This is a genomic window from Pseudomonas sp. S2_F07, from assembly GCF_054668325.1.
On the sequence record NZ_CP162758.1, the window covers coordinates 2,920,001 to 2,977,193 of the forward strand.

51 protein-coding genes, 4 tRNA genes and 3 pseudogenes (2 of these 58 cut by a window edge) are annotated in these 57,193 nt (G+C 59.7%); 32 read left to right on the forward strand and 26 right to left on the reverse strand.

From position 1 onward, the window contains the following. The 9 genes and pseudogenes from msrQ to mrcB all read right to left on the reverse strand — a co-directional run. Positions 1–342 carry the 5' portion of a protein-methionine-sulfoxide reductase heme-binding subunit MsrQ gene (msrQ, locus tag AB4O40_RS13090; protein WP_056728604.1) on the reverse strand. Its footprint begins 279 nt before the window's first position, so the window shows 342 of its 621 coding nt (coding positions 1–342); its start codon is at positions 340–342; its stop codon lies off the left edge, out of view. Next, positions 342–1,355, reverse strand: a complete 1,014-nt coding sequence (gene msrP, locus AB4O40_RS13095; RefSeq protein WP_056728607.1) for a protein-methionine-sulfoxide reductase catalytic subunit MsrP — start codon at positions 1,353–1,355, stop codon at positions 342–344. The genes msrQ and msrP overlap by 1 nt, the downstream gene beginning before the upstream one ends. A gap of 63 nt (positions 1,356–1,418) precedes the next feature. Further along, positions 1,419–2,276 (reverse strand): CDP-diacylglycerol--serine O-phosphatidyltransferase, encoded by an 858-nt coding sequence (gene pssA / locus AB4O40_RS13100; protein WP_056728609.1) that lies wholly within the window; start codon positions 2,274–2,276, stop codon positions 1,419–1,421. 144 nt (positions 2,277–2,420) lie between these two features. After that, a complete protein-coding gene (gene ilvC / locus AB4O40_RS13105; protein ID WP_003228216.1) occupies positions 2,421–3,437 on the reverse strand; it encodes a ketol-acid reductoisomerase in 1,017 nt (338 codons plus the stop codon). Positions 3,438–3,482: 45 nt separating this feature from the next. After that, complete coding sequence (ilvN, locus tag AB4O40_RS13110) at positions 3,483–3,974, reverse strand: acetolactate synthase small subunit (RefSeq protein WP_003176102.1); 492 nt, start codon at positions 3,972–3,974, stop codon at positions 3,483–3,485. Positions 3,975–3,976: 2 nt separating this feature from the next. Further along, a pseudogene (locus AB4O40_RS13115) lies at positions 3,977–5,702 on the reverse strand (acetolactate synthase 3 large subunit). Between the two features lie 483 nt (positions 5,703–6,185). Beyond that, positions 6,186–6,521: a YqcC family protein gene (locus tag AB4O40_RS13120; protein WP_056728612.1), complete on the reverse strand. Its 336-nt coding sequence runs from the start codon at positions 6,519–6,521 to the stop codon at positions 6,186–6,188. Then, positions 6,521–7,258: a hypothetical protein gene (locus AB4O40_RS13125; RefSeq protein WP_056728613.1), complete on the reverse strand. Its 738-nt coding sequence runs from the start codon at positions 7,256–7,258 to the stop codon at positions 6,521–6,523. The genes AB4O40_RS13120 and AB4O40_RS13125 overlap by 1 nt, the downstream gene beginning before the upstream one ends. Before the next feature lie 16 nt (positions 7,259–7,274). Next, positions 7,275–9,593, reverse strand: a complete 2,319-nt coding sequence (gene mrcB, locus AB4O40_RS13130; protein ID WP_056728615.1) for a penicillin-binding protein 1B — start codon at positions 9,591–9,593, stop codon at positions 7,275–7,277. Between the two features lie 116 nt (positions 9,594–9,709). On the opposite strand from mrcB, the gene AB4O40_RS13135 reads away from it, so the two are divergent. The 4 genes from AB4O40_RS13135 to AB4O40_RS13150 all read left to right on the forward strand — a co-directional run bounded on the left by AB4O40_RS13135 (position 9,710) and on the right by AB4O40_RS13150 (position 12,908). After that, positions 9,710–11,266, forward strand: coding sequence for a bifunctional aminoglycoside phosphotransferase/ATP-binding protein (locus tag AB4O40_RS13135; RefSeq protein ID WP_414918743.1), 1,557 nt, complete (start codon positions 9,710–9,712; stop codon positions 11,264–11,266). A 91-nt stretch (positions 11,267–11,357) separates the two neighbouring features. Next, complete coding sequence (locus AB4O40_RS13140; RefSeq protein ID WP_056728618.1) at positions 11,358–11,702, forward strand: pentapeptide repeat-containing protein; 345 nt, start codon at positions 11,358–11,360, stop codon at positions 11,700–11,702. 245 nt (positions 11,703–11,947) lie between these two features. Then, positions 11,948–12,220: a TfoX/Sxy family protein gene (locus tag AB4O40_RS13145; RefSeq protein WP_008053897.1), complete on the forward strand. Its 273-nt coding sequence runs from the start codon at positions 11,948–11,950 to the stop codon at positions 12,218–12,220. 370 nt (positions 12,221–12,590) lie between these two features. Next, a complete protein-coding gene (locus AB4O40_RS13150) occupies positions 12,591–12,908 on the forward strand; it encodes a Rieske (2Fe-2S) protein (RefSeq protein WP_056728620.1) in 318 nt (105 codons plus the stop codon). Here AB4O40_RS13150 and sfsA read toward each other — a convergent pair. Together sfsA and AB4O40_RS13160 are read right to left on the reverse strand one after the other, a co-directional pair. Then, positions 12,898–13,617: a DNA/RNA nuclease SfsA gene (sfsA, locus tag AB4O40_RS13155; RefSeq protein ID WP_056728622.1), complete on the reverse strand. Its 720-nt coding sequence runs from the start codon at positions 13,615–13,617 to the stop codon at positions 12,898–12,900. The genes AB4O40_RS13150 and sfsA overlap by 11 nt on opposite strands. Beyond that, positions 13,617–14,789, reverse strand: a complete 1,173-nt coding sequence (locus tag AB4O40_RS13160; protein ID WP_056728623.1) for a pyridoxal phosphate-dependent aminotransferase — start codon at positions 14,787–14,789, stop codon at positions 13,617–13,619. Before AB4O40_RS13160 ends, sfsA begins: the two co-directional genes overlap by 1 nt. A gap of 334 nt (positions 14,790–15,123) precedes the next feature. Here AB4O40_RS13160 and dksA point away from each other — a divergent pair, with 334 nt between their 5' ends. From dksA to AB4O40_RS13235, 15 genes are all read left to right on the forward strand, one after another. Next, the gene (gene dksA, locus AB4O40_RS13165; RefSeq protein WP_008053890.1) at positions 15,124–15,564 is read left to right on the forward strand and encodes an RNA polymerase-binding protein DksA; all 441 of its coding nucleotides are present in this window, start codon (positions 15,124–15,126) and stop codon (positions 15,562–15,564) included. A 121-nt stretch (positions 15,565–15,685) separates the two neighbouring features. Continuing rightward, a complete protein-coding gene (gene gluQRS / locus AB4O40_RS13170) occupies positions 15,686–16,579 on the forward strand; it encodes a tRNA glutamyl-Q(34) synthetase GluQRS (protein WP_223541980.1) in 894 nt (297 codons plus the stop codon). Between the two features lie 77 nt (positions 16,580–16,656). After that, the gene (locus AB4O40_RS13175) at positions 16,657–16,833 is read left to right on the forward strand and encodes a hypothetical protein (RefSeq protein ID WP_003176118.1); all 177 of its coding nucleotides are present in this window, start codon (positions 16,657–16,659) and stop codon (positions 16,831–16,833) included. Further along, positions 16,817–19,771, forward strand: a complete 2,955-nt coding sequence (locus tag AB4O40_RS13180) for a sensor histidine kinase (RefSeq protein WP_223541981.1) — start codon at positions 16,817–16,819, stop codon at positions 19,769–19,771. The genes AB4O40_RS13175 and AB4O40_RS13180 overlap by 17 nt, the downstream gene beginning before the upstream one ends. A 22-nt stretch (positions 19,772–19,793) precedes the next feature. Continuing rightward, a complete protein-coding gene (locus AB4O40_RS13185; RefSeq protein ID WP_056728629.1) occupies positions 19,794–21,233 on the forward strand; it encodes a sigma-54-dependent transcriptional regulator in 1,440 nt (479 codons plus the stop codon). 735 nt (positions 21,234–21,968) lie between these two features. Then, on the forward strand, positions 21,969–23,369 hold the full coding sequence (locus tag AB4O40_RS13190) for a polynucleotide adenylyltransferase PcnB (protein ID WP_056728631.1): 1,401 nt from the start codon (positions 21,969–21,971) through the stop codon (positions 23,367–23,369). Positions 23,370–23,372: 3 nt separating this feature from the next. After that, entirely contained in the window at positions 23,373–23,858 is a 486-nt protein-coding gene (folK, locus tag AB4O40_RS13195) for a 2-amino-4-hydroxy-6-hydroxymethyldihydropteridine diphosphokinase (protein ID WP_056728633.1), read from the forward strand. Between the two features lie 276 nt (positions 23,859–24,134). Then, positions 24,135–24,935, forward strand: coding sequence for a 3-methyl-2-oxobutanoate hydroxymethyltransferase (panB, locus tag AB4O40_RS13200; RefSeq protein ID WP_056728635.1), 801 nt, complete (start codon positions 24,135–24,137; stop codon positions 24,933–24,935). Further along, complete coding sequence (gene panC / locus AB4O40_RS13205) at positions 24,932–25,792, forward strand: pantoate--beta-alanine ligase (RefSeq protein WP_056728637.1); 861 nt, start codon at positions 24,932–24,934, stop codon at positions 25,790–25,792. Before panB ends, panC begins: the two co-directional genes overlap by 4 nt. A 194-nt stretch (positions 25,793–25,986) precedes the next feature. Next, positions 25,987–26,367, forward strand: a complete 381-nt coding sequence (gene panD, locus AB4O40_RS13210; RefSeq protein WP_003228271.1) for an aspartate 1-decarboxylase — start codon at positions 25,987–25,989, stop codon at positions 26,365–26,367. Positions 26,368–26,591: 224 nt separating this feature from the next. Then, positions 26,592–28,256 carry a glucose-6-phosphate isomerase gene (gene pgi / locus AB4O40_RS13215; protein WP_056728640.1) on the forward strand — a complete coding sequence of 555 codons (1,665 nt, stop codon included), beginning with the start codon at positions 26,592–26,594 and terminating at the stop codon, positions 28,254–28,256. 237 nt (positions 28,257–28,493) lie between these two features. Then, the gene (gene acs, locus AB4O40_RS13220; protein ID WP_056728642.1) at positions 28,494–30,431 is read left to right on the forward strand and encodes an acetate--CoA ligase; all 1,938 of its coding nucleotides are present in this window, start codon (positions 28,494–28,496) and stop codon (positions 30,429–30,431) included. A 51-nt stretch (positions 30,432–30,482) separates the two neighbouring features. Further along, the gene (locus AB4O40_RS13225) at positions 30,483–31,352 is read left to right on the forward strand and encodes an oxygenase MpaB family protein (RefSeq protein ID WP_223541983.1); all 870 of its coding nucleotides are present in this window, start codon (positions 30,483–30,485) and stop codon (positions 31,350–31,352) included. Between the two features lie 93 nt (positions 31,353–31,445). After that, positions 31,446–32,462 (forward strand): class I SAM-dependent rRNA methyltransferase, encoded by a 1,017-nt coding sequence (locus AB4O40_RS13230; RefSeq protein WP_460054220.1) that lies wholly within the window; start codon positions 31,446–31,448, stop codon positions 32,460–32,462. 60 nt (positions 32,463–32,522) lie between these two features. Beyond that, entirely contained in the window at positions 32,523–35,513 is a 2,991-nt protein-coding gene (locus tag AB4O40_RS13235) for a DUF748 domain-containing protein (protein ID WP_056728647.1), read from the forward strand. A gap of 271 nt (positions 35,514–35,784) precedes the next feature. On the opposite strand, the gene AB4O40_RS13240 is transcribed toward AB4O40_RS13235, so the two are convergent. Together AB4O40_RS13240 and AB4O40_RS13245 are read right to left on the reverse strand one after the other, a co-directional pair. Further along, a complete protein-coding gene (locus AB4O40_RS13240; protein ID WP_056728649.1) occupies positions 35,785–36,141 on the reverse strand; it encodes a BON domain-containing protein in 357 nt (118 codons plus the stop codon). A gap of 300 nt (positions 36,142–36,441) precedes the next feature. Next, a complete protein-coding gene (locus AB4O40_RS13245) occupies positions 36,442–36,864 on the reverse strand; it encodes a pilin (protein WP_056728651.1) in 423 nt (140 codons plus the stop codon). Between the two features lie 226 nt (positions 36,865–37,090). Here AB4O40_RS13245 and AB4O40_RS13250 point away from each other — a divergent pair, with 226 nt between their 5' ends. From AB4O40_RS13250 to yacG, 4 genes are read left to right on the forward strand one after another with little or no spacing between them, the layout of a single operon-like run. After that, entirely contained in the window at positions 37,091–38,308 is a 1,218-nt protein-coding gene (locus AB4O40_RS13250) for a type II secretion system F family protein (protein ID WP_056728653.1), read from the forward strand. 1 nt (position 38,309) lies between these two features. Beyond that, positions 38,310–39,182, forward strand: coding sequence for a prepilin peptidase (locus AB4O40_RS13255; protein WP_414918737.1), 873 nt, complete (start codon positions 38,310–38,312; stop codon positions 39,180–39,182). After that, the gene (gene coaE, locus AB4O40_RS13260) at positions 39,179–39,802 is read left to right on the forward strand and encodes a dephospho-CoA kinase (protein ID WP_046041800.1); all 624 of its coding nucleotides are present in this window, start codon (positions 39,179–39,181) and stop codon (positions 39,800–39,802) included. Before AB4O40_RS13255 ends, coaE begins: the two co-directional genes overlap by 4 nt. Further along, positions 39,799–39,999: a DNA gyrase inhibitor YacG gene (gene yacG / locus AB4O40_RS13265; protein ID WP_007970539.1), complete on the forward strand. Its 201-nt coding sequence runs from the start codon at positions 39,799–39,801 to the stop codon at positions 39,997–39,999. Before coaE ends, yacG begins: the two co-directional genes overlap by 4 nt. A 35-nt stretch (positions 40,000–40,034) precedes the next feature. Here yacG and AB4O40_RS13270 read toward each other — a convergent pair whose 3' ends face one another. Further along, positions 40,035–40,724, reverse strand: coding sequence for an energy-coupling factor ABC transporter permease (locus tag AB4O40_RS13270; protein ID WP_056728657.1), 690 nt, complete (start codon positions 40,722–40,724; stop codon positions 40,035–40,037). A 71-nt stretch (positions 40,725–40,795) separates the two neighbouring features. Further along, positions 40,796–40,918: pseudogene (locus AB4O40_RS13275) on the reverse strand (LysR family transcriptional regulator); the annotation flags it as partial. A gap of 110 nt (positions 40,919–41,028) precedes the next feature. On the opposite strand from AB4O40_RS13275, the gene AB4O40_RS13280 reads away from it, so the two are divergent. Further along, positions 41,029–41,271 (forward strand): DUF2790 domain-containing protein, encoded by a 243-nt coding sequence (locus AB4O40_RS13280; protein ID WP_056728659.1) that lies wholly within the window; start codon positions 41,029–41,031, stop codon positions 41,269–41,271. A gap of 9 nt (positions 41,272–41,280) precedes the next feature. On the opposite strand, the gene AB4O40_RS13285 is transcribed toward AB4O40_RS13280, so the two are convergent. Genes AB4O40_RS13285 through AB4O40_RS13295 form a run of 3 tightly spaced genes read right to left on the reverse strand, consistent with a single transcriptional unit; the run spans position 41,281 to position 45,133 of the window. Beyond that, entirely contained in the window at positions 41,281–42,549 is a 1,269-nt protein-coding gene (locus tag AB4O40_RS13285; protein WP_223541985.1) for an OprD family porin, read from the reverse strand. A gap of 16 nt (positions 42,550–42,565) precedes the next feature. Beyond that, positions 42,566–43,786: a benzoate/H(+) symporter BenE family transporter gene (locus AB4O40_RS13290; protein ID WP_223541986.1), complete on the reverse strand. Its 1,221-nt coding sequence runs from the start codon at positions 43,784–43,786 to the stop codon at positions 42,566–42,568. A 3-nt stretch (positions 43,787–43,789) separates the two neighbouring features. After that, positions 43,790–45,133 carry an aromatic acid/H+ symport family MFS transporter gene (locus tag AB4O40_RS13295; RefSeq protein WP_056728666.1) on the reverse strand — a complete coding sequence of 448 codons (1,344 nt, stop codon included), beginning with the start codon at positions 45,131–45,133 and terminating at the stop codon, positions 43,790–43,792. Positions 45,134–45,352: 219 nt separating this feature from the next. On the opposite strand from AB4O40_RS13295, the gene AB4O40_RS13300 reads away from it, so the two are divergent. Genes AB4O40_RS13300 through AB4O40_RS13315 form a run of 4 tightly spaced genes read left to right on the forward strand, consistent with a single transcriptional unit; the run spans position 45,353 to position 48,089 of the window. Then, entirely contained in the window at positions 45,353–45,979 is a 627-nt protein-coding gene (locus AB4O40_RS13300; protein WP_007970534.1) for a DUF1780 domain-containing protein, read from the forward strand. Then, positions 45,976–46,503 (forward strand): MOSC domain-containing protein, encoded by a 528-nt coding sequence (locus AB4O40_RS13305; RefSeq protein WP_056728668.1) that lies wholly within the window; start codon positions 45,976–45,978, stop codon positions 46,501–46,503. The genes AB4O40_RS13300 and AB4O40_RS13305 overlap by 4 nt, the downstream gene beginning before the upstream one ends. A gap of 53 nt (positions 46,504–46,556) precedes the next feature. Next, positions 46,557–46,730 (forward strand): DUF3094 domain-containing protein, encoded by a 174-nt coding sequence (locus tag AB4O40_RS13310; RefSeq protein ID WP_007970531.1) that lies wholly within the window; start codon positions 46,557–46,559, stop codon positions 46,728–46,730. 60 nt (positions 46,731–46,790) lie between these two features. Next, a complete protein-coding gene (locus AB4O40_RS13315; RefSeq protein WP_056728670.1) occupies positions 46,791–48,089 on the forward strand; it encodes an NAD(P)/FAD-dependent oxidoreductase in 1,299 nt (432 codons plus the stop codon). A 115-nt stretch (positions 48,090–48,204) separates the two neighbouring features. Here the strand turns inward: AB4O40_RS13315 and AB4O40_RS13320 are convergent. From AB4O40_RS13320 to rluD, 7 genes are all read right to left on the reverse strand, one after another. After that, positions 48,205–48,281, reverse strand: a tRNA-Pro gene (locus AB4O40_RS13320). 94 nt (positions 48,282–48,375) lie between these two features. Continuing rightward, positions 48,376–48,451: transfer RNA gene (locus tag AB4O40_RS13325), tRNA-Lys, on the reverse strand. A 5-nt stretch (positions 48,452–48,456) separates the two neighbouring features. Continuing rightward, positions 48,457–48,533, reverse strand: a tRNA-Pro gene (locus tag AB4O40_RS13330). A gap of 9 nt (positions 48,534–48,542) precedes the next feature. Beyond that, positions 48,543–48,618, reverse strand: a tRNA-Asn gene (locus tag AB4O40_RS13335). A gap of 301 nt (positions 48,619–48,919) precedes the next feature. Further along, positions 48,920–51,484 (reverse strand): ATP-dependent chaperone ClpB, encoded by a 2,565-nt coding sequence (gene clpB, locus AB4O40_RS13340; protein ID WP_223541988.1) that lies wholly within the window; start codon positions 51,482–51,484, stop codon positions 48,920–48,922. Positions 51,485–51,614: 130 nt separating this feature from the next. Then, positions 51,615–52,340: a peptidoglycan editing factor PgeF gene (gene pgeF / locus AB4O40_RS13345; protein WP_056728673.1), complete on the reverse strand. Its 726-nt coding sequence runs from the start codon at positions 52,338–52,340 to the stop codon at positions 51,615–51,617. Continuing rightward, on the reverse strand, positions 52,337–53,299 hold the full coding sequence (gene rluD, locus AB4O40_RS13350; protein ID WP_008052092.1) for a 23S rRNA pseudouridine(1911/1915/1917) synthase RluD: 963 nt from the start codon (positions 53,297–53,299) through the stop codon (positions 52,337–52,339). Before rluD ends, pgeF begins: the two co-directional genes overlap by 4 nt. Positions 53,300–53,450: 151 nt before the next feature. Here rluD and AB4O40_RS13355 point away from each other — a divergent pair, with 151 nt between their 5' ends. The 4 genes and pseudogenes from AB4O40_RS13355 to AB4O40_RS13370 all read left to right on the forward strand — a co-directional run bounded on the left by AB4O40_RS13355 (position 53,451) and on the right by AB4O40_RS13370 (position 56,515). Continuing rightward, positions 53,451–54,473 carry an outer membrane protein assembly factor BamD gene (locus AB4O40_RS13355; protein WP_056728675.1) on the forward strand — a complete coding sequence of 341 codons (1,023 nt, stop codon included), beginning with the start codon at positions 53,451–53,453 and terminating at the stop codon, positions 54,471–54,473. 125 nt (positions 54,474–54,598) lie between these two features. Beyond that, positions 54,599–54,832, forward strand: coding sequence for a PP0621 family protein (locus AB4O40_RS13360; RefSeq protein WP_056728677.1), 234 nt, complete (start codon positions 54,599–54,601; stop codon positions 54,830–54,832). Positions 54,833–54,878: 46 nt separating this feature from the next. Next, positions 54,879–55,181 (forward strand): annotated as a pseudogene (locus tag AB4O40_RS13365) (hypothetical protein); the annotation flags it as partial. Then, positions 55,178–56,515, forward strand: a complete 1,338-nt coding sequence (locus tag AB4O40_RS13370) for a sigma-54-dependent transcriptional regulator (protein WP_056728679.1) — start codon at positions 55,178–55,180, stop codon at positions 56,513–56,515. The pseudogene AB4O40_RS13365 and the gene AB4O40_RS13370, both read left to right, overlap by 4 nt. Before the next feature lie 81 nt (positions 56,516–56,596). Here the strand turns inward: AB4O40_RS13370 and thiO are convergent, their stop codons facing one another. Then, on the reverse strand, positions 56,597–57,193 hold the 3' portion of the coding sequence (gene thiO / locus AB4O40_RS13375; protein ID WP_056728681.1) for a glycine oxidase ThiO. 504 nt of this gene lie beyond the right edge of the window; the window shows 597 of its 1,101 coding nt (coding positions 505–1,101); its start codon lies off the right edge, out of view; it ends in the stop codon at positions 56,597–56,599.

Sequence of the window (57,193 nt, forward strand, 5' to 3'; positions counted from 1 at the left end):
TACAATAATGTAAGGCCGCTTGCGCAACTCGACACCCAGCTGCGACCAATCAAACCCAAGTATGAATGCGCAATAACTACTGAGGTGGAGCAGCACATAGGCAAAGCACCACAATCCCAACTGTCGCCGCACGACATTCCACCCTGCCCAACCCGTGAGTTTCTGCAAAGGCGTCAAACTCAAGATGACGAGCAGCAGAACAAGCGCCCCCAAACCCAGCCGGTCGACCAGCACCTTGCCCGGATCCGGCCCGAGAACATCCTCCAGGGCCTGGTACAACCACAGCAGCGGCCACACCAGCACCACGACAAAGACACCGACACGCCAAAACGGATAGCGCATCAGTAGTTCTTCCTCAGGTCGAGCCCCGTATATAGAGAGGCGACTTCCTCTGAATAGCCGTTGAACAATTGCGTGTCGCGCACATTGGGCTTGAACAAGCCACTAGGCAGGCGGCGCTCACGGGCCTGAGTCCAGCGAGGATGATCAACGGTGGGATTCACGTTCGCATAAAAGCCATATTCATCCGCCGCAATGCTCTGCCAGGTGGTTTTCGGCTGCTCGCCGACCAGACTGATGCGCACGATGGACTTGATACTTTTGAACCCGTACTTCCAGGGCACGACCAGACGCAACGGCGCGCCGTTCTGATTTGGCAATACACGCCCGTACATGCCGACCGCAAGAATCGCCAACGGACTCATGGCCTCATCCAGTCGCAGCCCCTCTATATAAGGCCAGTCGATCAAGGCAAAACCGGAGCGCTGGCCCGGCATGCTTTTGGGATCCTGCAGGGTTTCGAAGCGGATGAATCTGGCTTTCGAGGTCGGCTCTACCTCCTTGAGCAAAGCCGAGAGCGGGAAACCGATCCAGGGAATGACCATCGACCAGGCTTCCACGCAGCGCAGTCGGTAGATTCGCTCCTCCAGCTGATACGGTTTCATGAAGTCTTCGAGGGCATACCGCCCGGGCTTGCCCACCTCCCCATCCACCACCACAGACCACGGTTCAGTCTTCAGCGTGCCGGCATTCGCAGCCGGATCACCTTTATCAGTGCCGAACTCGTAGAAGTTGTTGTAGTGGGTCGCGTCCTTGAACGGCGTGATCGCCTCATCCTTGACGACAACTGCCCCCCACTTGACCGAGGAAAGTTTTTCGCTGAACCAGACGGGCGCCTTGCCTGGCTCGACATCCGCATAACGCGCCACATCGTCGGCAGCCGCCCACCGAGGAAGACCGCTCACGGCCAAACCGGTAACAGCAACACTCAATACATTGCGTCGAGAAAGATAGATGGATTCAGGCGTGACATCCGACTCATGGCAGTCGGACGCTTTAGGGACTTTGATCAGCATGGCTACTCCGCAGTATTGGAGAACAGATGCACCAACAGACTGCGGAGTATGGGGGAAATTACATCACTCGACGCTTTTACGCCGACGAAGATGTAGCAGGTATTGAACCGGACCGGACGCGGCATAGGCGAGGAAGACCAGCAGCAGGATGCGCGGCGGATCACTGAAAACAACCGCGAACACCAACACTACTGCGAGAATCGCCACGAAAGGCACTCGCCCCTTCAGGTCCAGTTCCTTGAAGCTGTTGTACTTGATGTTGCTGACCATCAGCATGCCGGCCGCCGCCACCATCAGCGCAACCAGGAAAGACATCTTGGAACCCTGGATGCCGTAGTCGCTGAACGCCCAGACGATACCTGCAACCACACCTGCAGCGGCAGGGCTGGCCAGACCGATGAAGTAGCGCTTGTCCGCGGTGCCGACCTGGGTGTTGAAGCGTGCGAGACGCAATGCCGCGCCCGCCACATAGATGAAGGCGACCATCCAGCCAACCTTGCCCATGTCACCCAAGGCCCAACCGAAAGCCAGCAATGCAGGGGCAACACCAAAGGCAACCATGTCCGACAACGAGTCGTACTCGGCACCGAAGGCACTCTGGGTATTGGTCATGCGAGCCACGCGCCCATCAAGACCATCGAGCACCATGGCGACAAAAATCGCGATGGCCGCGAACGCGAAATACTTGCTCGCATTGGCCGAGTCACCAGCACTCAAGGCCGCCTGGGCACTCATCGAGTTGATGATGGAATAGAACCCTGCGAACAGGTTCGCAGTAGTGAACAGATTCGGCAGAAGATAGATACCACGATGCCGGACTTTACGACCTTCCGCGTCATGCCCTTCTTCGACATGCTCATCGATGGGCAGCAGGCTTTCGGCGTCAGAAGCCTGGTTTGGCTCTTCGGGGCGTTCGCTCATGGACATTACCTTGCAACGGGGTGGAAAGTTTGGACAGGTGTCTGGGACGACGGTTCGGCCGCAAACGATGCAGCTTTATACCAGAACCGGCCCCCCAAACGAAAAAACGCGGCCTAAGCCGCGTTTTTCGTACAAGTGCGTGACTTAGTTCTTGGCTTTGTCGACGATCTTGTTGGCACCGATCCACGGCATCATGGAGCGCAGTTGCTCGCCGATGATTTCGATACCGTGAGCGGCGTTGTTACGACGCTTGGCGGTCATCGAAGGATAGCCGGTAGCGCCTTCGCTGATGAACATCTTGGCGTATTCGCCGTCCTGAATACGTTTCAGGGCGTTGCGCATGGCCTGACGGGATTCGGCGTTGATGACTTCAGGGCCGGTCACGTACTCGCCGTATTCGGCATTGTTGGAGATCGAGTAGTTCATGTTGGCGATACCGCCTTCGTACATGAGGTCAACGATCAGCTTCAGTTCGTGCAGGCACTCGAAGTAGGCCATTTCCGGCGCGTAGCCAGCTTCAACCAGGGTTTCGAAACCGGCCTTGACCAGCTCAACGGTACCACCGCACAGAACGGCTTGTTCGCCGAACAGGTCGGTTTCAGTCTCGTCCTTGAAGGTGGTTTCGATGATGCCGGTACGACCGCCGCCAACGCCGGCAGCGTAGGACAGAGCGACGTTCTTGGCGTTGCCCGAGGCGTCCTGGTAGATAGCGATCAGGTCAGGGATACCGCCGCCCTTCACGAACTCGGAACGCACGGTGTGGCCTGGAGCCTTCGGCGCGATCATGATCACGTCGAGGTCAGCGCGCGGCACAACCTGGTTGTAGTGGATCGCGAAGCCGTGGGAGAAGGCCAGGGTGGCGCCTTTCTTGATGTTCGGCTCGATTTCGTTCTTGTACAGGGAGGACTGGAATTCGTCCGGGGTCAGGATCATGACCAGGTCGGCAGCCGCAACAGCGGAAGCAACGTCGGTCACTTTCAGGCCGTGGGCTTCAGCCTTGGCAACGGTAGCCGAGCCTTTACGCAGACCGACAGTCACGTCAACGCCGGAGTCTTTCAGGTTGCACGCTTGAGCGTGGCCCTGGGAACCGTAACCGATGATGGCAACTTTCTTGCCCTGGATGATCGACAGGTCGCAGTCTTTATCGTAGAAAACTTTCATGAATTTCCCCTATATCAGGCCGTTCAGGCCGTTCGCTAATTTGGTTTAGATGCTGAGTACTTTGTCGCCGCGGGCAATGCCGGTCACGCCGCTACGGACGGTCTCCAGAATCGAGGCGGTGCCAATGGACTGAATGAAGCTGTCGAGCTTGTCGCTGGTACCGGTCAGTTGAACGGTATACACGCTGGCGCTGACATCGACGATCTGTCCACGGTAAATATCGGTAGTGCGCTTGATCTCGGCACGCTGGGCGCCGGTGGCCTTGACCTTGACCAGCATCAGTTCGCGCTCGATGTGAGCACTCTCCGACAGGTCGACCAGTTTTACCACTTCGATCAGCTTGTTCAGGTTCTTGGTGATCTGCTCGATGACTTCATCGTGACCAACCGTGGTGAGCGTCAGACGCGACAGGGTCGGGTCTTCGGTCGGGGCCACGGTCAGGCTTTCGATGTTGTAGTTGCGCTGCGAGAACAGGCCAACCACACGAGACAGAGCACCGGGTTCGTTTTCCAGAAGCAAGGAAATAATGTGCCGCATGATTAGGTACGCTCCGTCTTGCTCAGCCACATATCGCGCATGGAGCCGTCTTTGATCTGCATCGGGTAGACGTGCTCGCTGGTATCGACCGAAATATCGATCACCACCAGGCGATCTTTCATGGCGAACGCTTCTTCCATCTTCGACTTCAAATCTTTCGATTCAGTGATGCGCACGCCAACGTGGCCATAGGCTTCAGCCAGCTTGACGAAGTCAGGCAACGACTCCATGTAGGAGTGCGAGTGACGGCTGCCATAGCTCATGTCCTGCCACTGGCGAACCATACCCAGAACGCCGTTGTTCAGAATGACGATTTTTACCGGCAAACCGTATTGCAGACAGGTGGACAGTTCCTGGATGTTCATCTGGATACTGCCTTCGCCCGTTACACAGGCGACGTCGGCATCCGGGTAGCTCAACTGAATGCCCATGGCCGCCGGGAAACCGAAGCCCATGGTGCCCAGGCCACCGGAGTTGATCCAGCGGTTCGGCTTGTTGAACTTGTAGTACTGCGCAGCAAACATCTGGTGCTGGCCCACGTCGGAGGTCACAAAGGCGTCGCCATTGGTCACTTCGCACAGGGTTTCGATCACGGTCTGCGGCTTGATCTTGCTGCCGTCGCCCTTGTCATACGGGAACAGGCCGCGATCACCGCGCCACTCGTCAACCTGCTTCCACCAGCTGGCAACGGATTCCTTGTTCGGGGTCTCGCCGATTTCCTTGAGGATCGCGACCATTTCGGTCAGGACACTCTCAACCGGACCCACGATAGGCACGTCGGCCTTGATGGTCTTGGAGATCGAAGCCGGGTCGATGTCGATGTGAATGATCTTGGCGTTCGGGCAGAACTTCGACGCGCCGTTGATGACACGGTCGTCGAAACGTGCGCCGACAGCGAGGATCACGTCAGCATGGTGCATCGCCAGGTTGGCGGTGTAGCTGCCGTGCATGCCGAGCATGCCGATGAACTGACGGTCGGTGCCAGGGGAAGCCACCGAGGCCCATCAGAGTATTGGTCACTGGCAGGTTGAGCATCTTCGCCAGTTCGGTCAGTGGTGCGGAACCACCGCCGAGGATCACGCCGCCGCCCGAATACAACACAGGACGCTTGGCCGCCAGGAGCATTTCTGCCGCCTTGCGGATTTGACCGGAGTGACCGCGAACAGCCGGGCTGTAGGAGCGCAACTTGGCTTTTTTCGGGAAGACGTATTCGAACTTCTCGGCCGGGTTGGTCATGTCTTTCGGAATATCGACGACGACCGGACCAGGACGACCGGATTGCGCCAGGTAGAACGCCTTCTTCATGACTTCCGGGATTTCCGACGCGTGCTTGATCATGAAGCTGTGCTTCACGATCGGCCGGGAGATACCGATCATGTCGGTTTCCTGGAACGCATCGGTACCCACCATGGTGCTAGGCACCTGGCCGGAAATGATCACCATCGGAATGGAGTCCATGTAGGCGGTGGCGATACCGGTGATGGCGTTTGTTGCGCCAGGACCGGAAGTCACCAGTACCACACCGGCTTTACCGGTGGCACGGGCGTAGCCGTCAGCCATATGGGTAGCCGCTTGCTCGTGACGAACCAGGATGTGGGTCACTTCCGGTTCTTTGAACAGGGCATCGTAGACATGAAGAAGAGCACCACCCGGGTACCCGTAGATATATTTGACGCCTTCGTCACGCAAAAAGCGGACGAGCATCTCACCGCCAGATAAAAGCTCCACGTTGCTCACCTCTAAAACGCCAGAATACCGCCCACGAAAAATGGAACGGGTCTTAATAGGTTTACTTCTCGGCAGAGCATGAGCGACGGTGGTCGCCGACTACGTCAGCACTGACTGAGCAAGTATTGGGATCGTCCCAAGTGTTGCGGGGCTTTCCCACCCAGCGCGAGGTAACGCGTTGCGGGTGTAACAGGTCGACGCGGATATGCGCCTCATGATCTGCTGAGAGGGTCTGCTTCTGGCAGTCCCTGTACAGCGGACTTTGGATTCTTCTGTTTCGTCCTTCGCAAGTCAAGTCGTCTATGTGCTTTATTCTACTAAGCGCATGAGAACGCAAGAAAAAACCCGTAAATCAGCCCTGTGTTAGCTTCGATTGCGCAACTTTTAGCAAAAAATTGGCACGCGAATGCACTTACCTTGCAACGGCCGACAAAATAGACAGATATTGTGAACAACTGCCAGCGGACGCTGGCAGCTTCTGGCTCAGCGGGACGCGGTAATCAGCTGATCGAATTCTTTGAGCAGCACCTGCAACTGCCGATCCCTACCCTGGACATTGCGCCCGGCAAAGACCATTTCAGCCATTTCCTGAATGCCCGAAGCGTTGGGTAGCGGCAAATCCTGCTCGAGGATCATCTTCATGCGTGGCAGGAAGATCCATTGCAGCCACTGCTCGAAATCCAGTGTGTCGACCGAAAACGGCTCGACACTGGAAAGCGCTTCGGCAGAGGGCGAGACCTCATCCCACCATCCTTGCACCCGCAACTCGCGCTCGATCAACAACAGTTGATCGGCGATTTTCAGAAAGCGCGCATCCATCACAGCGTTACCTTGGCCTTCTGACGAGCCAATGCCGCGCCCTGGGAGTCACCCTGCTTTTCGCGCGCCTGGCCAATCAGCTCCCACAAGTTGGCCTGAAGGGCTGGACGGCCATTGGCAAGGGTCAGCCCACGGCGAGCGAACTGTTCGGCCTGGGCGGCATCGCCCTGAGACATGCGCACCTGGGCTAGCCGGTAAAGCACCTGCGGCTCACGCGGTGCAACGCGCTGGGCGCGTTCGAGGCTGGAGGAGGCACCATTAAGATCACCGCTCGCCTGTTGCTGTTGAGCGGTGGTCAGCAAAGCCAATACCGGGCCGTCCAACTGCTCGTCGGCAGAAAGTCCGCCCGAACTGGCCGATGGAATCCCGCTTGGCGACGACGGCATGCTGTAGCTGCCCTGATTGATCGGCGCCGATTGGACCGGCGACGTGTCAATCGGCCCCGGCGTGATCGGACCCGGCGTGATCGGCGTGGTGCTGATCGGCGTCGAAGTCGTTGCCGCGCCTGGCACCATCACCACTACGCCGCTGTCACCCTGCGCAATCGCCTGGGTCTGCGACTGCCCCTGCGCTGGGCGCTTGACGGTCGTCTGGCGGAAACCGCCATTGGCCGAGATCCGCTCACTGTTGGACACGGCGGTGCCGGAGTCCACAACCGGAATCGAGCCACGTTGTACGCTGGAACAACCGCTGAGCAAAGCTACGGCGGCAACCGCTGGAATCAACCACTTGTTCACTTGAAACCCTCTTTGCTTAATTCATCCAGCCTTTGACCCAGTCCATCACCGACTCTGCAGGGTTTTCACCACCGCAAGCGGCACCGGGAGGTGGTTCACTGCCGCGAATATACGGCATCTGCACGGCACCCGGGCAACCAGCATCAGAACCTTGCCCGGTTCGCGAGTCCACCCAGGCCTGAACGATATTATCCGGCTGCGGCATGTCCAGCGGCAACGGGTCGGCCTTGCGCATGAAACTGGTCCAGACCTGCAAGGCCCCTGTGGCGCCGGTGAATGGCGTCTTGCCGTTGTCGTCGCGACCCAGCCAGACCACCGCCAGCAAGTCCTGGCTGAAACCGGCAAACCAACTGTCCCGCGAGTCGTTACTGGTACCGGTCTTGCCCGCCAGGGTCAGGGTCCTTGGCAGCACGTTATAGACCGAGCTGCCGGTACCTTCACGCATCACCCGCTGCATGGCGCTCTGGATCAGGTAAATGGAGGCCGGATCGAAACGTTGCTGGATCTGGAATGGATAACGCTTGAGCGGCTCGCCCTCGGCAGTCAGCACGCTGCGAATCCCGCGCATCGGCGTATTGAAGCCGCCGTTGGCGAGGGTCTGGTACATGGTCGCCACTTCGATTGGCGTCATGCCGCCGGCCCCGAGCAACATCGACGGGAAGGCCGGGAATTCACGAGTCACACCCAGGCGCTCCACCGTTTTCAGGACGTTCGGCACACCCACCGCCAAACCGAGACGCGCGGTCGACAGGTTGTAGGAATGCGCCAGGCCTTGATAGAGGAACACTGTACCGTGAGAACGACGATCATAGTTCTGCGGCTTCCAGACCTGACCGTCCGCGCCTTTGACCGAAAAGGATTCGTCCGACAGCCAACTGGTCAGTGTGTACTGGCTTGGTTTCTCCAGTGCGGTCAGGTAAACCGCCGGCTTGATCAGCGACCCGATCGGCCGTACCGCATCCAGCGCCCGGTTGAACCCGGCAAAACTGGCCTGGCGACTGCCGATCATGGCCTGCACCTCCCCCGTCTCCGGGTTGGTCACGACCATTGCCGCTTCCACGTCATCGGAACCCTTGCGCCCAGCCAGGCGCTTGAAGGTGTCGTTGACCGAAGCTTCAGCCTTCATCTGCAGGATCGGATCGAAGCTGGTGAAGATGCGCAGCCCTTCTTCGGTCAAGTCTTCGTCGCGATAGTCTTCGCGCAGCTGACGCTTGACCAGATCGAGGAAGCCGGGGAACGAGCTGTCCGCCAGACTGCCGCGCTTGGTCACGCCCAAAGGCATTTTCTTCGCCGCCTCAACCTGCTCGGCAGTCGCGACGCCCTGCTCTTGCAGCACATCGAGCACCAGGTTGCGCCGCTCGAGGGCACGCTCCGGATAACGACGGGGGTTATAGGAAGAAGGCCCCTTGACCATGCCCACCAGCAGCGCAACCTGATGCAGCTTGAGCTCGGCCAGCGGCTGGCTGAAGAAGAACTGGCTGGCCAGGCCGAAACCATGCACCGCGCGCTGACCGTCCTGCCCGATAAACACTTCGTTGAGGTAAGCCTCGAGAATTTCGGGCTTGTCGTAATGCAGTTCAAGTAGCAGCGCCATCATCGCTTCGGTGAGTTTGCGGCTCAGGCTGCGCTCGTTGGTCAGGTAGAAGTTCTTGACCAACTGTTGCGTCAGGGTACTGCCGCCCTGACGCATGCGCCCGGACGAACCGTTGACCCAGATTGCACGGGCGATCGACTTCGGCGAAACACCAAAGTGATGATAAAAATCACGATCCTCGACCGCCACCAGCGTTTCAAGCAGGTACGGCGGCACCTGATCGATCTTGATCAGAATCCGGTCTTCGAGGTTTTTCGGGTACAGGCCACCGATCAACAGCGGCTCCAGGCGCACCACCGACAGCTTCGAGCCTTTTGCCCCCGCCAACTCCGCCACGTAATCGCCGGAGAAACGCACCCGCACCGGTTGCGCTTGCTCCATGCCTTCATAGAACTGGAAGCCGCGGGTGTTCAGGTCAACGGTATTGCCATTGACCGACGCCGCCCCCGGACCATTGGCCACGCTTTCACGGCGATAACCCAGGGCATCGAGTTCGGTCAGGAAATCATCCCGGCTCAGCTTCTGTCCGACGAACAGTTCGAGCGGGCGCGCGTAAACCTTGGCCGGGATGGTCCAGCGCTTGCCGGAGAACTTCTCCTGGACGATTGCATCAAGGTAAACGGCGAATCCGGCCAGCACCACAAGGGCGACCAGACTGAGTTTAATGGCCCAGCCCAGCCACGGGCGCAGGCCCTTGGAGGGTGGTTTTTTTGGGGTGCGGGGAGTTCGAGTACGAGTCATGGCGGCGGATTATACGCACTTTATTCATCCTCAACAGGAGCGCTCCGAGGTTTGCGTCAGGCGGACTTGCAGCCATAATGACGGCCTTGAATTTCCCAGACTCTGAAGGATCGCCTGTGAGCCAGTCCCTGATCGCTGCCCTGCAAAACCCTGCCCTCTACCCGCATCCTGTAGAGGGATTCCAGGTCATCGAGACCCATATTTCCTGGGTACTGCTCACCGGCCCCTATGCCTATAAAGTGAAGAAGCCGGTCAATTTCGGTTTTCTTGACTTCACCAGCCTTGAGGCTCGCGAACACTTTTGCGCTGAAGAACTGCGCCTGAACCAGCGCCTGACCGACGATCTGTACCTCGAAGTGCTGCCCGTCACCGGCAGCGCCGAAGCTCCGCAACTGGGCGGCGAAGGCCCGGCCATCGAATACGTACTGAAGATGCGCCAGTTCCCGCAAACCGGCTTGCTCAGCACCCTGCAAGCCAATGGCGAACTGACCACCGCGCACATCGACGAGATGGCCGAGCAAATCGCCCGCTTCCACCTCAACGCACCGAAGGTGCCGGCCGGGCACGAAGCCGGCACCCCGGACAGTGTCATGGCGCCGGTGCGGCAGAACTTCGAACAGATCCGCCCGTTCCTCAGCGATAAAGCCGACCTGTTGCAACTCGACGCCCTGCAAGCCTGGGCAGAAAGCAGCTTCGAGCGCCTAAAGCCGCTGCTCGCCCAGCGCAAGGCCGAAGGTTTCATTCGTGAATGCCACGGTGATATCCACCTGGGTAACGCCACCGTGATCGACGGCAAGGTCGTGATCTTCGACTGCATCGAATTCAACGAACCGTTTCGCTTTACCGACGTTTACGCCGACACCGGCTTCCTGGCGATGGACCTGGAAGATCGCGGCTTGAAGTGCCTGGCGCGCCGCTTCATCAGCCAGTACCTGGAGCTGACCGGCGACTATCGCGGCCTCGAACTGCTGAACTTCTATAAAGCCTACCGCGCACTGGTTCGCGCCAAGGTTGCCCTGTTCAGCATGCCGGCCGACGCCACTGCGGTGCAGCGCGCCACCACCCTGCGCCAGTACCGCAACTACGCCAACCTGGCGGAAAGCTATAGCACCATTCCTTCGCGCTTCATGGCCATTACCCACGGTGTTTCCGCTGTCGGCAAGAGCCACGTCGCCATGCGCCTGGTCGAAGCCCTGGGTGCGATCCGCCTGCGTTCCGATGTCGAGCGCAAGCGCCTGTTCGGCGAGCAAACCGTCGAGAACGACGTACAGGCCGGCATCTATAGCGCCGACGCCAGTGCAGCGACCTATGCCCGCCTGCACGAAATCGCCGGCGTCATTCTGCGTGCGGGTTTCCCGGTGGTGGTGGATGCCACTTACCTCAAGCATGATCAGCGTGACAGTGCAGCGAAGGTTGCCGAAGCCACCGGCGCCCCCTTCCTGATCCTCGACTGCAATGCGCCACAGGCCGTGATCGAAAGCTGGCTGGCCATGCGCCAGGCAGACAAGAAAGACCCGTCCGATGCCACCCTGGCCGTTATCGCAGCCCAGCAAACCAGCCGTGAAGCGCTGACGCCTGCGGAAATCCTCTGCAGCAAGCGCGTCCAGACCAATGAAAGCGGGACGCTCGATACCGTTGTGGAACAGATTCGCCAGCGCCTGCCAGGCCTGTAAGAAACTATTTCGGTCGTGAAGTCCGCGCTGGCTTCACGACCTTCAAATGGTGGCACTATACTGGCGTCATAAAACCATCAGGTGATGCGACATGAGCCAGCCTAAACTTCTCGACACATCGCTATATGCCCTGCTGCACAAAGACGACATCAAAGGCTTCAACAGTGAACGCCCCAAGGATGGTCCCATCGACATGGCAGGTGGAGATTTCCGGGGGCTGGACCTGCGCGAGCTGAATGCCGACGGCGTGGATTTCAGCGACGCCTACTTCCGTTCCGCCGACTTGCGCGGCATCGATTTTCGCAAAGCGAACCTGGAAGGCGCGAGCCTGGCTCACGCGCAGATCTCCGGTACGTACTTTCCGGTCGAACTCAGTGCCGACGAAATCCTGATGTCGATGAACTTCGGCACGCGATTGCGTTATCGCACCCGATAATCACCGTCTCGCCGCCTTACACGTCCAGCGCCTGCGCTGCGCTGGACTGCTGGGATATTCGCCCCTAAATCCTTGCTCTCCCCCACTCTTCCTCCCGCGCGCATAGACTTTTCACGCCCTGCCAATACTCGTTTCTTAGAAGCATTTGCGTCGTAATCGAGCAAACAATCACGCTTTTCCTACTGATGGCTACACTCCTCAGAAGATTGCCCACGCTCTCCATTCGGCCATCGCAAGGAGGCTTGATGAATGATGAACTGCAACACCTGAAGAATCTTGGCAAGACGTCAGCGCAATGGCTGCATGCCGTGGGCATCCATAGCGCTTCGGACTTGCGTCGCCTCGGGGCGGTGGATGCTTATCGGGCCGTGCGCACGCGCGGTTTTCGGGCGTCCAAGGTGTTGTTGTACGCAATTGAAGGCGCACTGATGGACGTTCACTGGAATGACATTCCTGCCGAGCGCAAGGAAGCCCTGAACAAACAACTGGAAGCCATCTCTACACGCCACAAGAACTGATCTGATACATGCTTGCGAAGCTTTACAGCCTGAAACCCAATGATTACGAGGCCTGCAGACACAAATCCGGCGAATCGCAAAGAAATCGAAAAACAGCGGTTGACTTGGTAATGAGAATCGATATGATTATCACAACTGGTCGCGAGACTGGTCGATATTCTGAAAAGCCCTTGGTTCGGACTCTCGGATTATCTCCTCATCAGGCTAATCACGGTTATTTGACCCGGCTCTTGCCGGGTCTTTTTTTGCCTGTGGAAAAGTATTGGCAGGATGAAGGCACTTGCACCCGACGGACAGGGCAGCCATTTGATAGCATTCAACCTTCAAGCTCGGACATATCCAGTCACGAGCTGCGGGACCGAGGATAGACATGAAGTTGCTTTGCGCTGGCGCCGGGTTGGTCAATGACAGCAGCCGCGGGTTCGACATCGATGGCCAAAAGTTTTTTGCAGTGCGCCGCAGCGGACAGGTTTACGTCTATATCAATCGCTGCCCGCACCGGGGCGTTGCCCTGGAGTGGCATCCCGACCAGTTTCTCGACCCCAGCAACAGCCTGATCCAGTGCGCCACCCATGGCGCACTGTTCCTGATCGAAGACGGTGAATGCGTCGCCGGCCCTTGCGCGGGGCAAGCCTTGACCAGCGTGGCCTGCCGCGAGGACGAACAAGGTATCTGGATCAGCCTCTAGCACCCGGCAATACGTCCAGGCACCGGTCGACCAGCATTTCTTCGTGGCTCAACCGCACACCGTAGGCCAGCACCTCGACCCCACAGGCAATAGCCTCACGCAAGGCCTGCGCATAAGCCGGATCGATTTCCTGCGCCGGGCGCACAGCCTCGATGTCGGAAAGGCAAACACAGTACAACTGCACCGCGCGAATACCGTCCCTGGCCAAGTGGGCCAGCTCCCGCAGATGCTTGGCGCCACGCTGGGTAACCGCATCGGGAAACGCCGCCACCGCCGTACCGTCGAACCCCAGGGTCACGCTTTTGACTTCGACGTAGGCCGGCCCTTCGGGGTAATCGAGGCGGAAATCGATACGACTGTTTTCCTGACCATAAGCCACTTCGCGCTTGAGCCCGGTAAACCCGTTCAGCTCCGTGATGACGCCCGCTCGCAGCGCCTCTTCAATCAAACCGTTGGCGCGGGCGGTGTTCACGCAAAACAGCCGCCCTTGCGGGGTTTCGCCGATCTCCCAGGTGCCGGGCAACTTGCGTTTCGGATCGTTGGAGCGACTGAACCAGACCTGCCCGCCTTCGACCTGACAATTGAGCATCGAGCCTGTGTTCGGGCAGTGAATGGTCAGCAATTCGCCGCCAACGGTTTCGATATCGGCGAGAAAACGCTTGTAACGTCGGATCAGGCGCCCTTCTTCGAGGGGAGGATGAAAACGCATCAGCCTTGCCAGCTCCGCAATCCACGGGCAATGCGCTCGACCGCTTCCTGCAACCGCTCGAGATTTTGCGTGTAGGCGAACCGCACATGATGCCCGGCCTGATAACGCCCGAAATCCAGCCCCGGGGTGAATGCCACATGTTCGGTTTCCAGAAAATACTTACAAAACGCGAAGGCATCGCCGCCGAACTTGCTGATATCGGCATACAAGTAGAACGCCCCTTCCGGCTCCACGGCAATCCCGAAGCCCAATTCACGCAAGGCCGGCAGCAGGTAGTCCCGACGCCGGCCAAATTCGGCGCGACGCTCTTCGAGAATGCTGATGGTCGCCGGCTCGAAACAGGCCAGAGCAGCGTGCTGTGCCATGCTTGGTGCACTGATGTAGAGGTTCTGGGCAAGCTTTTCCAGCTCACCGACGGCCGCGTCGGGTGCCACCAGCCAGCCGAGCCGCCAACCGGTCATCCCGAAGTACTTCGAAAAGCTGTTCAGAACGAATGCACTGTCGTCGACTTCCAGCACGCTGGCCGCATCGGTGCCATAGGTCAGGCCATGATAAATCTCGTCGACCACCAGATGACCGTGGCGCTCCTTGATCGCGACAGACAGCTTCGCCAGCTCGTCGCGGGTCAGGATCGTGCCGGTCGGATTGGCTGGCGACGCCACCAGTGCGCCGACGCTGTCGTGGTCCCAATGACGCTCGATCAGGCCCGGCGTCAATTGATAACGCACATCCGGGCCGACCGGCACCAACTGTGCCGCGCCTTCGACCAATCGCAGGAAATGCCGGTTACACGGATAGCCCGGGTCCGCCAGCAGCCAGTGCTTGCCGGGGTCGACCAGCAAAGCGCTGGCCAGCAGCAGCGCGCCGGAGCCACCCGGCGTGATGAGGATGCGCCGTGGGTCGATGTTCAAGCCATAACGTTGCTGATAAAAGCCCGAAATGGCCTCACGCAGCTCGGGAATGCCACGCGCGGCGGTGTAACGGGTCTTCCCCGCTGTCAGCGCAGCCTGGCCGGCCTGGATGATCGGTTCGGCGGTGGTGAAGTCCGGCTCGCCGATTTCCAGGTGGATCACATCGTGGCCGGCCGCCTGCAATTCATTGGCCCGCGCCAACAGCGCCATGACATGGAAAGGTTCGATCGCGCGACTGCGGGCACTGTAGGGCTGAGCCATTGGCCTTCCTTCAACGGAATAAAAAACCGATTCTACCCAAGCGCAGGAACGAGCGAGAACCTAAAGCGGTCAGAGGCCTTGTAACTCCGATCACGAATGACTCAAGCGCGCGCGCAAGGTTTGGCTAAAATCAATAATTGAGCAGGGTTCCAGAGCCACCAGACAACGGTTTGTCGTCATTCGCAAGCACCATGTGCCGCGAGCTCGACATCCGGGAGTAGCGCGGCCCGAATTGATCTGGTAAGTTCGCCCGCTTGCAGCCGCAGGGCCGGCAGGTGTCGGTGATGGAGCAATCCTGCGCAGATGGATTACAAGAGTAGAGGCGGTCTATTTCATGTCCACCCAAGCAAAGCAGCAAAACCAGACGATCAGCGGCTTCGAGCCCTATGTTCAGAAAACCGGCGAAGAGTACATGGGCGAGCCCATGCGCAAGCACTTCACCAAGGTCCTGAATCAGTGGAAAAAAGAGCTGATGGAAGGTGTCGACAAGACCGTGGACCACATGAAGGACGAAGCGGCCAACTTTCCTGATCCGGCAGACCGTGCCAGCCAGGAAGAGGAATTCGCCCTCGAACTGCGTGCCCGCGACCGTGAACGCAAGTTGATCAAGAAGATCGACAAGACACTCCAGTTGATCGAAGACGAAGAGTACGGCTGGTGCGAATCCTGCGGCATCGAGATTGGCGTCAAGCGCCTCGAAGCGCGCCCTACCGCCGACCTGTGCATCGACTGCAAGACCCTGGCGGAAATCAAGGAAAAGCAAGTCGGCAAATAATTGCGACTTGAACGAAGAACGGAGCGTGCGAACGCTCCGTTTTTGTTTCCAGGATTCACCTCGGTAGCAAGCCCGCTCCCACAGGGGGTTGGCGCCAGTCCAGATAAAGTAACATCACCCCATGACCGCTGACGTTTCCCCCTACATCGGGCGCTTCGCCCCCACGCCCAGTGGCCATCTGCACTTCGGCTCGCTGGTCGCCGCACTGGCCTCCTACCTCGACGCGCGCTCGGTGGGCGGACGCTGGCTGATGCGCATGGAAGACCTTGATCCACCCCGCGAGGAACCCGGCGCCCAGGCCGCCATTCTCAAGGCACTGGAAAGCTATGGCTTCGAGTGGGATGGCGACCTGGTTCGCCAAAGCGAGCGGCACGATGCCTACGCCGAGGTGCTCAATCGCCTGTTCAATCAAGGACTGGCCTACGCCTGCACCTGCTCGCGCAAACAGCTGGAGCCGTTTCACGGGATTTATCCGGGCTTCTGCCGCAATGCTGGCCATGGTACTGACGATGCGGCCATCCGCCTGCGCGTACCGGAGCTGGAATACCATTTCATCGACCGGGTGCAGGGCCAATACCGACAGCATCTGGGGCGGGAAGTCGGCGACTTCGTGATCCGCCGCCGCGACGGGCTCTACGCTTATCAATTGGCCGTGGTCCTGGACGATGCCTGGCAAGGCATCACCGATATCGTTCGCGGTGCCGACCTGCTGGACTCCACGCCCCGCCAGCTCTATCTGCAAGAACTGCTCGGCCTGCCTCAACCGCGTTACCTGCACATCCCGCTGATTACCCAGCCGGATGGCAACAAACTCGGCAAGTCCTACCGTTCGCCGCCCTTGACCGAGGATCAGGCAACACCCCTGCTGCTGCGCGCGCTTCGGGCGCTGGGACAGAACCCGGGAACCGAACTGACGTACGCCACCCCACGGGAAGTGCTGAATTGGGGCATTGCCCACTGGGATGCCTCGCTGATCCCGCGCACACTGAGCCTGCCCGAGGCACAGCTACTGTGATCGCACTTGCAGTGACGCGCCCATCCGTTACCATCGCCGCACGTTTACGGGCACACGCATAAGAAAGAGAGGCCGGGATGTACATCTATCGCTTGGTCCTGCTTTTGGTAGTGGGGATTTACCTGTTTTCCCCGGCCATCATGGATTGGTGGATCGACGCCACTGGCGCCTGGTATCGCCCTTATCTGCTCTGGCTGATCCTGATCGTCGTGACCTTCATCCTGCAGAGCCAAAAAGATGCCGATGAGCTTTAGCCTGACCCAGATGATCCTGATCAGCGCCGCGTACCTGGCGGTGCTGTTCGGTGTGGCCTGGATCAGCGAACGGGGCATGATTCCCCGGGCGATCATTCGCCACCCGCTGACTTACACCCTGTCGCTGGGCGTCTACGCCAGCGCCTGGGCGTTTTACGGCACCGTGGGCCTGGCCTATCAGTACGGCTACGGCTTTTTGTCCAGCTACCTGGGCGTTTCCGGGGCATTCCTGCTGGCGCCGGTGCTGCTCTACCCGATCCTGAAGATCACCCGCACCTATCAGCTGTCGTCGCTGGCAGACCTGTTTGCCTTCCGCTTCCGCAGTACCTGGGCCGGTGCGCTGACCACGATTTTCATGCTGGTCGGCGTATTGCCGCTACTGGCCTTGCAGATTCAGGCGGTCGCCGACTCCATCAGTATCCTCACCCGAGAGCCGGTACAGCATCGCGTGGCCCTGAGTTTCTGCGCACTGATTACGCTGTTCACGATTTTCTTCGGCTCCCGCCACATCGCCACCCGCGAAAAGCATGAAGGCCTGGTGTTCGCGATTGCCTTCGAGTCGGTGATCAAGCTGATCGCCCTCGGCGGTGTCGGGCTGTATGCGCTTTACGGCGTGTTCGACGGCCCACAACAGCTTGAACTGTGGCTGCTGCAAAACCAGACCGCGCTCGCTGCCCTGCACACCCCTTTGCAGGAAGGCCCGTGGCGTACGCTGTTGCTGGTGTTCTTCGCCTCGGCGATCGTGATGCCGCACATGTATCACATGACCTTTACCGAGAACCTCAACCCGCGTTCGCTGGTCAGTGCGAGCTGGGGCCTGCCGCTGTTCCTGTTGCTGATGAGCCTGGCGGTACCGCTGATTCTCTGGGCCGGCCTGAAGCTCGGCGCCACCACCAACCCGGAATACTTCACCCTGGGCATCGGCATAGCCGCCAACAGCAAGGCCTTGGCGTTGCTGGCCTATGTCGGCGGACTGTCCGCCGCCAGTGGCCTGATCATCGTCACCACGCTGGCGCTGTCCGGGATGGCCTTGAACCACCTGGTGCTGCCGCTGTATCAACCACCGGCCGAAGGCAACATCTACCGCTGGCTGAAGTGGACCCGCCGGGCGCTGATTGTCGCGATCATCATGGCCGGCTACGGCTTCTACCTGATGCTCGGTGCCGAACAGGACCTGGCCAACCTCGGCATTGTCGCTTTCGTCGCCACGTTGCAGTTCCTGCCGGGCGTGCTCTCGGTCCTGTATTGGCCGACCGCCAACCGTCGCGGCTTCATCGCCGGCTTGCTGGCAGGGATCCTGGTGTGGCTGGTGACCATGCTGTTGCCGCTGGTCGGCAACCTGCAAGGCTTCTACATTCCGCTGCTGAACATGATCTACGTGCTGGACGACACCAGCTGGCACATGGCGGCGATTGCCTCGCTGGCGGCCAACGTGCTGATGTTCACCCTGATCTCGTTGTTCACCAATGCCAGCACCGAAGAGGCAAGCGCTGCCGAAGCCTGCGCCGTGGATAACGTTCGCCGCCCGCAACGCCGGGAACTGCACGCCGCCTCGCCCCAGGAATTCGCTACGCAACTGGCCAAGCCACTGGGTGCAAAGGCGGCGCAGAAAGAGGTGGAACAGGCACTGCGCGACCTCTATCTGCCTTTCGACGAACGCCGCCCCTATGCCCTGCGCCGCCTGCGTGACCGCATCGAGGCCAACCTCTCCGGCCTGATGGGCCCGAGCGTGGCCCAGGACATGGTCGAGACGTTCCTGCCATACAAGGCCGGCGGCGAAAACTACGTCACCGAAGACATTCACTTCATCGAAAGCCGCCTCGAGGATTACCACTCGCGCCTGACCGGCCTGGCCGCCGAACTCGATGCCCTGCGCCGCTACCACCGCCAGACCCTGCAGGAATTGCCGATGGGCGTTTGCTCGCTGGCCAAGGATCAGGAGATCCTCATGTGGAACAAGGCCATGGAGGAACTGACCGGCATCGCCGCGCAGCGCGTGGTCGGTTCGCGCCTGAGTACCATTGCCGACCCATGGAAAGACCTGCTGCAAGGTTTCATCAATGTGCCGGACGAGCACTTGCACAAACAGCACCTGGCACTCGACGGCCAGACACGCTGGCTGAACCTGCACAAAGCGGCGATCGACGAACCCCTCGCGCCGGGCAACAGTGGCCTGGTATTACTGGTGGAAGACCTGACCGAAACCCAGATGCTCGAAGACAAACTGGTGCACTCCGAGCGCCTGGCCAGCATCGGTCGACTGGCGGCCGGCGTGGCCCATGAAATCGGCAACCCGATTACCGGTATCGCGTGCCTGGCGCAGAACCTGCGCGAAGAACGTGAAGAAGACGGCGAGCTGAAGGAAATCAGCGGCCAGATCCTCGAGCAGACCAAACGCGTGTCGCGCATCGTCCAGTCGCTGATGAGCTTTGCCCATGCCGGCAGCCATCAACACAGCGACGAGCCCGTCTGTCTGGCCGAAGTGGCTCAGGATGCCATCGGCCTGCTGGCCCTGAACCGACGCAATTTCGAAGTGCAGTTCTACAACCTGTGCGACCCCGATCACTGGGTCGAAGGCGACCCGCAACGGTTGGCCCAGGTACTGATCAACCTACTGTCAAACGCCCGTGACGCCTCGCCTCCCGGCAGCGCGGTACGGGTCAAGAGCGAAGCCGGCGAACACACGGTCGACCTGATCGTGGAAGACGAAGGCAGCGGTATTCCGTCGAGCATCATGGACCGATTGTTCGAACCTTTCTTCACCACCAAGGACCCTGGCGAAGGCACCGGTCTGGGCCTTGCACTGGTCTATTCCATCGTTGAAGAGCATTATGGACAAATCACCATCGACAGCCCGGCTGATGTTCAAAGCCAACGCGGTACCCGAATCAGGGTTACCTTGCCGCGTCATGTCGAAGCGACGTCCGCTGTGAACTGAGACCGTCGAGAGTATCGAATCAATGCCGCACATTTTGATCGTCGAAGACGAAACCATCATCCGCTCCGCCTTGCGCCGCCTGCTGGAACGTAACCAGTACCAGGTCAGCGAAGCCGGATCAGTGCAGGAAGCACAAGAACGCTTCACCATTCCCTCGTTCGACCTGATCATCAGTGACCTGCGCCTGCCGGGCGCGCCTGGCACGGAGTTGATCAAGCTCGCGCAGGGCACGCCGGTGCTGATCATGACCAGCTATGCCAGCCTGCGCTCGGCGGTCGACTCGATGAAAATGGGCGCGGTGGACTACATTGCCAAGCCATTCGACCATGACGAAATGCTACAAGCGGCCGCACGAATCCTGCGTGACCGACAAACGGTACAAGCCGGTGGTGAAGCCGTTGCCGGCAAAGTCACCAACGGTGCGGCGAAATCCGGTACCGACAACAGCAACGGTGAAATCGGCATTATCGGCTCGTGCCCACCGATGCAGGACCTGTACGGCAAGATCCGCAAAGTGGCACCGACCGACTCCAACGTTCTGATCCAGGGCGAATCGGGTACCGGTAAAGAACTGGTGGCTCGCGCCCTGCACAATTTGTCCAAACGCGCCAAGGCGCCGATGATTTCGGTGAACTGCGCGGCCATTCCGGAAAGCCTGATCGAGTCCGAACTGTTCGGCCACGAAAAAGGCGCATTCACCGGCGCCAGCGCCGGGCGCGCCGGCCTGGTGGAAGCGGCGGACGGCGGCACCTTGTTCCTCGACGAAATCGGCGAACTGCCACTGGAAGCCCAGGCTCGCCTGTTGCGTGTGTTGCAAGAAGGCGAAATTCGTCGCGTGGGTTCGGTGCAGTCGCAAAAAGTCGATGTGCGCCTGATCGCGGCGACTCACCGCGACCTCAAGAGCCTGGCGAAAATCGGCCAGTTCCGTGAAGACTTGTATTACCGCCTCCACGTTATCGCGCTGAAGCTGCCAGCCCTGCGCGAACGCGGTGCGGACGTCAACGAAATCGCCAATGCGTTTCTGGCGCGGCAAAGTGCGCGCGTCAACCGCACCGACCTCAAATTCGCCGCGGATGCCGAGCAAGCCATTCGTCACTACGCTTGGCCGGGCAACGTTCGCGAACTGGAAAACGCCGTCGAGCGCGCCGTCATCCTGTGCGAAAGCCCGGAAATTTCCGCCGAGCTGTTGGGCATCGACATCGAACTGGGCGACCTGGAAGACGACGAGTTCATTGGCCTGGCGCCCCAACAGGGCAACGGCAACACCAGTAACAGCAACCACGAACCGACCGAAGACCTCTCCCTGGAAGACTACTTCCAGCATTTCGTCCTCGAACATCAGGACCACATGACCGAAACCGAGCTGGCCCGCAAGCTCGGGGTCAGCCGCAAATGCCTATGGGAGCGCCGTCAGCGCCTGGGCATCCCGCGCCGCAAGACCGGGGTGGCCAGCGAAAGCTGAATCGCACCTGTCGTATGTGCGGGTAACACGTGACTTTGTGAAAAAACTGTTACCTCAGCTTTTTCACGTAACAGAAGCCGGGGCTTACGGTAACGAAGCCCCGGCTTTTTTTGGCCCTCGAAATGCCTGCCAACCGGCCTAACCCCTTGTTTTATTGGGTTTCGAAAAAGTTGGCACGCACCCTGCTATATGTTTGGTACAAGAACAATAACAAGCAATGCACAAGACAATAAAAATAAGACGAATCGACTCACGCACAATAAAAACAAGACGGCGAGAGGCGCAGCTAACTGATTCTTTTGGAGAGGCGTTGTATTTGGGGCTTGCCCCACGACCAGGCCGAGAACAACAAAAACTGTCCTAAGACAGAGCCTGTACTGGTTGGATCGAAAGATCACTGCAATTCAGCGACCAAAGCAATCCGTTTGCTCTTGGCTCCCGATTGGGAGGGTCATGAAGGAAAGCTTCATGGCGAGGGCACTCAACAAAAACAAGAAGCCCGAAACCAAAAATAAAAATAGAGCATGCAACTACTTCTTGGGGAGCTTCGGCTCCCCTTGTGGTTTGCGCGATTCGCAAATCCCCGTAAATCGGCTCGTTCCGGCCTTTAAGCCTGCGGCCTACAGCTCATATCTGCTGTGTCCTACACCATCCCCCGACTAAATGCTAGAATCCCCGCCCATCATGCGGTCATTCTTCTGTTATGGCCGAATATTCCTTCAAACAGTGCATCCCATGCTGAAGAAGCTGTTCCAGTCATTCCGTTCTCCCAAGCGTCCTACGCAACACATTCGCAGCACGCCTGAAGTGCTCAACAGCGGCCAACACTCGCTGCAGAAGGCGCAATTCAGCCGCTACGCGGTGAATATCGTTGAACGCCTGCAGAACGCCGGTTATCAGGCTTACCTGGTTGGCGGTTGCGTGCGCGACATGCTGCTGGGTATCACACCGAAAGATTTCGACGTTGCCACCAGCGCCACACCGGAACAGGTACGGGCCGAATTCCGTAACGCGCGAATCATCGGGCGCCGGTTCAAGCTGGTGCACATCCACTTCGGCCGCGAAATCATCGAAGTCGCGACCTTCCGCGCCAATCACCCGCAAAACGAAGACGAGGAAGACAGCAACCAGTCTTCGCGCAACGAGAGCGGGCGCATTTTGCGCGATAACGTCTACGGCACCCTGGAAGAAGACGCGCAACGTCGCGACTTCACCATCAATGCCCTGTATTACGATCCGGTCAGCGAACGCATCCTCGACTACGCCAACGGCGTACACGACATCCGCAATCACCTGATCCGCCTGATCGGCGATCCGACGCAACGCTACCAGGAAGACCCGGTACGGATGCTGCGGGCCGTGCGTTTCGCCGCCAAGCTGAACTTCGGCATCGAAAAACACAGCGCCCTGCCGATCCGCGGCCTGGCGCCGATGCTGCGCGAGATCCCGTCGGCCCGCCTGTTCGAAGAGGTGCTCAAGCTGTTCCTCTCCGGCCATGCCGCCGATACGTTTGAAATGCTGGTCGACCTGCAATTGTTCGATCCACTGTTTCCGGCCAGCGCCGAAGCACTGGAATACAACCCGACGTACACCCACACCCTGATCAGCGAAGCCCTGATCAACACCGACCTGCGGATCAAGCAGAACAAACCGGTAACCCCGGCGTTCCTCTTTGCAGCCCTGCTCTGGCCTGCCCTGCCGGCCCGTGTCCTGCGCCTGCAGGAGCGTGGCATGCCGCCGATTCCGGCGATGCAGGAAGCGGCGCACGAGCTGATTGCCGAACAGTGCCAGCGCATCGCGATTCCGAAACGCTTCACCATGCCGATCCGCGAAATCTGGGACATGCAGGAACGCCTGCCCCGCCGCAGCGGCAAGCGTGCCGATCTGCTGCTGGACAATCCGCGTTTCCGCGCCGGCTACGACTTCCTGCTGCTACGCGAAAGCGCCGGCGAGCAGACCGATGGCCTGGGCGAATGGTGGACTGACTATCAGGACGCCAACGAAAGCGAGCGTCGCGACATGATTCGCGACCTCAGCGGCAAGGATGAAGGCACCGGCGCCCCGCGCAAGCGTCGCCGCAGCGGTGGTTCCAAGCGCAAACGCGCTGCCGGCGCTTCGAGCACCACGGGCGAGTAATCCATGGAACGCATCTACATCGGCATGGGCAGCAATCTGGCTGACCCCGCCGAACAATTGCGCAGCGCCGTCGAGGCGCTGGCGCACTTGCCGCAAACGGAACTGGTCGGGATATCCGCGTTTTATCAAAGCGACTCGCTGCTGCCCGGACAACCGCGCTACACCAACGCGGTCGCTGCTCTCGACAGTACGCTGGCGCCGCTGGACCTTCTGGATGCCTTGCAGACCATCGAAAACGGCCAGGGTCGCGAGCGCCTTGTGCGCTGGGGGCCGCGCACGCTTGACCTCGACATCGTGCTGTTCGGTGATCGCCTGATCGACGAACCACGCCTCAAGGTTCCCCATTACCACATGCAGGAACGGGCCTTCGTGCTGTATCCACTGGCGGAACTGGCCCCTGCGGATCTGCGCCTGGCCGATGGCCGCGAGCTAAGTGAATTACTCGCAGCCTGCCCGTTCGTCGGGTTGGAACGCCTGCTCCCGGCGTGACACCACTCCCACATTGGTTTTGCGTCGATCACAATATCTGCTGCTGAATCGCATCAGTTACCCCGGTAACACCCCACCCGTAACAATGCGGTAACACACGCAATTGACTTCCCTCGTTCTCCTCACGACTATAGGCGTCCCGCTGCCGCCTACACGGCGTTCAAGGGCGCAATCCAGGCCTTAAAAGCACGACGAAAGAGCGTGCGCCTGTATTCAACGAAGAATCACGCGCGTTACTCGCAGTAGTTTCCACAGCGCCTGAATGAGGAACTTTTCATGCCAGCCATCACCCTGACCACCCTGCAAGGTCTGAAGCAAAAAGGTGAAAAAATCACCATGCTGACCTGCTACGACGCAACCTTCGCCCACGCCTGCAACCAGGCCGGCGTCGAAGTGCTGCTGGTGGGCGACTCCCTCGGCATGGTTTTGCAGGGCCACGACAGCACCTTGCCTGTCACTACCTCCGAAATGGCTTATCACGTGGCCGCCGTCAAACGCGGTAACAGCGATGCCCTGATCCTCGCCGACCTGCCTTTCATGGCCTACGCCACCACCGAGCAAGCCATGACCAACAGCGCCCTGTTGATGCAGGCCGGCGCGCACATGGTCAAGGTCGAAGGAGCGTTGTGGCTGGCCGATTCGATCCGCCTGCTGGCCGAGCGCGGCATCCCTGTCTGTGCGCACATGGGCCTGACGCCGCAATCGGTGAACATCCTTGGCGGCTACAAGGTCCAGGGTCGCAATGAAAACCAGGCGCGGCAAATGCGTGCCGACGCGATCGCCCTGGAACAGGCTGGCGCGGCAATGCTGCTGCTCGAGTGCGTCCCGAGCGAACTGGCGGAAGAAATCACCCAGGCGGTGAAGATTCCGGTGATTGGTATTGGCGCTGGCAATCGCACCGATGGCCAGGTGCTGGTTCTGCACGACATGCTGGGCCTGTCCATTACCGGCCGCATGCCGAAATTCGTGAAAAACTTCATGACTGGCCAGACCAGCATTGAAGCTGCATTGATTGCCTACGTGACTGAAGTCAAAGCGGCAACATTCCCTGGAATCGAACACGGATTCTCTGCATGAACACCGTAAAAACCGTACGCGAACTGCGGGCCGCCGTGGCCCGTGCCCGTGGCGAAGGCAAGCGCATCGCCTTTGTGCCAACCATGGGCAACCTGCACAGCGGCCACGTGGCGCTGGTGACCAAAGCCTCCCAACGGGCGGACTTCGTGGTTGCGAGCGTTTTCGTCAACCCGCTGCAATTCGGTGCTGGCGAAGACCTCGACAAGTACCCGCGCACCCTCGCCGCCGACCAGGAAAAACTGCTCCAGGCCGGTTGCCATCTGCTGTTTGCCCCCACCGTTGAAGAGATGTACCCCGACGGCATGGCCGGCCAGACCCGCGTCAGCGTCCCGCAATTGTCCGAAGGCCTGTGCGGTGCCAGCCGTCCGGGGCATTTCGAAGGCGTGGCGACGGTGGTCAGCAAGCTGTTCAACATGGTCCAGCCGGACCTGGCGATTTTCGGCGAGAAAGACTTCCAGCAACTGGCGGTGATTCGCGCGCTGGTTCATGACCTGAACATGCCGATCCAGATCATCGGCGAGCCCACTGTGCGCGCTACCGATGGCCTGGCGCTGTCGTCGCGCAATGGTTTCCTCAGCGAAGAGCAACGCGCTGTGGCACCAGTGGTTTATCGCACGCTGAATGCGATCGGCGAAGCGATCAGGCAGGGCGAACGCGACTACCCGGCGCTGATCGGCACCCAGATCAAACAGCTCGAAGCCGCCGGCCTGCGTCCCGACTATCTGGAAATCCGCCATGCCCTGACCTTGCGCCCTGCGACGGCGCAGGATCGTGACCTGGTGATTCTGGTGGCGGCGTTCCTCGGTACGACGCGGTTGATCGACAACCTGCACCTGAACCTCGACGCGCCAATCTAAACACTGCAATACCCTGTGGGAGCGGGCTTGCTCGCGAATACGGTCTGTCAGCTGACACATACGTCGACTGACGCAACGCCTTCGCGAGCAAGCCCGCTCCCACATTCGATTTGCGGCAGTTTCCACACCTTATTGCTGCCTCTCAAGCCTTCGGGCAAACTGCCCGCCGTTCGATTCCGACCTGGGAAATACTCATGCACGCCATCATGCTCAAAGCCAAGCTGCATCGCGCCGAAGTCACCCACGCTGTACTCGATTACGAAGGCTCCTGCGCCATCGATGGTGAATGGCTGGACCTGTCCGGCATTCGTGAGTACGAGCAGATCCAGATCTACAACGTCGACAACGGCGAGCGCTTCACCACCTATGCCATCCGTGGCGAAGAAGGTTCGCGCATGATTTCGGTCAACGGCGCCGCCGCGCACAAGGCCAAGGTTGGCGATCGCGTGATCATCTGCGCTTACGCTCATTACAGCGAAGCCGAACTGCTCAACTTCAAGCCGCGCATGCTCTACATGGCACCGGGCAATGAACTGAGCCACACCAGCAACGCCATTCCGGTCCAGGTCGCCTGATCCGATCCCTGTCTCTTCCGTTTGTCGGACCATTCCTAACTTCGATGTTAAAAAAGTACCGGAAACAGGTCAGACAAAGTCAAGACAGATCATTGCGCGGGGTTTACTGTAGTCGCCCTGCGCCATGAAATCGTGTCGACGCAGTTGACCGGAACGCCCACCCACAGCGCTCCGGGATTTTTAGTGTTCAAAAGGCCGTTCAAGTAATAAGGAAACCCGCAGCGATGGCGTATTACCGCACTCCTCACGACGTTACCGCTCTGCCTGCCTGGCAAGCGCTGAATGACCACCGCCAAGCCATGCAGGATTTCAGCATGCGCGAAGCTTTCAATGCCGATCCGCAGCGTTTTACTCAATTCACCCTCAGCAGCTGCGGCCTGTTTCTCGACTATTCGAAAAACCTGATCAACGCCGAGACCCGCAATCTGCTGGTGGGCCTGGCCAACGAAGTCGACCTCAAGGGCGCGATCAAGTCGCTGTTCGATGGCGAAATCGTCAACTCTTCCGAAGGTCGTCCGGCCCTGCACACGGCCCTGCGCCGCCCGGTCGGCGACAAGCTGTCGGTCAATGGCGTCAATGTGATGCCCGAAGTGCACAAGGTGCTGAACCAGATCACCGACCTCGTCGGCCGTATCCACGACGGTCTGTGGCGCGGCTACACCGAAAAGCCGATCACCGACGTGGTGAACATCGGCATCGGCGGCTCCTTCCTCGGCCCGGAGCTGGTGTCCGAAGCCTTGCTGTCCTACGCCCAGAAAGGCGTGCGTTGCCATTACCTGGCGAACATCGACGGCAGCGAATTCCACGAACTGGCCATGAAGCTGCGCGCCGAGACCACGCTGTTCATCGTCTCGTCGAAATCCTTCAACACCCTTGAAACCCTGAAGAACGCCCAGGCCGCCCGTGCCTGGTACCTGGCCCAGGGTGGTTCGGAAGCCGAGCTGTATCGCCACTTCATCGCGGTTTCGAGCAACAACGCCGCCGCCGTGGCGTTCGGCATCCGCGAAGAAAACATTTTCCCGATGTGGGACTGGGTCGGCGGGCGCTACTCGCTGTGGTCGGCCATCGGTTTGCCGATTGCCCTGGCCATCGGCATGTCGAACTTCAAGGAGTTGCTGTCCGGTGCCTACACCATGGACCAGCACTTCCAGACCGCGCCGTTCGAACAGAACATGCCGGTGCTGCTGGCCTTGCTCGGCGTGTGGTACGGCAACTTCTGGGGCGCGCAAAGCCACGCGATCCTGCCGTACGATCACTACCTGCGCAACATCACCAAGCACCTGCAACAGCTGGACATGGAATCCAACGGCAAGAGCGTGCGCCAGGACGGCAAGCCCGTGTCCACCGACACCGGGCCGGTGATCTGGGGCGGTGTCGGCTGCAACGGTCAGCACGCCTACCACCAGTTGCTGCACCAGGGCACCCAACTGATCCCGGCTGACTTCATCGTGCCGATCGTCAGCTTCAACCCGGTGTCCGACCACCACCAGTGGCTGTACGCCAACTGCCTGTCGCAGAGCCAGGCGCTGATGCTCGGCAAGACCCTTGGCGAGGCCGAAACCGAACTGCGCGACAAAGGCATGAGTGACGCCGAAGTGCAAAAACTCGCGCCACACAAGGTGATCCCGGGCAACCGTCCGAGCAACACCCTGGTGGTCGAGCGCATCAGCCCGCGTCGCCTCGGCGCTCTGGTGGCGATGTACGAGCACAAAGTCTTCGTGCAAAGCGTGATCTGGGGCATCAATGCTTTCGACCAGTGGGGTGTTGAGCTGGGCAAAGAGCTGGGCAAAGGCGTCTACAACCGCCTGGTCGGCAGCGAAGAAACCCCGGCCGAGGACGCCTCGACCCAAGGGCTGATCAATTACTTCCGTGGTCGTCACCGCGGGTGATCGGCTGAAGGGGCGGTTAGCCCGCCCCTTCAAACGGCACCGGGTTTACTGCAAAAACGGTGGCGTGCACTATCACTGTAGGAGCTGCCGAAGGCTGCGATCTTTTGATCTTCAAAGCAACGTCAAAAGATCGCAGCCTTCGGCAGCTCCTACGAGGGTCGCACAGCTCCCCTCTTGAACCCTTTGACCTCTCGGCGCATCTTTATCTTTGTCGCAAAACAAGAATAAGGAACCGTCATGTTCGATATCAGCACGTTCCCCAAAGCCGATGCCGTCCGCCGGGCCGCGCAATTGAGTCAAGACGACTATCAGCGCCTGTACCGCCAATCCATCGAACACCCCAGCACCTTCTGGGCCGAACAGGCCACGCGTTTTCTCGACTGGAGCGCCCCCTGGGAAACCGTCCAGCGCTACAACCTGAAAACCGGTGAAGCCACCTGGTTTGCCGGCGCGCAGTTGAACGTCAGCTATAACTGCATCGACCGGCACCTGGAGAAGCGCGGCGATCAGGTCGCCATCATCTGGGAAGGCGACGACCCTGCCGACTCGACATCGATCACCTACAAAAAACTGCATGAAAACGTCTGTCGCCTGGCCAACGTGCTGAAAAGCCGTGGCGTGAAAAAAGGCGACCGTGTGTGCATCTATATGCCGATGATTCCCGAGGCGGCCTACGCCATGCTGGCCTGTACCCGCATCGGCGCGGTGCACTCGGTGGTGTTCGGCGGTTTCTCCCCGGACTCGTTGCGCGACCGCATTCTCGACGCCGACTGCCGCACCGTGATCACTGCCGATGAAGGTGTGCGCGGCGGCAAGGTCGTGCCACTCAAGCAGAACGTCGACAAGGCGCTGCAAAGCTGCCCGGACGTGAGCACCGTGCTGGTGGTCGAGCGCAGCAAGGGGTCGGCGAACCGGGTCGAAGGACGAGACATCAAGTACCAGCAGGCACTGAGCGAAGCCAGCGCCGATTGCCCGCCCGAGCCGATGGACGCCGAAGACCCGCTGTTCATCCTCTACACCTCCGGCAGCACCGGCAAACCCAAAGGCGTGCTGCACACCACCGGCGGTTACCTGCTGCAAGCAGCGATGACCTTCAAGTACGTGCTGGACTACCGCGACGGCGAAGTCTTCTGGTGCACCGCCGACGTCGGCTGGGTCACTGGCCACAGTTACATCGTCTACGGCCCGCTGGCCAACGGCGCGACCACGCTGATCTTCGAAGGCGTGCCGAACTACCCGAGCACCTCGCGCTTCTGGCAGGTGATCGACAAGCACAAGGTGAACATTTTCTACACCGCCCCGACGGCCCTGCGCGCACTGATGCGCGAAGGCCCGGAACCGTTGAAGCAAACATCCCGCGCCAGCGTCAGGCTACTCGGCACGGTCGGCGAGCCGATCAACCCGGAAGCCTGGGAATGGTATTTCCATGAGGTCGGCCAAGAGCGTTGCCCGATCGTCGATACCTGGTGGCAGACCGAAACCGGCGGCATCATGCTCAGCCCGCTGGTCAGTGCCCAGCGGATCAAGCCCGGTTGTGCGACACAACCGATGTTCGGCGTGCAACCGGTGCTGCTCGACGAGCAAGGCAAGGAAATCAAGGGCGCCGGCAGCGGCGTACTGGCCATAAAATCCAGCTGGCCGGCGCAGATCCGCAGTGTCTATCGCGACCCGCAACGCATGGTCGACACCTACTTCAAACCCTACCCCGGCTACTACTTCACCGGTGACGGCGCACGGCGCGATGAAGATGGCGACTACTGGATCACCGGGCGCATCGACGATGTGATCAACGTGTCCGGCCACCGTATCGGCACCGCCGAAGTGGAAAGCGCCCTGGTGCTGCACGAGAGCATCGCCGAAGCCGCTGCGGTCGGATATCCCCACGACATCAAGGGCCAGGGCATCTATGTCTTCGTCACGCCCATGAACGGCGTCGAAACCAACGATGAACTGAAGAAGCAATTGCTGGCCCTGGTCAGCAAGGAAATCGGCAGTTTCGCCAAACCGGACTTGATCCAGTGGGCCCCGGCCTTGCCGAAAACCCGCTCAGGCAAGATCATGCGGCGCATCCTGCGCAAGATCGCCTGCAATGAACTGGACAGTCTGGGTGATACTTCGACCCTGGCAGACCCGAGCGTGGTGCAAGGGCTGATCGACAAGCGCTTGAACCAGTAACCTACAGGCGCGGCCAGTGGCCGCGCCCTCCTCTTTCATCACTGAGTGGCCATGGAATTCATCCGCACCCGCATCGAAACCCAGATCATGAGCCTGACCGGTTTGTCTTTGGGCAAACTCGACCTGGAAAACCCCAAGGGCGACCCCGGGCTGTTCGGGCCGGACTCGGTGAGCTGGCAAGTCCATGGCGATTTCAGCAGCATGCTGATCGGTGGCATCAGCGCCCTGATGCTGCAGGCCCTGCACCCGCTGGCATTGGCCGGGGTCTGGGACCATTCGAACTTTCGTGAAGACATGCTCGGCCGGTTGCGCCGCACCGGGCAGTTCATCTCCGGCACCACCTTCGGTTCTCGACAGGATGCCGACTGGTTGATCGAAAAAGTCCGCACCATTCACCTGCAAGTGACCGGCACGGCACCGGATGGGCGCCCTTACGCAGCCAGCGATCCTGATCTGCTGACCTGGGTGCACGTCGCGGAAGTGAGCAACTTCCTCGCCGCGCATTTGCGCTATCGCAATCCACATTTGTCCCTCGCGGATCAGGATCGTTATTACGCCGAGATTGCCTTGGTTGCCGAACGTCTTGGGGCGCGTGATGTGCCCCGTTCACGGCAGGAAATTTCCGATTACCTTGAGCGCGTTCGCCCGCAATTGTTGTGCGATGAACGCAGTCGCGAAGTGCTGCGCCTGCTATTGAACGCCCCCGCCCCCAGCCGTCTGGCCAAGCCCTTCGGCGGCCTGATGATGCAGGCCGGGATCGACCTGCTGCCGGACTGGGCCAGCGACATGCTCGGCGTCAGCCAGAACCCGCTGCAACGCAAGCTGATCCGCGCCAGTGTCAATCGCAGTGCGCCGATGCTGCGCTGGGCGGTGCGTAACGGGTCAGTGCAGCGGGCTAAACGGCGGATGGGGATTACTTAGAAAGAACAAAGATCAAAAGCTTCGCGAGCAAGTCGGTCCCGCGCCAAAACTGTTAAACTCCCGCGCCCAATTCCCTCCTGCAAGGCGCCCAGCATGTCTTCCTTGAATCAGGCGCTGCGCGCCGCCCTCGATCAACGCCAGGACCTGCTCGCCGAACTGCACCAGCAAGGTACCGATTGCTATCGCCTGTTCCACGGCAGCCAGGAAGGCGCCGGTGGCCTGACCATCGACCGCTACGGCCCACAAATGCTGGTGCAAAGTTTCCACCAGGCGTTGGAGCGCGAGACGCTGCTGCAACTGCACGAAGCGATCAATCAATACCTGGGTTTTGAAACCCTGCTGGTCTACAACGACCGCTCCCGTGGCAACTCGCGCATCGATCGCGAAGACATCGTCTACCGCGCCGACGAAGCCGCCCTGCAAGACCTGGTCGGCCACGAGTGGGGCCTGAAGTATCGGGTGCGAGGGCGCCATGCCGGACAGGACCCGCTGCTGTTCCTCGACCTGCGCAACACCCGCGGCTGGGTCAAGGATCACAGCAAGAACAAAAGCGTGCTGAACCTGTTCGCCTACACCTGTGGTGTCGGCCTCAGTGCTGCCGCCGGTGGCGCGCGCGAGGTGTGCAACCTGGACTTCGCCGAAGGCAACCTGGCGGTCGGTCGGGAGAACGGCCAACTCAACCCGCAGTTGCCGACCATGGAATTTATCCAGTCCGACTACTTCCCGGCCATTCGCCAACTGGCCGGGCTGCCGATCAGCCAGCGCCGCGGGCAAAAGCTGCCGAGCTATCAGCGCCTGGAACAGCGCCAGTACGATCTGGTGCTGCTGGACCCTCCAGCCTGGGCCAAGAGCGCGTTCGGCACCGTCGACCTGCTGCGCGACTACCAAAGCCTGCTCAAACCCGCCTTGTTGACCACCGCCGACAACGGCGTGCTGATCTGCTGCAACAACCTGGCAAAAGTCAGCATGGACGACTGGCGCGAACAGGTTTTGCGTTGCGCGGAAAAGGCCGGACGGCCGGTGCGTGAATGGACCATGATGAAGCCAGGCGCCGATTTTCCGTCGTTGGATCAACAGCCACCGCTGAAAACCCTGATTCTTCAGCTCTGACCGTCCTCGGAGAAATCTGAAATTTCCTGAACAGGCCGATCACTTCGGAACCGGAAACGCATGCCATACTCCAAGGCTCTCCGATTCAGACAGATGAAGCCGCACATGTACAAAGGATTGATTCGCGCCATTGGCGCCTTGTTGACTGCTCTGGCCCTCTACAGCTTGCTGGGTTTTCTGATTTTACCGGGTGTCGCGTTGCGCGTTGCCAACCAGCAACTGGCCAGCTACGCCACTACACCCGCGACCATCCAGCGGATCGAATTCAATCCGTTCAGCCTTGAACTGACCCTTTGGGGCTTGAACATCGGCGAACCCGGCAAGGAGCAGGTCGGTTTCGAGCGCCTGTACGCCAATCTGCAATTCGACAGCCTGTGGACCAAGGCGGTGCACCTGTCTGATGTCGAGCTGACCAAGCCCAAGACCGAAATCCTGTTCAGCAAGGACGGCAAACTCAACCTGCTCGGGCTGTTCAAGCTACCAGAGAGCGAACCCACGCCGGCCGACCCTGATGCCAAGCCGTTTCCGCTGCGCATCGAGCGGATCAAACTGGCGGGCGGCGCCGTACACTTTGAAGATGCCCGGCCCAGCGAACCCATCGAGTTTCTCTACGACACACTCGATTTCGAGCTGAAGAACCTCAGCACCCTGCCCGATGACAGCGCCGACATGACCCTGGTGGCCGTCGGCCCCAATGGCGGACAGATCGACTGGACCGGCAACTTCAGCCTGATCCCGATCGCCTCCGAAGGTAAGCTGAAAATCACTGATGGCAAGATGAAAGCCTTTTGGCCCTATGTGCGCGATGCCGTGCCACTGGATCTCGAAAACGGCGTCATGAGCATCAGCACCGACTACAAACTCAACCTGACCAAGGAAACCGAGCTGCTGCTAAGCAATGTAGCGGTCAGCATCGCCCCCTTCGCGATCAAGGCGCCGGATGGCCGACCGCTGGTAAAGCTTGAGCGCCTGGACGTCAGCGAAACCACCGTGGACCTGGCCAAACAGCAAGTGGTGGTCGGCAAGATCCGCAGCCACAAACTGGAAACCTGGGCCGCGCTGGAATCGGACGGCCAACTCGACTGGCAGAAACTGTTCGCCAGCCAACCGTCAAAACCCACCGCCAAAGCCAAGGCAGATGCCGAACCGACCAGCACTCCGGCGGCGGCAGACTCACCGAAACCTGAACCGGCCGCCCCAGACAAACCCTGGCAGGTGCTGCTCAAGGATGTGCAACTGCGCGACTACCAGGTGCATCTGGCGGACCGCAAGGCACAACCCGCCGTCGCCCTGGAACTGGCTCCGCTGAACCTTGACCTGCAAAACTTCGACAGCCTCAACGGTTCACCCTTTACCCTCAAGCTCGATACCGGCGTGGGCAAGCAAGGCAGGATCACGGCCGACGGCGAGGTCAACCTGGCCCCGGTCAGCGCCAGACTGAAGGTCCAGACCAAGGACATCGACCTGCGGGTTGCCCAGTCCTACATCACGCCGTTCATTCGCCTGGAACTGCGCAGCGGCATGCTCGGCAGTGATCTGGCGGTCGACCTGAAAAGCACCGAGCCCCTGGCGTTCAACGTCACCGGCCGCGCCCAGGTCGATCAGCTCCATACCCTGGACACCCTGAAAACCCGCGACTTCCTCAAGTGGCAACAGGTCGTGGTCGAAGGCCTGAACTATCAGCATGGGGACAGCCTGTCGATCGACAAGATCAACCTGTTCCAGCCCTATGCGCGCTTCATGATCAACGATGATCGCACCACCAATATCGATGACCTGCTGATTCCGCAACCGGCGGACTCCGCGGCAAAACCGGCGGCCAGCAAACCGGCCAGCAAAGAAAAACCCTTGGGCATCCACATCGGCGGCATTTTCATCAATGACGGTTCGGCCAACTTCGCCGACTTCAGCCTGACCCCGAACTTCGCCACCGCCATCCAGCAACTCAACGGGCAGATCGGCACCATCGACAGCCGCCAGCCGAAACCGGCCAGTGTCGACGTCAAGGGCAAGGTCGATCGCTACGCGCCGGTGACCATCAAGGGCTCGGTCAATCCGTTTGACCCGATGGCCAGCCTCGACATCGCCACCAGCTTCAAACGCGTGGAGCTGACCACGCTGACGCCCTACTCCGGCAAGTTCGCCGGCTACCGTATCCGCAAGGGCCGGCTCAATCTCGACCTGCACTACCAGATCACCAAGGGTCAGCTCAAAGCTGAAAACAAAGTGGTGGTCGAACAACTGGAACTGGGTGAAAAAGTCGACAGCCCGGATGCCGTGAGCCTGCCGCTGAAACTGGCCGTTGCCTTGCTCAAGGACGTCGATGGCAAGATCTCCATCGAACTGCCGGTCACCGGCGACCTGAACAACCCTCAGTTCAGTGTCATGCCGATTATCTGGCAGACCTTGCGCAACCTGGTCGTCAAGGCCGCGGCAGCGCCGTTCAAACTGATTGGCGGGCTGGTCAACGGTGGTGGCTCGGAAGACCTGGGCAGCGTTTCATTTGCAGCGGGTTCCAGCGAATTGGGCAAGGACGCCGAAGGCGCCCTGGACAAACTGTCCAAGGCGCTCAAGGAGCGTCCGGCCCTGCGCCTGGAAATCGAAGGCACCGCCGCCCAGAGCAGCGATGGCCCGCTGATCGCCGAACAACGCCTGGAACGTGAATACCAGTACAACTACTACAAAATGCTCCAGCGCCGCGGTGACAAGGTCCCGGCCCAGGCTTCGTTGCTGGAAGTGCCGGACGGGGAAAAAGGCCCGCTGCTCGAAGGTATCTACCGCACCCGCCTGAAAACCCAGCCCCCCGCCGAATGGAAGGATCTGGGCAAGGAAGAGCGCACCGCGAAAATGCGTGCCGAGGTGATCAAGTTCTGGAGCTCCAGCGACGTGCTGTTGCGTCAACTGGGCCAGGAACGCGCCAGCAGCATCAAGGATTACCTGGTCGACAAGGCCCAGTTGGAAGATGACCGGGTGTACTTCATCGACGCCAATCTGGGCGAAGCGCAAAGCGACGGCCGCGTGGTGACGCCGATGCATCTGGATGCCGAGTGATGAATCGGCGGCTGGAGTCTGCTCGCGATGGCGACCAAACAGTCGACATCGATGTCGCCTGAAAGTCTGCCATCGTCGGAACGCCGCCCGGAGCAAGCTCGCTCCCACAATTGATTTTCAGCGCCACACATAGAACAGGCCCCGGCAAAAATGCACGGGGCCTGTGACGGCCACATCCTTATGGCCTTTCGCATGAACTCTCAGGTTGCAACAGGCGTATGACTCTGCCCGTCTGTCGCGCCTTCTCCCGGTCCAGGCGAGAAGTCTTGCCTTACTCGGCTTTGAGGCCGTCAGCGGAGACCGCCTTGACGCCTTTGATTTTCTTGGTGATGGCCACAGCCATTTCTTTTTGCGAATCGGTCACGGCGGTGGTCGACGACAGCGATACCACACCTTTGTTGGTTTCAACCTTGATATCGCTACCTGGAATGCCTTTTTCGGTCATCAGGTCAGCTTTGACTTTGGTGGTGATCCAGGTATCGGAAGTAGCTTCTTTCGCTTCGGTCATTTCACCGGCAGCCAGCACCATTGGCGACTGGGTTGCCTGGGTGGTTTGAGCAAACGCGGCGTTGGCCATGGTCAGGGTCAGCGCGGTAGCAGCAGCGGCAGTGATAGCGAACTTCTTCATACGAGTAACTCCTGTTTTTCGGAAAGTCTGCCGGGTGTCTTGCCGGCAGGGTTACCTGGGATATTGCGAACGCTATGCCAACTTTGAAACAAAGAACAAAGTTTTATAAATCAACAAGTTATAAAATCAGCCAATTTTCGAAATCATGCAAAATGCACGAGAAGCACAAACTCTGCATGCAAGTTGCGGGTTTATGGAAAGTTCCTAAGATGCTGAAATTTCTGAGCTTTATCTGCAGCATTTAACGACAGGTCGACAAACAGGAAAAACCCCGCAAAAGCGGGGACTTGATTCAGCACTTCATGCCGCAGACCCGGAACAACCTTTAGGCAAGTAGTCCTCGGAAACGCTGCTCTTACATGACCAACCTTTGGTTTCGTCCCGTGTCAGGGTAACGGTTTTGTCCTGGACCACCCCCGGGGCATTGCGCAACGTACAAACGATTGATCCCGCTCCCGCCTGCGTTGTAGCCGTCACAGACAGGGCGCAGTGGTTGGTCGATGCCTTGCCAGCGGGTGCCACGTTGGCAATTGTCGGGGTTTCCCCCTGGTTGATCACATCCTCGAACGGCACCTTCATTGCAGTCAGCTCGGCCAGTGCCGCCGTGACCTTGGCCCGGGCCTGGTACTTGGAATACATCGGCAGGCCCAGTGTTGCCAGGATCCCGATGATCGCCACCACGACGAGCAACTCGATCAGGGTAAAACCTTTCTGATTGTTCATGTACAAGCTCCATGCATGAGTCGAAGGCTCATGACCTGCCCCATGGCAGCACAGCCTGTGCCAAGGCCAGAAGCCCCTGTTGGCAGGGGCTTGGTAGCCCGCAAAGCCCTTACCTACTACCAGGATCAGCACTATCTGACGTTTTTTGTCACCTCACCGAGTGGGTTTGGCCCCGTCCCTTGACTAGGCTATAAGAGCAGTTCAATCGGAATACCCAGGACTGAACATGGCGGTCAAGGCAGCGAAAATCAGCGTGTATGCATGGGAAGGCATCGACCGCAAAGGCACAAAAGTGACCGGCGAACTCAGCGCTCAAAACCCGGCGCTGATCAAGGCGAAACTGCGCAAGCAAGGCATCAGTCCCGGCAAGGTGCGCAAGAAAAACCCTTCGGTTTTCGACATGGGCAAGCGCATCAAGGCCCAGGACATTGCCCTGTTCACCCGGCAAATGGCGACGATGATGAAGGCCGGCGTGCCGTTGTTGCAGTCGTTCGACATCATCGGCGAAGGCTTTGACAATCCGGCCATGCGCAAGCTGGTGGACGAACTGAAACAGGAAGTTGCGGCAGGCAGCAGTTTCGCCGCCGCCCTGCGCAAGAAGCCCCGGTATTTCGATGAGCTGTATTGCAACCTGGTGGATGCCGGCGAGCAGGCCGGTGCCCTCGACACCCTTTTGGAGCGGGTCGCAACCTACAAGGAAAAAAGCGAAAGCCTCAAGGCCAGGATCAGGAAAGCCATGACCTACCCGCTGGTGGTGGTGTTCGTCGCGGCGATTGTCACCGGGATTCTGCTGGTCAATGTCGTGCCGCAGTTCGAATCCGTGTTCAAAGGCTTTGGCGCCGAACTGCCGGCCTTCACCGTGATGGTCATTGGCCTGTCGCAATTCATGCAGGCCTGGTGGTGGGTGGTCCTTGGCGCGCTGGTCACAACGGCCTTCGGCGTGCGCCACGCCCTCAGGACATCCCCGGCCTTCCGTGACCGGATGGACACCTGGCTGCTGAAACTGCCGCTGGTGGGCACCCTGATGCACAAGTCCGCCGTGGCCCGGTTCGCCCGTACACTGTCGACCACTTTCGCTGCCGGCGTGCCGCTGGTGGAGGCCCTGGAATCAGTGGCCGGTGCGACCGGCAATGTCGTGTTCAAGCACGCGGTATTGCGCATCCGGCAGGACATCTCGACCGGCATGCAATTGCACTTCGCCATGCGCACCTGCGGCGTCTTTCCGAACATGGCGATACAAATGACTGCAATCGGCGAAGAGTCCGGCACCCTGGACGCTATGCTCGACAAAGTCGCGGGGTTCTACGAAGACAACGTCGATAACATGGTCGATAACCTCACCAGTCTGATGGAGCCGTTCATCATGGTGGTGCTGGGTGTTATCGTCGGTGGACTGGTAGTTGCCATGTACCTGCCGATCTTCCAACTTGGCTCAGCGATCTGACATGCCCTTGAATGAAATCCTGATTCACTCTGCGCTGGCCTTTGTCGTTCTCGCAGGCCTCACCGGCCTGCTGGTCGGCAGTTTTCTCAATGTCGTGATCTGGCGCCTGCCGAAAATGCTCGAACGCGACTGGCGCGAGCAGGCCCATGACATTCTCGGCCTGCCTGGCGAAACGCCACTGCCGACTTACAACCTGTTGCTGCCCCACTCCCAGTGCCCGCACTGCGGTCACCGCATCCGCGCCTGGGAAAACATCCCGCTGCTCAGTTATGTGTTTTTACGCGGCCGCTGCTCAGCCTGTGCGGCAGCGATCAGCCCGCGCTATCCGTTGACCGAACTGGCCTGCGGCCTGTTGTCGGCGTTTGTGGCCTGGCACTTTGGCTTCGGTTGGCCAGCCGCCCTGGTGCTGATCCTGAGCTGGGGGTTGCTGGCGATGAGCCTGATCGACGCCGAACACCAGATATTGCCGGACGTACTGGTGCTGCCGTTGATATGGCTGGGGTTGATCGTCAACAGCTTCGGCCTGTTCGTGTCGTTGCACGAGGCGCTTTGGGGGGCGATTGCCGGGTACGGCCTGCTGTGGTCGGTGTTCTGGCTGTTCAAGCTGGTCACAGGCAAGGACGGCATGGGCTACGGCGATTTCAAGCTGCTGGCGATGCTGGGCGCCTGGGGTGGCTGGCAGATTTTGCCCCTGACCATCCTGCTGTCCTCGCTGGTAGGTGCCATTATCGGGCTGATACTGCTGCGCTGGCGCAACGCAAAAACCTCGACGCCGATCCCTTTCGGCCCCTATCTGGCCATTGCCGGCTGGATTGCGTTGCTCTGGGGTGGTCAAATAACCGACCTCTATTGGCAGTTTGTCGGTTTGAAATGAATAGCCCTGTGGAAAAACCCTGGATTCTCGGCCTGACCGGCGGCATCGGCAGCGGCAAAAGCGCGGCCGCCCAACACTTCATCGACCTGGGCGTGCATGTGGTCGACGCCGATCATGCCGCTCGCTGGGTAGTGGAACCCGGCCGCCCGGCACTGGCACAAATCGCCGAACACTTCGGCCCCGGCGTGTTGCAGGCCGACGGGCAACTGGACCGCGCGGCGCTACGCAAATTGATCTTCGAAGTGCCTGAAGAGCGCCGCTGGCTGGAGGCCCTCCTGCATCCGCTGATCGGCGAGGAAATCGCTCACCACCTGGCGCTGGCAAAATCGCCTTATGCGATTCTGGTTTCGCCGCTGCTGATCGAGTCCGGACAATACGCCATGACCCAACGGGTGCTGGTGATCGATGCCCCCGAACAATTGCAGATCGAACGCACCCTGCAACGTGACCAGACCAGCGAGCAGCAAGTCCAGGCGATCCTCAAGGCCCAGTCCAGCCGCCAGGATCGCGTGAGCCATGCAGACGACGTCGTGGTCAATGACCGCGACCTTGCCTGGCTGCACAGCGAGGTCGAACGCCTGCATCACTTTTATCTATCTTTGCGTGGAGGCCAGTCATGAGCCAACCAACAACCGTCGAATGCCCAACCTGTGGCGCCCCCGTGGAATGGACCGCCGAAAGCAAGTTCCGGCCATTCTGCTCCGACCGCTGCAAACTGATCGACCTGGGTGCCTGGGCGTCCGAAGAGCACAAGATTCCGGTGGCTCCCGATGCCGAGGACGAGATGTTCAGCGGTGACTTCGACCCGCGTCACTGATCCATCGAATGGGCGATTCCAGGTCTTGATGCGGATCAGGACTTGGGATCGTCGTCCTTCCAGGGAGCCGAGAGGTAACGGGTGCGGTTGAACGTTTCCAGCCACTCCGGGCAGAACACCACCAGCGCACTGACGATCATGCCGTTGATAAACGCTTCGGGGAAAATGATCAGCCACAGGTAACCGACAAAATCCTCAAGCCAGTACGGCATCTCGAAACGCTCGTCGAACCACAGCAACCAAAGCGCCAGCAGCAGGCACAGCAACGCCGACAGCGCCGCCGCAAAAAATCCGGAAACGAAGATATACACGAAGGGATTTCGTGGCTGCGCCCGCTCCACCAGAATGGCGCAGCACTCGGTGACCAGCACCGGCAGCGCAATCAACAGCGCGCCATTGACCCCGACCGCCGCCAGGTCCTGTCGACCGAGCAACACCAACCCCGTTTGTGCAACCAACCCGCCAACCAGCGCCAACGGCCAGTCCAGCAGCAGCGTCACCGCTGTCATGCCGATGAAGTGGTAAGACACGCCGGTATCAAAGTCGCGCCGCACCAGCCACAACAGAAACAGCGCAAACACCGTTCCGAGCAGCAGATGCTGACGACGGCTGTCGGTGAACAGCTCAACCCATGGCGCGCGACAGATCGCCCAGATCAACACCGGCACATAGATCAGCCAGCCGACCGCAAGGGTTTGCGATGACAGCAACTCTGCACCGATCATGGCTACGCGCGCCTCCCAAGCGAAGAACAACAGACTTTCAGTCTACACCGCCACTCGCCCGCCCTTCGACTTCAAGCCCAATGCCGCGGATCGCTCATCACCGCGTCATGTTCGGCGAACAGCTTCGGTAGCTCTGACTTGAGAAAGTCCACCCGGGTGCGGACCTTGCCATCGAGAAAACGTCGCGAAGGATAGGGCGATGACTGTTACGTTTTATGTAAGGCTGCATCCCTGGTTCGCCCCTTTATCCGTCGGTGGCAAAGACTAAAATTCAGACATCGAATCCGACACGGAGCATGCCAATATGAAAACGTTGATCAGCCTGTTGCTGACCGTCATCGCCACCTCGGCCATGGCCGCCGACAACGAGCCCCTCGCGGTCCTGTACAACCCGGCGCAGCCACTGGACATCGCCAAGGTGGTTTCGGTGTCCGACACGGCGACTGCGTGCGGGGTTGTACCGGCGACCATGGAATACATTGATCATCAAGGACAGGCCCATCGCGTGACCTACAACGTCATGGGTGATTGCACCAGCAACCTGTGATCGCCAGGCTCACAGCAAGGTCCATGTGTAGCTGAGGATCAAGCGGTTCTCGTCGATATCACTGCGGTAGTTGGAACGTGCCATCGCGTTGCGCACACGGATGCCAAGGCCTTTGAGGCTGCCGCTCTGCAACACATAGCCGATATCCAGGTCACGCTCGCGATCCTTGCCTTCATAGCCCTTGCCGGTATCGACGTTATTGCCGCTGATGTAGCGCACGGTGCTGGTCAGCCCCGGTACGCCGAGCGCCGCGAAGTCGTAGTCGTAGCGCGCCTGCCAGGAACGTTCATCGGTGAAGGCGAACTCATAGGTCGGCACTTCGTTGCCCAACGGCGAGATGTTGGCAAACACCCGTGGGAACGCACTGTCACCGAACATGCCCTGATAGCCGACGTAAAACGTATGGCCGCCACGCTTGGCCGACAGCAACGAGAAGAACGCCTGGTTGTCGATGTTACCCAGCAGTTTGTTGCCGTCCTCGCGCGAATCGTAGTAACCGAGGTTGGCGCCGAGGATCCAGTCGCCCACCGGCTCACTGTGCTTTAAACCCAGAAAACGCTGGTTGTAGATATCTTCCAGTTGCCCGTACCAGGCGCTGATCGAGCTGCGCTTGTCGTTGAAGACATAATCAGCGCCGGCAAAATTGAAACCGTCACTGCTGACCTGGCGCTGCGGCACGTGCCCCAGCATTGCTTGCATCTTTTCGTCGCCAGCCTCGTTGCGCAGGCTGGTTGAACTCAAGTGACCACCCTGCAGCGTCAGGCCATTGATCTCGTTGGAGGTGATGCTTGCGCCCTGATAACTGGGTGGCAGCAGACGAATATCACTGAATACCAACACCGGCAGATTGGGTTGCAGCTCACCGACTTTCAGTTCGGTTTTGGAGTAGCGCATCTTCAACGCGCCTTCCAGTCGGCTGTAGTTGTCCGCCGCGCGGCCGTCGCCCTGCACCGGCAGCAAACCGGTATTGGTCCGGTCCGGGGCACTGTCGAGCTTGAGGCCGAGCAAGCCAATGACGTCCACCCCAAACCCGACGGTGCCCTGGGTGTATCCGGACTTCACATTGAGGATGAAACCCTGTGCCCACTCTTCAGCCTTCGATTGCTGGTTGGCGCCGACGATGTCGGAATAGTCGCGACTGAAGTAATAATTGCGCGCCTGCAACGTCGCGGTGGTGTCTTCGATAAAGCCTTTTTCAGCGGCCATCGCACCTGTGGATAAACTCGAGACGACAGCCAGGGACAACGCCGAACCAGTTGTTGGGAGAATCTGTTTCATCGTTTTTCTCTTATTGTTATTGATCGACTGGTTGAAGGACTTCAGTTGCAGTGGATTTGCGACGGGGAAAGGGACGACGGGCGCTCAACAGCACATGGGTGACCATGCCGAAAATCAGCCCCCAGAACGCTGCGGACAAACCGAACAACGACATGCCCGAAGCCGTGACCAGGAATGTCACCAGCGCGGCTTCACGATCGCTCGGTACCGCCATCGCACCCGTTAACGCGCCGGCAATGGCTGCGAACAGGGCCAGCCCGGCCAGCGCCGCGATCAACTCTTTGGGGAACGCTGAAAACAGCGAGACCAGCGTGGCGCCGAAGATCCCCAACAGCAGGTAGCACAGGCCGCCGACGACCCCGGCCACATAGCGCTTGCGAGGATCCTCGTGGGCTTCGCGACCGGTGCAGATCGCCGCGGTGATCGCCGCCAGATTCAGTCCATGGCAACCGAACGGCGCCAGCAGTGCCGTGCCCAGCGCGCTGCTGGTGATGATCGGGCTCGCCGGCGTCGGATATCCACTGGCGCGCAACACCGCCATGCCGGGCACGAACTGACCGGTCAGCGCCACCATCACCAGCGGCAAGGCGATGTTCAGGATCGCGCCCAGGCTGAATTCAGGCGTGATCCACACCGGCGTGGCCAGGCCGATCACCAGCGCTTCACGATGCAAATCACCGGTGAACGCGGCAATCGAACAGCCCACCAGCAGCACCATCATCACTGCATAACGCGGCATCACACGCTTGCAGATCAGGTACGTGGCAAACATCGCCAGGACCAGCAGCGGCTTGTGTTGCATCGACACGAACAGCCCGGTGCCGAAACTGAACAGGATCCCCGCCAGCATCGCCGCCGCGATGGCGGCGGGCAGCTTGCTGATGATCCGGTCGAAAGCCCCCGAGATGCCGACCACGAAAATGATCAGGCTGCTGACCAGATAAGCCCCCACCGCCTCTGCCATGGAAATGTCCGGCAACAGTGTCACCAGCAACGCCGAACCCGGCGCCGACCAGGCGATGATCACCGGAACGCGGTAGCGCAGGCTCAAACCGATGCCGAGCACGGCGCTGCCGATGGAGATCGCCCAGATCCAGGATGACAACACTTCCCGCGAAAGATGTGCCGCTTCTGCCGCCTGAAAGATGATCACCAACGGGCCAGCGTAGGAAATCACCGTGGCAATGAATCCAGCCACGGCGGCTGACAACGAGAAGTCCTGGAAAAACGCTTTCATGATTCAGGCACCGGTCGCTGACAACGCTGGGTTGACGCCAGCAGCGCTACGTCGGCTGCTGATGGCGAACACGGTCATGGCCAGGGCCGCCACCGCACCGGGCAAGGCAAACGCCATGAAGTTCAGCTGCAGGGGCAGGCTGATCCCGAGCAAGGCGCCACCCAGCAGCGGACCGACGATGGCCCCGTTGCGCCCGATGCCCGAGGCCCAGCCCAGGCCGGTCGAACGAATCGTCATGGAATAGAACTGCGCGGCGCAGGCGTACAAGAGAATCTGCGAGCCAATGGTAGTGGCACCGGCAATGGCGATCAGCAGGTACAACACCGGCATCGGGCTGTTGAAGCCCAACAGGGTGATCGACACCGCCGCCATGGCGAAAAACACCGACAGCACCCGCGGCAGATTGAGCTTGTCCCCCAGCACCCCGCCCCCGACCGCGCCGAAGATCGCCCCGAAGTTCAACACCAGCAGGAACGACAGGCTCGAACCCAGGCTGTAACCGGCGTTGGCCATCAGTTTCGGCAGCCAGGAACTCAGCGCATACACCATCAACAGGCAGCAGAAAAACGCCAGCCACAGCATCAGCGTGCGCAGCGCACGGCCGTCACGGAACAGCTGCAACACCGGGGTGCCCGTGCCTTTCACTTCGGCCATGTGCAATTGGTCAGAGGTTTGTGCGACGTAGGCCGGGTCGATGCGCTGCAGAATGTTGCGTGCGTCTTCATTGCGCCCCTGACGCAACATGAAGCCCACCGATTCGGGCAGGAAGTACATGATCAGCGGCAACAACAGCAGCGGCAGGACCGCCACGTAAAACACCGACTGCCAGCCGAAACGCGGGATCAGCACAATGCCCAGCCCGGCGGACAGCATGCCGCCCACCGAGTAACCGCTGAACATGATCGCAACCAGCGTGCTGCGGATTTTTTTCGGCGCGTACTCGTTCATCAGCGCCACGACGTTAGGCATCACGCCGCCAATGCCGAGCCCGGCAATGAAGCGACACAGGCCGAACTCGGTGGGGTTACGGGCGAAACCATTGAGCACGGTGAAACCACTGAAGAGCATCACGCAGATGGTGATGGCTTTCTTGCGGCCGATCCTGTCCGACAGCGGACCGAAGAACAGCGCGCCGAACATCATGCCGAACAGTGCATAACTGCCCAGTGCACCGGCTTGCAGAGGACTGAGCCCCCACTCTTTCATCAGCATCGGCAAGACCACGCCGTAGATCACCAGATCGTAACCGTCGAAGATGATGATCAGGGCACACCAGAACAGCACCATCCAGTGAAAGCGGTTGAAGCGAGCGTTGTCGATAACCTCATGTACGTCGATCTTGCGCATGGCATTTATCTCTTGTTGTTGTTTTTTTAGAGCGGCGGTAACACGGCTTACGTCCGTACAGCCGAGGGTAGAGCCGTCCGATACGTGGCAATAGCCAGTGAGCGCAGACCACTATCCGTTTTGTGCAGGGCCCTGGAACGGGCATGGGAACGGAAGGCTATGAGCCTCTTCGACAAATTGTCTTCTTTGCGATCACATTTGAACGCTAAGCTTGGGCCTATGGATGACTCAGATTATTTACGCCTGCTGACCATCGCGGCCGAGCAAGCCAACGCGTTTCTGTCCAATGCCCGCAAATGGGAGCGTGAGCGTTGGGTCTGCCAGCGCCTGCTGCAAGGCTTGAACATTCCCTATCGCGCCGATGAGTTCGCCCCCGCCGGGGAGCCGCCGGATGTGTTGTTTCGCGATGCCAGTTTCGAGGTGTTCTTCGTGCTCGACGAGGGCCGGCGCCTCAACGATGAATGGCGCGACGAGCTGCAACGCCGACGCAGCGCGTTCTCCCTGAGCCAACTGGTGCGCCGCGAGGCCAAGCCACGACGCATCCCCGCCAACGAGTTCTTGCTGCGATTGGCGCCGACCTTGCGCAAAAAAGCGCACAACTACAAAGAGCGCGGCATGGATCTGGGTGAGTTGGACATCATTGCCTTCGCCAGCCTCAAACGCGAAGTGCTGGACCTCAACAGCCATTTCCCGCCACCAACCGAATACCTGCGCCAGGGCTGGCGTTCGCTATCATTGGTTGGGCCGACTTTTGCCCGCGTGCTGTTCGCTCACCCGGATGCTCCGGACTTCTTGCGCAGCAACCTGGGGCGCAGCATTGTGTTCGACGTCGGGATCAGCCTGTGAGCCCGCTGCAGGAGCTGATCGCCGAGGTGCCGCAACAAGGTCGGGTACGCTGGATCGGCGTGCGCCCGCAATCACGTTCGGCGATGCTTGAACTCGATGCCGTGGAAGCGCGCCTGGAAGCCGGCCTGACCGGCGACCACGCCCGCCCGGGCGTGCGCAATGCACGGCAGGTAACGCTGATTCAGTGGGAGCACCTGGCGGTCATCAGTTCACTGATGGGGCGCGCACTCGATCATCCGGTCCGGCCTGAAGATCTGCGGCGCAACCTCGTTATCAGTGGCATCAATCTGTTCAGCCTCAAGGGCCGCCGCTTCCGGATCGGCCAGGCAACGTTCGAAACCACCGGCTGGTGCCAGCCCTGCGCGCGCCTGGAAAGCAACCTGGGCATCGGCACCTTTCAGGCCGTGCGCGGACATGGCGGAATCACTGCCCGGGTGTTACAAAGTGGCATCATTCGCCTGGACGACACCGTAAGCGTCGAACCCATTCCAGACAGCGGCTATGCTGCGTTCAACCCTGGGTAAAAACACTGTAGCTTCTACACATTCAGCAACGTCTACCCCTGACGAGGCCCGATATGACCAGCCGCCTGAACCCCGACGACCAAAAGCATGTCGAAGAGTACCTGCAGTTGTCCCAGCACCAAGTCGAGCGCCGGCCCTTCCGGCCGTGGATGCTCCTTGTACTGGTATTGGCAGTGACCATTGGTCTGGGTCTGTTGAGCCGACTTATCAGTTACCTGACGCTATGAGCTGCCTTGCGCTCGCGAAGGTACTGACACCGATTTCCTTTAGCCTTGCGAGTTATCCCCATGTCCCATCGTATTGTCATTGTCGGCGGCGGCGCCGGCGGTCTGGAGTTGGCTACCCGCCTGGGTAAGACTCTGGGCAAGCGCGGCACAGCCAGCGTGATGCTGGTCGACGCGAACCTGACCCACATCTGGAAACCCTTGTTGCACGAAGTGGCGGCCGGTTCCCTGAACTCCTCCGAAGATGAACTCAACTATGTTGCCCAGGCCAAATGGAACCACTTCGAGTTCCAACTGGGGCGCATGAGCGGGCTTGATCGTGCGCAGAAAAAAATCCAGCTGGCCGCCACTTATGACGAAGCCGGTGTGGAATTGGTACCCGCGCGTGAAGTGCCTTACGACTCGCTGGTGATTTCCGTCGGCAGCACCACCAATGATTTCGGCACTCAGGGTGCGGCGCAGCATTGCCTGTTCCTCGACACCCGCAAACAGGCCGAGCGCTTCCACCAGCAACTGCTCAATCACTATCTGCGCGCTCACGCCGGCCAGACCGACGCGATCGAGCAAATCAGCGTGGCCATCGTCGGCGCCGGTGCCACCGGGGTCGAACTGGCCGCCGAACTGCACAACGCCGCCCACGAATTGGCAGCCTATGGCCTGGACCGGATCAAACCGGAAAACATGCACATCACCCTGATCGAAGCCGGTCCACGGGTGCTGCCGGCACTGCCGGAGCGGATTGGCGGGCCTGTGCATAAAACCCTGGAGAAACTCGGGGTCAACGTCATGACCAATGCCGCTGTCAGCGAAGTGACGGCCGACAGCCTGATCACCGCCGACGGCAACGAAATCAAGGCCAGCCTGAAAGTCTGGGCCGCCGGGATTCGCGCACCGGGTTTCCTCAAGGACATCGATGGCCTGGAAACCAACCGCATCAACCAGCTGCAAGTGCTGCCGACCCTGCAAACCACCCGTGACGAGAACATCTTCGCCTTCGGTGACTGCGCCGCCTGTCCGCAACCGGGCAGCGACCGCAATGTGCCACCACGCGCCCAAGCCGCTCACCAACAGGCTTCGTTGCTGGCCAAATCGCTGAAACTGCGCATCGAAGGCAAGGCACTGCCGGAGTACAAGTACACCGACTACGGCTCGCTGATTTCGCTGTCGCGCTTTTCGGCTGTGGGTAACTTGATGGGCAACCTCACAGGCAGCGTGATGCTCGAAGGCTGGCTGGCGCGGATGTTCTACGTGTCGCTGTACCGCATGCACCAGATGGCGCTGTACGGGCCGTTCCGCACGGCGATGCTGATGCTGGGCAGCAAGATCGGACGTGGGACTGAGCCACGGCTGAAACTGCACTAACACCTCAACCACTGTGGGAGCGAGCTTGCTCGCTCCCACATTGGCTTTGCGGCGTTCCTGAGTTTCCTGTGGACAAAAAAAATCCTCGTATCTTTCGATACGAGGATTTTTAATATGGTCGGGGTAAGGGGATTCGAACTCCTGACATCCTGCTCCCAAAGCAGGCGCGCTACCGGACTGCGCTATACCCCGGTAAAAAAAAGGCACCCTTGAAGGCGCCTTCCTCGATCAGCGCTTTTGGCCTCTGATCTTAAGATTCGATTCCAGCGCTAACTGGTTTCAAAAATGGTGGGTCGTGTGGGATTCGAACCTACGACCAATTGGTTAAAAGCCAACTGCTCTACCAACTGAGCTAACGACCCAAAAATGGTCGGGGTAAGGGGATTCGAACTCCTGACATCCTGCTCCCAAAGCAGGCGCGCTACCGGACTGCGCTATACCCCGGTTTGAAATTGGCTCCGTGACCAGGACTCGAACCTGGGACCCAATGATTAACAGTCATTTGCTCTACCGACTGAGCTATCACGGAACTACACATTTCAATTTACAACTTTGAAGCTTTTACTGCGTTCTCTTCGACCCGTTCGCATCGCTGCGTTCGTGTGTCTGAGGCGCGCTATTCTACAATCTTCAGCACCTCTGTCAACCCCCTAAATTGCTTTCAAGTTAATGATTTGCAACTTATTTTGGATTCCTGCTTGGGGAGCGGAAACCCTGGCGGGTGACTTACTGCGGGGCGCACTTTACAAGCCTTTTCCTTTGAGTTCAACAGCCTAACGAAAAAAAGGCCTCGTTATGCGAGGCCTTTTCGATTTTGCTGCCGTTATGGATCAGACGAAGACGATTTCGTCGTTCTCCACCACACCGTGAGCGGTATCGCCCGGCATGAATCGACCGGACAGTATCAACTGCGCCAGCGGGTTTTCGATCCAGCGCTGGATGGCGCGCTTGAGCGGCCGTGCGCCGTACACCGGGTCGTAGCCGACCGCGATCAGCTTGTCCATGGCTTCCGGGCTGAGCTCAAGCTTCAGCTCGCGCTCGGTCAGGCGGCTGCGCAGGCGACCCAGCTGGATCTCGGTAATGCCGGCGATCTGATCCCGCGCCAACGGCTCGAAGATCACCACTTCGTCGACCCGGTTGATGAACTCCGGCCGGAAGTGGCTGGAAATCGCATCCATCACCGCCGCGCGCTGCGCCTCACGGTCACCGACCAGCTCCTGGATCTGTACCGACCCCAGGTTGGAGGTCATGACAATCACGGTGTTCTTGAAATCCACCGTGCGGCCATGGCTGTCGGTCAGACGACCATCCTCGAGCACTTGCAACAAGATGTTGAACACATCCGGGTGCGCCTTCTCGACTTCGTCCATGAGGATTACCGAATACGGTTTGCGACGTACGGCCTCGGTCAGGTAACCGCCCTCTTCGTAGCCCACGTAGCCTGGTGGCGCACCGATCAAGCGAGCCACGGAATGTTTCTCCATGAACTCGGACATGTCGATCCGCACCATCGCCTCTTCGGTGTCAAAGAGGAATTCGGCCAATGCCTTGCACAGCTCGGTTTTACCGACACCGGTCGGGCCGAGGAACATGAACGAGCCGCTTGGGCGATTAGGGTCGGACAACCCGGCACGGGAACGCCGTACCGCGTTGGAAACCGCCACCACCGCTTCGTCCTGACCGATCACACGCTGGTGCAACAGGCTTTCCATCTTCATAAGCTTGTCGCGCTCGCCTTCGAGCATCTTCGACACCGGAATACCGGTCCACTTCGATACGACTTCGGCGATCTCTTCTTCAGTCACCTTGCTGCGCAGCAACTGGTTTTCGGGCTTGCCATGCTGGTCGACCATTTGCAGGCTACGCTCCAGATCCGGGATCACCCCGTACTGCAACTCGGCCATGCGGTTCAGGTCGCCTTTGCGGCGAGCGGTTTCCAATTCCTGACGGGACTGCTCGATTTTCTGCTGGATCTGCGCAGAACCCTGGACTTCGGCTTTTTCCGAGTTCCAGATTTCTTCGAGATCCGAGTACTCACGCTCATGACGAGCGATTTCTTCCTGCAGTTTCTCCAGACGCTTCTTCGCCGCGTCGTCGCTTTCTTTCTTCAGCGCCTGGGACTCCACCTTCAGCTGAATCAGGCGACGCTCCAGACGGTCCAGCACTTCCGGCTTGGAGTCGATCTCCATGCGGATGCGACTGGCGGCCTCATCGATCAGGTCGATGGCCTTGTCCGGCAACTGCCGGTCAGTGATGTAGCGATGGCTGAGCTTGGCTGCGGCAATGATCGCGCCGTCGGTAATCGCCACCTTGTGGTGCACCTCATAACGCTCCTTGAGGCCACGCAGGATAGCGATGGTGTCTTCCTCACTCGGCTCGTCCACCAGTACTTTCTGGAAACGTCGCTCGAGAGCGGCGTCCTTCTCTATATATTGGCGGTACTCGTTGAGCGTGGTCGCACCGACACAGTGCAGCTCACCGCGGGCCAGGGCCGGCTTAAGCATGTTGCCCGCATCCATCGAGCCTTCGCCCTTACCGGCGCCGACCATGGTGTGCAGTTCGTCGATGAACAGGATGATCTGCCCTTCCTGCTTCGACAGTTCATTGAGCAGGGATTTCAGGCGTTCTTCGAACTCACCGCGATACTTGGCACCGGCGATCAGCGCCCCCATGTCCAGGGACAACAGGCGCTTGCCCTTCAAACCATCCGGCACTTCGCCGTTGATGATGCGCTGGGCCAGGCCTTCGGCGATCGCGGTTTTACCCACGCCAGGCTCACCGATCAGCACCGGGTTGTTCTTGGTGCGACGTTGCAGCACCTGGATGGTCCGACGGATTTCATCGTCACGGCCGATCACCGGATCAAGCTTGCCGTCTTCGGCTCGCTTGGTCAGGTCGACGGTGTATTTGTCCAGGGCCTGTCGCGCTTCTTCGTGGTTCGGGTCGTTGACGGCCTCGCCACCACGCAGGTTGTTGATCGCGTTCTCCAGGGCTTTCTTGCTCACGCCCTGACCGAGCAACAGCTTGCCGAGCTTGCTGTTCTCGTCCATGGCGGCGAGCAGCACCAGCTCACTGGAGATGAACTGGTCGCCCTTCTGCTGGGCCAGGCGGTCGGCCTGGTTGAGCAGGCGCGCCAGATCCTGCGACATGTTCACGTCGCCGGTCGGGTTCTGGATTTTTGGGAGCTGGTCGAGCTCTTTGGTCAGCTCTTTACGCAGGCTGTTGACGTCAAAGCCCACCTGCATCAACAGAGGCTTGATCGAGCCGCCCTGCTGTTCGAGCAAGGCCTGCATCAAGTGCGCCGGCTCGATGGCCGGATGATCAAGGCCGACAGCCAGGGATTGGGCATCGGACAACGCTAACTGCAATTTGCTGGTTAAACGGTCTATACGCATGGGTCACCTTCCTTTTGAGCAGGCCGGACCTATAAAACATCCTGAATGAAGAAACCTGCCAGATACCGTTATAGATGCGGTCGATTCTGGGAGTTTCAAGCATCAAGACATTGATGCAGATCAGAGAAGCTTAGCGGGCGAGCCAGATCAGGGAGGCAAAGCGACCGGTGCGAGGGGCACGGCGGTAGGAAAAGAAACGTGGGTCGGTCACGGTGCAGAAACCTCCACCGTAGACAGCGGTGACGCCACGAGCGGCCAGGCGCAGACGCGCCAGCCTATAGATGTCGGCCATGAACTTGCCGGGGTTTTGACTCGGCACGAAGGCTTCAGCCGCTTGCGGCAACTGCTGCACGAAGGTTTCGCGCACTTCCGGGCCGACTTCAAAGGCTTGCGGGCCGATGGCCGGGCCGAGCCAGACCAATACTTCGGCCGGTGGCACCGCCAGACTGTCGAGGGTGGCTTCCAGCACGCCCGCCGCCAACCCGCGCCAACCGGCATGGGCTGCAGCAACGCGGGTGCCGGCACGGTCGCAAAACAGCGCAGGCAGGCAATCGGCGGTCATCGCAGCACAGGCGACGCCCGGCGTTGATGTCCAGCTGGCATCAGCCGTATCCACCCGGTCAGGATCGGCATGGGCCACGACGATGCCGTGAACCTGCTGCAACCAGGCCGGTTGAATGGAGAAATGATCGGTAAGACGACGACGATTCTCGGCAACAGCTTCAGGGCTGTCGTCGACGTGATCGCCGAGGTTGAGGCTGTCGAACGGCGCCACACTGACGCCGCCCGCACGGGTGGTGACGCAGGCTTTGACCCCGGCCGGCGCGGGCCAGTCAGGAATCAGCCAGTCACTCATCCGATGAACGCCTCGCGGTCTTGCTTGAGCAGGGTCAGCAACCAGACGAAATCTTCCGGCAACGGCGATTCCCAGCTCATGCGCTGACCGGTGGTCGGATGATCCAGTTCCAGGAAACGCGCATGCAGCGCCTGACGCGGGAAATTTTTCAGCGACTCGACCATGGTCGGGTTGGCGGCCGGCGGGATACGGAAACGACCGCCGTAGGCAGGATCTCCGACCAACGGGTAGTTGATGTGCGCCATGTGCACGCGAATCTGGTGCGTACGACCGGTTTCCAGCTTCACCCGCACGTGAGTGTGGGAGCGGAAGCGCTCGAGCACGCGGTAATGGCTGACGGCTTGCTTGCCACCTTCCATCACGGCCATGCGCTGGCGTTGCTGGCCGTGGCGTCCGATCGGCGCATTGATCTTGCCACCGGCTGTCACCACTCCGATCACGATGCACTCGTAGATCCGGCTGACGCTGCGGCTCTGCAACTGTGTAACCAGCTGCGTCTGCGCTTGAATGGTCTTGGCCACCACCATCAGACCGGTGGTGTCCTTGTCCAGGCGATGCACGATACCGGCGCGGGGCACATTGATGATGTCCGGCACGTGGTGCAGCAAGGCGTTGAGCAAGGTGCCGTCGGCATGACCGGCAGCCGGGTGCACCACCAGGCCCGCAGGCTTGTTGATCACCAGGATGTCGTCGTCTTCATAGACGATATCCAGGGCTATGTCTTGAGCGACCCATTCGCCCTGAGCTTCCTGCTCGGCAGTCAGCTCAAGGATGGCGCCGCCGTGGACGATGTCTCGCGGGCGGATAACCGCCCCATCCACAGTCAGGCGGCCGTCTTTGATCCAGGCGGAAAGGCGCGAGCGCGAGTGCTCAGCGAATAATTGTGCGGCGACTTGATCGAGGCGTTGGCCGCCCAATTCGGACGGCACCTCTGCGCGAAGTTCAATTTTATCGGACATGCTCAGACTAGGCGTCGGCACAGCCTTTGGTTTCGGCTGCGCGCTTGTGGTTAAATACGGCGTCTTTTGCCCCGAGGCTATTCAACGGGGCGCTCATCATAACAGGACGGCCACGCCCAAGACAGCGGCCGTCATAGGGACGCAAGCCGCCATGCAAGTGAAACACCTGCTGCTGATCGCCATCCTCGCATTGACCGCTGCTTGCTCATCGAAGGAAGTCGTAGACGAAAACCTCAGTGAAGTCGAGCTGTACCAACAGGCTCAAGCCGACCTGGACAATAGCAGCTACACCAGCGCCATCGCCAAACTGAAGGCTCTGGAATCGCGTTATCCGTTCGGTCGCTATGCCGATCAGGCGCAACTCGAACTCATCTACGCCAACTACAAGAACACCGAGCCAGAAGCGGCCAAGTCCGCTGCCGAACGCTTCATTCGCCTGCACCCACAGCATCCGAACGTCGATTATGCCTACTACCTCAAGGGCCTGACTTCTTTCGACCAGGACGTCGGCCTGCTGGCGCGTTTCCTGCCGCTGGACATGACCAAGCGTGACCCGGGCGCCGCCCGCGACTCCTATAACGAGTTCGCCCAGCTGACCAGCCGCTTCCCGAACAGCCGCTACGCGCCAGACGCCAAGCAGCGCATGATCTATCTGCGCAACCTGCTGGCAGCCTACGAAATTCACGTGGCCGACTACTACCTGACCCGTCAGGCTTATGTCGCCGCCGCGAACCGCGGTCGTTACGTGGTGGAAAACTTCCAGGAAACCCCTTCGGTCGGCGACGGCCTGGCGGTGATGACCGAGGCCTACCAGCGCATGCACCTGGACGAACTGGCTGCCACCAGCCTGGAAACCCTGAAGCTCAACTACCCGAACCACCCGACACTGGTAGACGGTCAGTTCGTACCGACCGTGGCCGAAGCCGACAACCGTTCGTGGCTGAGCAAGGCGACCCTGGGCCTGATCGAGTCCCGTCCGCCGCTGCCGCCGGGTGAAACCCGCGCCAACCAGGACGTACAGAAGCAATTCCAGGAAGCCAAGGACGCCATCCCGAGCGAGCTCAAGCCTAAAGATGCCGAAGGCGATGTGATCGAAGAAGAAAATCACGAAGCGCAAGGCAACAACGACGACCGTTCGTGGTTCAGCTACATGACCCTCGGTGTGTTCGACTGACACCCCAGGTTGTGCAAAAAGGGAGACTTTCGAGTCTCCCTTTTTATTTCAAGCACTTTATTACACTGTGCGCCTGCCAGGTCCTTGGCTAAACTGCCGCTTCATCAATCAAAAAGCAGCTCACCATGCTTCGTTTATTGTTCTGGATTGCCCTGATTGCCGCTGCAGTATGGTTCTGGCGCAAGTTCAAGGGGCAGGCCTCCACCCCCAAGCCCCCTGCCGAGCGGGAAGCGGCGCCCATGGTCCGTTGTGCCCATTGCGGCGTTCACCTGCCCCGTGACCGCGCGCTGAGCCTCGACCAGCAATGGTATTGCAGCCAGGCTCATCTCGAGCAAGGCAAGGGCTCCAGTGGTCACTGACACTTGAGCAGAAATGGCAACCGTTCAAGGACTATCGCGCGTCCCCAAGGAACTGAAAGGTGTTGATCGACGTCTGACGCAGATTATTCAAGACCTCTCTGTGCGAATGAACCGGGTAATCGAAAACGTCCTGCACCTACAGCGCCGCGTGCAAATCCCTCCGCTACGGCTCGACCTGAAATCACTGGAAATACTCGAAAATGAAGCCCCAGCCCGCCATACCAAGGGCCTGGGGCTTAATCTGTCCGGCCAGCCGGGCGAAAGCATTTTGTCCCGCCTAGACTTCAAGGTACGCCAGGAAAGCGGCTGCTTTTGCAGGACCTATGCACACGGACGAACCCCACATTGAACACCAGACCACGACAAAAAGTCCTGATCGTCGATGACGAACCGGACATTCGAGAACTCCTGGAAATCACCTTGGGCAGGATGAATCTGGAGACGTTCAACGCCCGCAACGTTGGCGAAGCGCAATCCCTGCTCAAACGCGAAACCTTCGATCTATGCCTGACCGACATGCAATTGCCGGACGGCACCGGCCTGGAGTTGGTGCAACACATCCAGCAACGCCACCCTCAGGTCCAGGTGGCGATGATCACCGCCTATGACAGCCTCGAAAACGCGATCAATGTACTCAAGGCCGGGGCCTTCGACTTCCTGACCAAACCGGTGGACCTTGCGCGCCTGCGTGAACTGGTCACCAACGCCCTGCTGGTTCCTGCCCACGGAGTCGGCATCGAACGACGCTTGCTGGGCGATTCATTGCCCATGCGCAACCTGCGCAAGCACATCACCAAACTGGCCAGCAGCCATGCGACGGTCTACATCAGCGGAGAGTCCGGCAGCGGCAAGGAGTTGGTCGCGCGCCTGATCCACGATCAAAGCCCCCGCGCCCATCAGCCGTTCATTGCGATCAACTGCGCGGCGATTCCCTCGGAGCTGTTGGAGAGCGAGTTTTTCGGCCATCGCAAAGGCAGTTTCAGCGGTGCCATCGAAGACAAACCCGGCCTGTTCCAGACAGCCCACAGTGGCACCCTGCTCCTTGACGAAGTGGCCGACCTGCCGCTGGCCATGCAAGTCAAACTGCTGCGCGCAATTCAGGAGAAATCCGTACGCAGCGTCGGCGGGCAGCAGGAAGTGGCTGTGGATGTGCGCATTCTCTGCGCCACGCACAAAGACCTTGGTGCCGAAGTCGCCGCCGGACGTTTTCGTCATGATCTTTACTACCGCTTGAACGTAATCGAACTCCGGGTGCCGCCCTTGCGTGAACGTCGCGACGATATCGAAATGCTAGCTAGCCACATTCTCAAGCGTCTGGCTGCCGATACCGCTCAACCTGCGGCGAGACTCCACCCCCAGGCCCTCGATGCACTGAAAAGCTATCGCTTCCCGGGCAATGTGCGGGAACTGGAAAACATGCTCGAACGGGCACACACCTTGTGTGAGAACAAACAGATCGAAGCCGGTGACCTGCGCTTGGCTGAAGGCAACTGTGGGGCTGAAGTTGGCGTGCCAGACCTGACCCGGATCGACAACCTGGAAGCCTACCTGGAAAACGTCGAACGCCAACTGCTGCTCCAGGCCCTAGAGGAAACCCGCTGGAACCGCACGGCGGCGGCCCAGCGGTTGAACCTGTCATTCAGGTCGATGCGCTACAGGCTCAAGAAGTTGGGATTGGATTGAGGCTTTAAAAAGATCGCAGCCTTCGGCAGCTCCTACATGAGAGCGTGCCTACTGTAGGAGCTGCCGCAGGCTGCGATCTTGTCAAAGTCTTCCGGCAGGCGCATAAGGCGCCGGATCGATAATCGGTGCCCGGCCCAGCATCACATCGGCAAACAGCTGGCATGATGCCGGCGCCAGCACCAGCCCGTTACGGTAATGCCCGCAGTTGAGCCAGAGCCCGTCAAACCCCGGCACCGGGCCGATGTAAGGAATGCCCTCGGGTGATCCCGGACGCAATCCGGCCCAATGCCCCACCACTTCGGCATTGGCCAGTGCCGGGATCAATTCCACCGCGGACGCCTTCAGGCTTTCCAGTGCCGACCCGGTCGGCGTCTTGTCATAGCCCTCATGCTCCAACGTACTGCCGATCAGTATGTGCCCGTCGCGCCGGGGAATCGCATAACGGCCCTTGGCCAGGACCATGCTCGGCAGGAAATCCGCCGCACACTTGTAGAGAATCATCTGCCCTTTCACCGGCTCGACCGGCAGCGTCAGATCAAGCAGCTTGAGCAAATCACCGCTCCAGGCCCCCGCCGTCAGGACAACTTGATCGCCCGGGACAGTACCTGTGGAGGTCTGCACGCCGACCACTTTGTTGCCGTCACGAACAAACCCGCTGACTTCGCACTGCTCATGGAT

What these genes read in the sequence shown, in the direction of transcription:
- msrP (WP_056728607.1), bottom strand. Translation starts at nt 1,355, where the DNA reads ATGCTGATCAAAGTCCCTAAAGCGTCCGACTGCCATGAGTCGGATGTC.
- pssA (WP_056728609.1), bottom strand. Translation starts at nt 2,276, where the DNA reads ATGAGCGAACGCCCCGAAGAGCCAAACCAGGCTTCTGACGCCGAAAGC.
- ilvC (WP_003228216.1), bottom strand. Translation starts at nt 3,437, where the DNA reads ATGAAAGTTTTCTACGATAAAGACTGCGACCTGTCGATCATCCAGGGC.
- ilvN (WP_003176102.1), bottom strand. Translation starts at nt 3,974, where the DNA reads ATGCGGCACATTATTTCCTTGCTTCTGGAAAACGAACCCGGTGCTCTG.
- AB4O40_RS13120 (WP_056728612.1), bottom strand. Translation starts at nt 6,521, where the DNA reads ATGGATGCGCGCTTTCTGAAAATCGCCGATCAACTGTTGTTGATCGAG.
- mrcB (WP_056728615.1), bottom strand. Translation starts at nt 9,593, where the DNA reads ATGACTCGTACTCGAACTCCCCGCACCCCAAAAAAACCACCCTCCAAG.
- AB4O40_RS13140 (WP_056728618.1), top strand. Translation starts at nt 11,358, where the DNA reads ATGAGCCAGCCTAAACTTCTCGACACATCGCTATATGCCCTGCTGCAC.
- AB4O40_RS13145 (WP_008053897.1), top strand. Translation starts at nt 11,948, where the DNA reads ATGAATGATGAACTGCAACACCTGAAGAATCTTGGCAAGACGTCAGCG.
- AB4O40_RS13150 (WP_056728620.1), top strand. Translation starts at nt 12,591, where the DNA reads ATGAAGTTGCTTTGCGCTGGCGCCGGGTTGGTCAATGACAGCAGCCGC.
- sfsA (WP_056728622.1), bottom strand. Translation starts at nt 13,617, where the DNA reads ATGCGTTTTCATCCTCCCCTCGAAGAAGGGCGCCTGATCCGACGTTAC.
- AB4O40_RS13160 (WP_056728623.1), bottom strand. Translation starts at nt 14,789, where the DNA reads ATGGCTCAGCCCTACAGTGCCCGCAGTCGCGCGATCGAACCTTTCCAT.
- dksA (WP_008053890.1), top strand. Translation starts at nt 15,124, where the DNA reads ATGTCCACCCAAGCAAAGCAGCAAAACCAGACGATCAGCGGCTTCGAG.
- gluQRS (WP_223541980.1), top strand. Translation starts at nt 15,686, where the DNA reads ATGACCGCTGACGTTTCCCCCTACATCGGGCGCTTCGCCCCCACGCCC.
- AB4O40_RS13175 (WP_003176118.1), top strand. Translation starts at nt 16,657, where the DNA reads ATGTACATCTATCGCTTGGTCCTGCTTTTGGTAGTGGGGATTTACCTG.
- AB4O40_RS13180 (WP_223541981.1), top strand. Translation starts at nt 16,817, where the DNA reads ATGCCGATGAGCTTTAGCCTGACCCAGATGATCCTGATCAGCGCCGCG.
- AB4O40_RS13185 (WP_056728629.1), top strand. Translation starts at nt 19,794, where the DNA reads ATGCCGCACATTTTGATCGTCGAAGACGAAACCATCATCCGCTCCGCC.
- AB4O40_RS13190 (WP_056728631.1), top strand. Translation starts at nt 21,969, where the DNA reads ATGCTGAAGAAGCTGTTCCAGTCATTCCGTTCTCCCAAGCGTCCTACG.
- folK (WP_056728633.1), top strand. Translation starts at nt 23,373, where the DNA reads ATGGAACGCATCTACATCGGCATGGGCAGCAATCTGGCTGACCCCGCC.
- panB (WP_056728635.1), top strand. Translation starts at nt 24,135, where the DNA reads ATGCCAGCCATCACCCTGACCACCCTGCAAGGTCTGAAGCAAAAAGGT.
- panC (WP_056728637.1), top strand. Translation starts at nt 24,932, where the DNA reads ATGAACACCGTAAAAACCGTACGCGAACTGCGGGCCGCCGTGGCCCGT.
- panD (WP_003228271.1), top strand. Translation starts at nt 25,987, where the DNA reads ATGCACGCCATCATGCTCAAAGCCAAGCTGCATCGCGCCGAAGTCACC.
- pgi (WP_056728640.1), top strand. Translation starts at nt 26,592, where the DNA reads ATGGCGTATTACCGCACTCCTCACGACGTTACCGCTCTGCCTGCCTGG.
- acs (WP_056728642.1), top strand. Translation starts at nt 28,494, where the DNA reads ATGTTCGATATCAGCACGTTCCCCAAAGCCGATGCCGTCCGCCGGGCC.
- AB4O40_RS13225 (WP_223541983.1), top strand. Translation starts at nt 30,483, where the DNA reads ATGGAATTCATCCGCACCCGCATCGAAACCCAGATCATGAGCCTGACC.
- AB4O40_RS13230 (WP_460054220.1), top strand. Translation starts at nt 31,446, where the DNA reads ATGTCTTCCTTGAATCAGGCGCTGCGCGCCGCCCTCGATCAACGCCAG.
- AB4O40_RS13235 (WP_056728647.1), top strand. Translation starts at nt 32,523, where the DNA reads ATGCCATACTCCAAGGCTCTCCGATTCAGACAGATGAAGCCGCACATG.
- AB4O40_RS13240 (WP_056728649.1), bottom strand. Translation starts at nt 36,141, where the DNA reads ATGAAGAAGTTCGCTATCACTGCCGCTGCTGCTACCGCGCTGACCCTG.
- AB4O40_RS13245 (WP_056728651.1), bottom strand. Translation starts at nt 36,864, where the DNA reads ATGAACAATCAGAAAGGTTTTACCCTGATCGAGTTGCTCGTCGTGGTG.
- AB4O40_RS13250 (WP_056728653.1), top strand. Translation starts at nt 37,091, where the DNA reads ATGGCGGTCAAGGCAGCGAAAATCAGCGTGTATGCATGGGAAGGCATC.
- AB4O40_RS13255 (WP_414918737.1), top strand. Translation starts at nt 38,310, where the DNA reads ATGCCCTTGAATGAAATCCTGATTCACTCTGCGCTGGCCTTTGTCGTT.
- coaE (WP_046041800.1), top strand. Translation starts at nt 39,179, where the DNA reads ATGAATAGCCCTGTGGAAAAACCCTGGATTCTCGGCCTGACCGGCGGC.
- yacG (WP_007970539.1), top strand. Translation starts at nt 39,799, where the DNA reads ATGAGCCAACCAACAACCGTCGAATGCCCAACCTGTGGCGCCCCCGTG.
- AB4O40_RS13270 (WP_056728657.1), bottom strand. Translation starts at nt 40,724, where the DNA reads ATGATCGGTGCAGAGTTGCTGTCATCGCAAACCCTTGCGGTCGGCTGG.
- AB4O40_RS13280 (WP_056728659.1), top strand. Translation starts at nt 41,029, where the DNA reads ATGAAAACGTTGATCAGCCTGTTGCTGACCGTCATCGCCACCTCGGCC.
- AB4O40_RS13285 (WP_223541985.1), bottom strand. Translation starts at nt 42,549, where the DNA reads ATGAAACAGATTCTCCCAACAACTGGTTCGGCGTTGTCCCTGGCTGTC.
- AB4O40_RS13290 (WP_223541986.1), bottom strand. Translation starts at nt 43,786, where the DNA reads ATGAAAGCGTTTTTCCAGGACTTCTCGTTGTCAGCCGCCGTGGCTGGA.
- AB4O40_RS13295 (WP_056728666.1), bottom strand. Translation starts at nt 45,133, where the DNA reads ATGCGCAAGATCGACGTACATGAGGTTATCGACAACGCTCGCTTCAAC.
- AB4O40_RS13300 (WP_007970534.1), top strand. Translation starts at nt 45,353, where the DNA reads ATGGATGACTCAGATTATTTACGCCTGCTGACCATCGCGGCCGAGCAA.
- AB4O40_RS13310 (WP_007970531.1), top strand. Translation starts at nt 46,557, where the DNA reads ATGACCAGCCGCCTGAACCCCGACGACCAAAAGCATGTCGAAGAGTAC.
- AB4O40_RS13315 (WP_056728670.1), top strand. Translation starts at nt 46,791, where the DNA reads ATGTCCCATCGTATTGTCATTGTCGGCGGCGGCGCCGGCGGTCTGGAG.
- clpB (WP_223541988.1), bottom strand. Translation starts at nt 51,484, where the DNA reads ATGCGTATAGACCGTTTAACCAGCAAATTGCAGTTAGCGTTGTCCGAT.
- pgeF (WP_056728673.1), bottom strand. Translation starts at nt 52,340, where the DNA reads ATGAGTGACTGGCTGATTCCTGACTGGCCCGCGCCGGCCGGGGTCAAA.
- rluD (WP_008052092.1), bottom strand. Translation starts at nt 53,299, where the DNA reads ATGTCCGATAAAATTGAACTTCGCGCAGAGGTGCCGTCCGAATTGGGC.
- AB4O40_RS13355 (WP_056728675.1), top strand. Translation starts at nt 53,451, where the DNA reads ATGCAAGTGAAACACCTGCTGCTGATCGCCATCCTCGCATTGACCGCT.
- AB4O40_RS13360 (WP_056728677.1), top strand. Translation starts at nt 54,599, where the DNA reads ATGCTTCGTTTATTGTTCTGGATTGCCCTGATTGCCGCTGCAGTATGG.